Origin of the sequence: Luteimonas terrae, from assembly GCF_031457535.1 — a bacterium.
GTDB classification, from domain to species: Bacteria; Pseudomonadota; Gammaproteobacteria; order Xanthomonadales; family Xanthomonadaceae; genus Luteimonas; species Luteimonas terrae_A.
Genome location: NZ_JAVDWO010000003.1, coordinates 283,710 through 336,531 on the forward strand (window position 1 = coordinate 283,710; position 52,822 = coordinate 336,531).

Here is a 52,822-nt window from a genome sequence, read left to right on the forward strand (position 1 = left end):
GGGCGCAGGGCATCGGCTTCGACGATGTGCTGCCGGTCGATGACGCACTGAAGGTGTCCGCCGAAGCGGTGGCGCCGGACCGGATCGAGATCCGCTGGGCGATTGCCGACGGCTACTACCTGTATCGCCATCGCATGGGCGCGCGGGTCGAGAGCGGCTTCAAGACAAACCCGCTACAGCTGCCGGCGGGCCGCAAGCACACCGACGAGTTCTTCGGCGAAGTCGAGACCTATCGCCGGCAGGTCACCGGCGTGCTGACCGGCGCCCCGGCCGACGGCGTCGACACGCTGCAGGTCGAAGTGAAGTACCAGGGCTGCGCGGACGCGGGCATCTGCTATCCGCCGCAGACGCGCATGCTGCAGGTCGCGCTGCCGCGGGATACCGGCAGCATGTCGCGTACGCCGGCCGCGAGCGATTCGAACTTCGCCGCGTTCGGCCAGTCGCTCGGCGGCAACAGCGCCGGCCGCACGCCGACGCTCACCGGCGCCAACGATGCGCTGCCACCGGAACGCGCGTTCGCGTTCGAAGCCATCGCGGGCGACGGAGACACGATCCTGCTGCGCTTCACGCCGGCCAAGGGCTATTACCTCTATCGCGACCGCAACCGCTTCGAAATCCGCGGCGCCGACGGCATTCGCGCCGGCGCGCCGCGCTGGCCGGCGGGGCAGTCGCATCACGACGCGCATTTCGGCGACGTCACCGTGTACTTCGACCAGGTCGACGTGCCGCTGCCGCTGGTGCGCACAATCGCCGACGCTGCGGAGGTCGATGTCGTCGCCACGTTCCAGGGCTGCCAGGACGAGGGCATCTGCTATCCGCCGATGACCCGCACGGTGCGCGTCGCCTTGCCGGCGGCTCGGGTGCAGACCGTGGCCGAGGCTGCGGTTGCAATGGCCGGCGCCGCATCGTCCGGCGAGCCTGCGGCGGCGCCGGCCCCGGTCGATGTGGACGACGCCGCAGCGCCTGCGAATCCGGCGCCGGTTGCGACCGGAGACATCGACGCACCCGCAGCGGGCACCGCTGTCGACGCGCCTGATGCCAGCGCCGACAACGCCGCACGCACCCGCCCGCCCGCCGCCGCGTCGATCGGCCTGTTCGCAGCCCTCGGCCTGGCCCTGCTCGGCGGCCTGCTGTTGAACCTGATGCCCTGCGTACTTCCGATCCTGTCGCTGAAAGTGCTGGGTATCGCCAGGAGCGGTGGCAGTCGCGCGGCCGCGCGTTCGCATGCGCTCTGGTACACGGCCGGCGTGCTGGTCGCGTTCGCGCTGGTAGGCCTGCTCGTGATCGGGCTGCGTGCCGCCGGCCAGGCCATGGGTTGGGGCTTCCAGTTGCAGCAGCCGTGGTTCGTCGCGGCGCTCGCCTATCTGATGTTCGCGGTCGGTCTGAGCCTGTCGGGCGTGTTCAACCTCGGCGGGCGCATCGGCAATGTCGGCCAGGCGCTCGCGGGGCGCAGCGGTCCGGTCGGCGATTTCTTTACGGGTGTGCTGGCTTGCGTGGTCGCCAGTCCGTGCATCGCGCCGTTCATGGGCGGCGCGCTCGCGTACGCCTTCACCGCGTCGACGCCGATGGCGCTGGCGGTGTTCCTGATGCTGGGGCTGGGACTGGCGCTGCCGTTCCTGTTGATCGGTCTGGTGCCCGCCCTCGCCGACCGCCTGCCGAAACCCGGCGCCTGGATGGAAACGCTGAAGCAGGTGCTCGCGTTCCCGATGTATCTGACCGCGCTGTGGCTGGCCTGGGTGCTCGGCAAGCAGCGCGGCGTCGATGCGATGGCGCTGCTGGTCGCGGGCATGACCGTGCTCGCGCTGGCGCTGTGGTGGTTCGAGCGTCGCCGCTGGACCGGTCACCCGTTGCATCGCGGACTCGCGCTGGCGCTCGCACTGGTGGCATTGCTGCCGGTGGTCGCGGTCGACCGGCTGACGGCGCCAGAGACTGCGAACACCGCGGCCAGCGAAAACGGCGCGCACGTTGCCTATTCCGCCGAGCGCCTGGCCGCATTGCGCGCCGCCGGCACGCCGGTGTTCGTCAACATGACCGCCGACTGGTGCGTGACCTGCAAGGCCAACGAGCGCCGGGTGCTGTCGGGCGCCACGTTCAAGACGGCGCTGGCCGAGGCCGGGGCCACATACATGGTCGGCGACTGGACCAATGTGGATCCGGAGATCGGCGCGTTCCTCGAAACCCACGGCGCGGTCGGCGTGCCGCTTTACGTGGTGTATCCGGCCGGGGGCGGTGAAGGCGTGGTGCTGCCGGCCCTGCTCAGTGATGCGATCGTCGTCGAGGCATTGCCGCGCGCCGGGGCGGCCGAATGAAGGTCGGTCCACTGACCGTCGTTGCCATCGCGGTCGTCGCCGGCGGCCTGGGCGTGCTCGCCAGCCTGTTCGTCGGCGGTCCCGGCCCGCTGCTCGGGACCGAGGCCGGGCAACGCCTCTACGCCGACACCTTGAGTGCCACTGCACCCGCGCCGCCCGAAGGCGTGGCCGTTGCACGCCGCGGTGATGCCATTGCACCGTTCGAAGTCGCCGGGCTCGACGGCGCGGCCCTGCAGTTGCCAGCCGCCTACAACGACCGCCCGGTACTGGTGAACCTGTGGGCCAGCTGGTGCGGGCCCTGCATCGAGGAAATGCCCGAGCTCGACCGCTTCGCCCGCGAACAGGGCGCCGACGGCGTGCAGGTCCTCGGGATCGCGCTCGACGATGCCGATGCGGTGCGCGTATTTCTCGAGCGGATTCCGGTGACCTACACCATCGCCCTCGACACGCCCGGCCCGGCCGATGCCGGCGTACGCCTGGGCAATCCGCGTGGCGTGCTGCCTTACACCGTGCTGCTGTCGGCCGATGGTCGGTTGCTCAAGCAACGGATCGGTCCGTTCGCCCATGGCGAGATCGACGGCTGGGTCGCGCCCTGATCGAGGAAATTCAAACGGACGTTTAAAATCGTCAAACGTCTGCGAACTGGACACGATCGGGGACATCCCGCAGACTTCGCGCACCTGCCGCACTGCGTCCCCGATGGCCTCGATCCTCGTTCTCCACGGCCCCAACCTCAACCTGCTCGGCACCCGCGAGCCAGAGGTCTATGGGCATGCGACGCTGGCCGACATCGATACGTCGCTGCAGGCGACCGCGGAGGCCGCCGGTCATGCGCTCGAGACATTGCAGTCGAACGCCGAACACGTGCTGGTCGACCGGGTGCAGGCCGCACGCAGTGACGGCACCGCGCTGATCCTGCTCAACCCGGCTGCGTTCACCCACACCTCGGTGGCCTTGCGCGACGCGCTGGCCGCGGTAGCCCTGCCGTTCTACGAGATCCATCTGTCGAACCCGCACCGCCGCGAGCCGTTCCGCCACACCAGTTACTTCAGCGACCTCGCCCTTGGCGTGGTCTGCGGCTTCGGCGCCGACAGTTACCGCTACGCGCTCGACGCCGCGCTGCGGCGGATCGGTCAGGCCGAGGCATGACACTGCGCTCGCTCACCCTGCTGGTGCTGGCACTTTCCGCACCGGCGCAGGCCGCCGATCCGGTTGTCGAGAGCGACCACGGCATCGACTGCACCCACCCGATCGGCACGATGGACACCGACCTGTGCCTGAGCGATGCCTTCTCACGGGCCGACCAACTGCTCAATGACGCCTATCGGCAACTGCTGCCGAGACTCGACGCCCAGCGCCGCGATGGCGCCTGCAGCCAATGCACGTCGGCGCAACTGGTGGATGCGCAGCGCCGCTGGATCGCATTCCGCGATGCCGATTGCGGCTTGGCCTACGCCATTGCCGCCGACGGCAGCGGCCGCAACCAGGCGCGGCTCGATTGCATGATCGACCACACCGACTCACGTACCCGCCGGTTACGCGCACTCGATTCCGAGCTGTGACGCGCGCAACCCGCTACTTCCACGCATAAACGACGCAAGAGGCCATCATGGACCTGAGAAAGATCAAGAAGCTCATCGACCTGCTCGAAGAGTCCAACCTGACCGAGATCGAGATCAAGGAAGGCGAGGAATCGGTGCGCCTGTCGCGCAACGCGGCCACCGCGCCGATGATGTACGCCCCGGCGCCAGCCGCTGCCGCGCCACGCGCCGCCGAGCCGGTGATGCCGATGAGCTCGCCGGTCGACGCCGCCACCGGCGGCACGCCGAAGGCCGCAGGCGACGATCTGCCGCCCGGCCAGATGATCAAGTCGCCGATGGTCGGCACCTATTACGCCTCGCCCGCGCCGGACAAGCCGGCCTTCGTTTCGGTCGGCCAGCAGGTCAAGACCGGCGACACGCTGGGCATCATCGAAGCGATGAAGATGTTCAACCCGATCGAGGCCGAGACCTCGGGCACGGTCGTCGCGATCCTGGCCGAAAGCGGCCAGCCGGTCGAGTTCGACCAGCCGCTGTTCGTGATCGGCTGAAGGCCGATCACGACGGGATTCGGGACGGGGGATTCGGGATTTGGTGGACACCATCGCGACACCGAGGCCGCATGAGCGACTGGATGTATGGCAGGACGCCATGCAGCTGGTCGAAGTGGTGTATCGCGCCACCTCGTCCTTCCCTGCCGATGAACGTTTCGGCCTAGTCGCTCAGATGCGCCGTGCCGCGATCAGCGTGCCGTCGAACATCGCAGAAGGCGCTGCCCGCCGTTCGACATCCGAGTACCTTCGTCATCTCTCGTTTGCCCGCGGCTCGCTTGCCGAACTCTCCACCCAGTCGGAGATCGCGCGCCGCCTCGGATTCTGCGAGGGCACCGTGGCCGATAGCGCGCTGCTCGACCGCACTTACGCACGTCTCAATGCTCTGATCCGCTCCCACGAGCGCCGCGTCCGCGAGCCGGATGCGTTTTCCGAATCCCCAATCCCGGATCCCCAATCCCATGCTTGAAAAAGTCGTCATCGCCAACCGCGGCGAGATCGCGCTGCGCATCCTGCGCGCGTGTCACACCCTCGGCATCCGTACGGTCGCGGTGCATTCCACCGTCGACCGCAACCTCAAGCACGTGGCGATGGCCGACGAGTCGGTCTGCATCGGCCCGCCGCCTTCGGCGCAGAGCTACCTCGACATGCCGGCGATCATCGCCGCGGCCGAGGTCACTGACGCCCAGGCGATCCATCCGGGCTATGGCTTTCTCAGCGAGAACGCCGACTTCGCCGAACGCGTCGAGCAGTCGGGCTTCATCTTCATCGGGCCGAAGGCCGAGACCATCCGCCTGATGGGCGACAAGGTCGAGGCGATCCGCGCGATGAAGGAGGCCGGCGTGCCCTGCGTGCCCGGGTCCGGCGGCCCGCTCGGCGACGACGCGGCGACCAACGTCAAGATCGCCCGCGAGATCGGCTACCCGGTCATCGTCAAGGCGGCCGGCGGCGGCGGCGGACGCGGCATGCGCGTGGTCCATACCGAAGCCGCGCTGGTCAACGCGATCGCGACGACCAAGCAGGAAGCCAAGGCCGCGTTCTCGAACGACATGGTCTACATGGAGAAGTTCCTCGAGAACCCGCGCCATGTGGAGATCCAGGTGCTGGCCGACGGCCAAGGCAATGCGATCCACCTCGGCGAGCGCGACTGTTCGATGCAGCGTCGCCACCAGAAGGTCGTCGAAGAAGCGCCGGCGCCGGGCATCTCGCCCGAGGCGCGCGCGGCAATCGGCAAGGTCTGCGTGGATGCCTGCATCCGCATCGGCTACCGCGGCGCGGGCACGTTCGAGTTCCTCTACGAGGACGGTCGCTTCTACTTCATCGAAATGAACACCCGCATCCAGGTCGAGCACCCGGTGACCGAAATGGTGACGGGCATCGATCTGGTCCGCGAGCAGTTGATGATCGCCTCGGGCCACAAGCTGTCGATCCGGCAGGAAGACGTGGTGCTGACCGGCCACGCGATCGAGTGCCGCATCAACGCCGAGGACCCCGACACCTTCATGCCCTCGCCCGGCACCATCCGCCACTTCCACGCACCGGGCGGCCCGGGCGTGCGCGTCGACACGCACGTCTACGAAGGCTACGCGGTGCCGCCGAACTACGACTCGATGATCGGCAAGCTGATCGTGCATGGCGCCGATCGCGAACAGGCGATCTGCCGCATGCGCGTGGCGCTGTCGGAGATGGTGGTCGACGGCATCAAGACCAACATCCCGCTGCAGCAGCGGATCATGCGCGACCAGGGCTTCCATGCCGGTGGACAGAACATCCACTACCTGGAGAAGCGCCTCGCCGAACGCAAGAACAAGACGCTGGCGATCGGCTGATTCCGGGTCCGGGTGTCGCATTCGCGACGCCCGGGCCACTCAGCCTTCGCGGTCCGGAAACGCGCGGCGCAAGGCCGCGTCCAGACGGATCGGCCGCGCCCAGCGGTCAAAGCTCGACACCAGGCCTTGCCGCACGCGCGAGAACGTTTCCGTGCCACGACCTGCATCCAGCCGCTCGAGCACGTCGCTCCATCCGCCGGCGGGATCGCGCCGCCATTCGCCGACAACCTCGCGACAGGTCCGTCCCAGCGCGCGCGCCGTTGCACAGGCCAGATAGACATCCGACGGCCGCGCACCGGCATCCAGCAGCTCGATGACGAATGCGCGCGGGGCACCCTGGTAGCGCACCAGCTCATCGACGAATGCGCCGCGATAACGGCCGGCATACGTATTGACGTCCGTCAGCCACGTATCGAGCCATGCATCACCGGTCGCCGGTGACCAGACCGCGACCGCCGACGGCGCAGGTGCAGGGGCATCGGCTGCGTCCTGCGCCACTGCCGACGTGCCAAGACCGGCCAGCAGCAGTGCGGTCAGGACGGAACGGACTGGCATGGCAATGACTCCTCGAGTGGCCGGGCGGCCGCAATCGGCGCGTTGGCGGGGTTGTAGTGCCGGCAGGCCGTGCCGACCGCGACGTGTCCGCGACACGTGACGACCGACCATACTCCACGCTCGTAATCCAAGGACAGCTGCCACATGACCACTCTCCACCCGCAAAACCGCTCCGCACGTATCTGGCGCTGGAGCGTCGGCCTTGGCGTGGTCGTCGTGCTGCTGGGCGCCTGGTGGCTTGCGCTGGACCGCTTCGCCGCCCGGATCGGGCTCGATGCCGAGAACACGATGCGCGAGGTGCCGCGTCACGAAGACAATCGCGTGCCGGCGAACTGACCGCGCGCCCTAAGGGCCTGCTGATCCGGTTCGCGCCTCAGCGCGCGGCAATGACCAGCGAGTCCGGACGTCCGCCCTGCTGCCACCAGTCACCCGACCCGGTGATGCGCAGCGCGATGGCGCCCTTGCGCATCGCCAGGTCGCTGCCGACCTGCCCGTTGGCGACGTACGCGCCGATCACGTCACGCGGATCCTCGACGCCGCTGAAGCTGGCCGCGCCGGCATCGATGCGCAAGGTGTCACCGCCGTTGGCCTTGACGCTGACCCGGACCGGTAGCGTGCGCCCGTCAGCGCACCGCAACTCACCGGCGCCGCGCGCCGTGCGGTGGTGCATCGACCAGTTGCCGGCGGTGAACACCAGTTCGCAGGTCATCGGCCCGGCGGCAAAGCCACTCATGGGCAGGCCTGCGCAGAACGCGAGCACGGAGAGAATCGCGACGAGCGGGCGACGGGTTCGGCGGGGACGGAATGGGCTGCGCATGCGCCCAACGCTAGCAGAAGGTCCGGACAGACACACGCCGCAGTGGATGACTGCGGCGTGGCAAATCGATGAATACGAAGGCCGGCGACGGCGCCGGACTCAGCGCCAGCGGCGGTCGCGCGTACGGTCCTGGCGCGGGTCGTAGTACTGCACCGTGCAACGGCCGCGGCGATCGCAGCTTTCGCGACGCACCAGCTGCTGCTGATGACGGCGACCGTGCGCGGGTGCATGACGCGGCGGCGCTCTATGGCGCGTGGTGTAGCGCGTGTCGTAATGACGCGGCGCCATCCTGTAATACACCGGACGACCGCGCTGGTCGTACGACACACGCAGCCGATCGTTGTAGTTTCCGCGGTAGTAGGGCTGATTGCCGCGTAGCACCACATCGGCGACATCGACGATGACCTGCACCAGGTCGTCGCTGGACTGGGCATGCGCCGGAGCTGGCGCGATGGCGGCGGCCGACAGGCCGATTGCGAGCAGGCCGGGCGCAAGCCAACGGGTCATGGGATTGGTGATCATGGCGTCTCTCCGGTGGGCCGCCACCGCAGCGGCCATGGAGCCAACATGGCGCTCCGGGAATGAACAGCCGTGCAATTTCGCGGGTAACGCGCCGGGGGACCGGGCTGCGTAAAGAGACGGTTCAAACTGTAAACGTTTACCGACGATGGAAGCGTTTACCGCGTGATTGCGCGAGCTTCCGGATCAATCAACGCAAGCGTCGTCTGCTCGCGCCGCCAGCAACGCGACCGCGTCGGGCAGCGCGTCCGGCTCCGTGACGACACACATCCGCGCATCGTGCCCGGCGTTGATCTCCGCCTCGGTCTCATGCGCCCATGTGGTGCGATAGGGCATGTGCACGCCCCAGCCGCCGAGCGCGAGTACCGGCGCGATATCCGAACGCAGCGAGTTGCCGATCATCAGGAACTGGCCTGCATCGATGTCGAATTCGCTCAGCAGCCGGGCGTAGGTCGGCGGATCCTTCTCACTGACGATCTCGATCCGCCGGAACAGATCGGAGAGCCCCGAATCACGCACCTTGGCCTCCTGATGGAACAGGTCGCCCTTGGTGATCAGCACCACCTCGAAATCGGTAGCGATCGCTTCGACCGCCGTGCGGATGCCGGGCAGCAATTCCACCGGATGTCGCAACAATCCCTTGGCCATCTCGACGATGCGGTGCAGATCGAGCGCGGCGATGCGACCGCCGGTGATCTGCGTCGCCGATTCGATCATCGACAACGTCATGCCTTTGACGCCGTATCCGAACACCGCGATGTTGGCGGTCTCGACCGCGTACAGGGCATCGAGCACACGCACGTCGGCCAGGTCGACATAGCGGCCGACGATGCGTTCGAACTCGGCCTGCGCGTCGTCGAAATAATCTTGGCTGCGCCAGAGGGTGTCATCGGCATCGAAGCCGATCATGCGGATCGCGGTCATGCGCGCATTATGCGCGGCAGACGTGATGCGTATCGAATACGCGGGGCACAAAAAAGGGCGGCCCGAAGGCCGCCCCATCACGCGTGATCTCGTATCAACCGATCACGTCATGTGCGTTGCGGAATCACTCCTCGGCAGCGCCCGCACCTGCGGCCTGACGGTTCACGAAGTCGCGATACTCCTCGGGCGTGATGAAGCCGTCGCCGTCGGCATCGACTTCACTGAACACCTGCGCGAGGCCTTCAAGGCCCGCGGCCTCGGCCTGGCTCAACTTGCCATCACCGTCAGCATCAAGATCCGCCCAGGTCACCTGACCCTGCTGGGCCTGCGGCGCATCAGCCGTGGCGTCCTGTGCATAGTCCTGGGTGGTGGTCGTCGCATCGGTAGTCGGCGGCGCCTGCGTGGTGGAAGAGGTCGGATCCTGCGCGAACGCCATCGGCATGGCCATGGCAACACCCAGGGCGATCATCGCGGTCAGCGGCTTGCGTGCATTCTTCATGAGCATCTCTCCGTATTTCAAAACTTGGGTTTGTTGCGCGGGGTGGTGATTCGTCCTCGTCGTGGATACCGCACGGGGCCCACCTTGCAGGCGCAGGAATGAACGGATCGGGCACCGCGATCGCCGGCGCTTACGAACGCTTAACCACAGAGGTGGCCGCCCGGTTTACGCGTTTCGTTCATGACACGTGAGCGCTGCCAGTCGAAGCGCGCCACGCTGGCGTTGCCGTCGCCCGCACGTACGCATCCCGGAGGCAGCGTCGTGCACGGGTTTTGCTGAATCGAACACAACGTTTACGAACCCGCGTCCGACCACGCGTTCCGACGGCGCGCACGGATCGGTATGCGACACTCGGGTTTACCCCGATTGCGCCCTGGAGATAGGCATGACACGCACGCGACCCCTCGTTCTGACCACCCTCGCCGCTTCGCTGTTGTGGCTGTCGGGCTGCGACGGCAATGCCGCGAACGGCACCGCGACGCAGGACACTGCAGCGCCGCCGGCGGACAGCGCCGATGCAACCACAGCGCCCGCAGCCGATGCGATCGAAGGCCTGCCGTTCGCGAGCACCGCGGTCGCGAGCTTCAACGAGCCGTGGGCGATCGGTTTTCTGCCCGACGGCAGCGTGCTGATCACCGAGAAGAGTGGCGTGCTCAAGCATGTGACGCTGCCCGGCGGCGAAGCGCGTGAGATCTCCGGCGTGCCGGCTGTCGCCAACGCGGGCCAGGGCGGCCTGGGCGACATCAAGCCGCATCCGCAGTTCGCGCAGAACGGCATTGTCTATCTGAGCTACGCGGAAGACGGCGAAGGCGGTCGTGGCGCAGCGGTCGCACGTGCGCGACTCGATCTCGATGCCGGTGCGCTGCAGGATGTCGCGGTGATCTGGCGCCAGGTGCCCAAGGTCGACGGCAACGGCCATTACGGCCATCGCATCGCATTCGACGGCGACGGCAAGCTGTGGATCTCCTCGGGCGAGCGGCAGAAGTTCGATCCCTCGCAGAGCATGCAGTCCAACCTCGGCAAGATCGTGCGTCTCAACGACGACGGCAGCGTGCCGGACGATAACCCGTTTGCGGGCAAGGGTGAGGTCGCGTCGCAGGTCTGGTCGCTCGGCCACCGCAATCCGCTCGGCATCGCGTTCGACGCGCAGGGCCGTCTGTGGAACAGCGAGATGGGGCCGGCCGGTGGCGACGAGCTCAACCTCGTCAAGCGTGGCGCGAACTACGGGTATCCGACCGTCTCCAATGGCGACCACTACGACGGTCGTGAGATTCCCGACCACGACACGCGTCCGGAATTCGAGAAGCCGGCGATCACCTGGACGCCGGTAATTTCGCCGTCGAGCCTCGAGTTCTACAGCGGCACGCTGTTCCCGGAATGGACCGGCAACGCCTTCATCGGTGGCCTGTCGGGCCAGACGCTGGTGCGCGTGGAGATCGACGGCGACAGCGCGCGCGAGGCCGAGCGTTTCGCGATGGGCGGCCGTATCCGAGACGTCGCGCAAGGCCCGGACGGCGCGCTGTACGTGATCGAAGACGGCAAGAATGGCCGCCTGATCCGGCTGGCGCCGCGCGAGGGCTGATCACCCACGCGTCGCATCGAAGGCCGCGGGACACCGCGGCCTTCTTCATTTTGGGGCCTTCAGATTTCCGGACGTTCGATCGGATTGCCCAGCGCCGCGCGATAGCGCACGTACAGCGCCTGCACCTTGTCGATGTAGGCACGCGTCTCCGCATACGGCGGCACACCGTCGAACCGCGTGACCGTACCGATGCCGGCGTTGTAGGCCGCGAGCGCAAGCGTGCGATCGCCGTCGTAACGCCGCAGCAGACCCCGCAGATGGCGCGCGCCGGCGCGGATCGATTCGGCCGGTGCATCCGGATCCACCACACCGTAATCGGCGATCACGTCGGGCATCAGCTGCATCACTCCGCGCGCGCCTTTCGGCGAAACCGCCGTGGCGTCGAAACCGCTTTCCGCATGGGCGATCGCGCGCAACCACGCCTCGTCGAGGCCGTAGGTCTTCGCGTTCGCCGCGAACAGCGCCGAGTGCGGCTTAAGCTGCGGCGCGCCGACCTTGCCCAGCCCTTCGTGTGCGGGTTCGCCGGGCGGGGTCTGCGCGGTGAAGCGCAAATACTCGCGCGCGCCCGGCAGCCGGCGCGTGCCATAGACCAGCACGCCGTCCTGTTCGCGCTCGTAGAGCACGCCACTGAAGACGCCCATCGAACCCCACAGGTTCGGCGTCTGCACCGCCCCGTCGGCGATCTCGCGCGCCTCGCATGTCGAACCTGGCTCGGGCGCGGTCGACAGGCTCACGGTCCCGCCCTTGACGCAACGCCACACGGTGCGCGCCTCGACCGGCGCAGCCGCCATGAGCGCAGCCACGACCAGTACGGCCGTCCATCGGTGCGACATGGGCTGGAGCTGGGACATGGCGGCACCGGAGACGGGTCGCGGCTGTATACGCCGCGTGGCGTGCACATTGTGTCGGAACGCATGTGCGGCCATGATCGTCGCCCGCCGAACGAGCCCTCCCCCGATGCCGCACTGGTCGTCGCTGATCCGGGACATCCCGGACTTTCCCAAACCCGGCATCGTGTTCAAGGACATCACGCCGGTCCTCGCCGATGCACGCGGGTTCGCCGATGCGATCGATGCGATGGCCGCGCCCTGGCGCGATGCGGTGCCAGATGCCTTCATCGGCATCGAATCGCGCGGCTTCATTTTCGCGGCCGCGCTCGCGCATGCGCTGGGCACGGGCTTCGTGCCGGTGCGCAAGCCGGGCAAGCTGCCGGCGCGCACGCTGGCCCACGATTACGCGCTCGAATACGGCAGCGACCGGCTGGAGATGCATGCCGATGCATTGCCGCCCGGGGCCCGCGTGGTGCTGGTCGACGACGTACTCGCCACCGGCGGCACGCTGCGCGCGGCGCTGTCGCTGGCACGCCAGCAAGGCGCGACCGTGGTCGGCGCCGCGGTCCTGGTCGAATTGCCCGAACTCGATGGCCGCGCACGCTGGGATGTCGACGCGCCACTGCACGTCGCCCTGCAGGGCTGATTTCAAGGCGCGGCGACACGTGCGCATGCACGCTGCCGGTGAATCGTGCCGGAGCCTGTGATGCGCATCGAACGTCTGGTCCTCGGCCCCAACGACTGGGTGCCGAACAATCCGTCAATCGCGGTACGCGTCTATCGCGGCCTGCATACTGCTGACGGCCATGTGCCGGATGCGCCGGCGTTCGAGCACATGTTCGGAGCGCATGGCTGGCCGCCGGACTGGCGCGGCGGCGTCTACGACGATCACCACTACCACTCGACCGCGCACGAGGTGCTCGGCGTGTACGCGGGGCGCGCACGGCTCGAGATCGGCGGCCCTGGTGGCAAGGCGATCACGCTCGAAGCAGGCGATGCGCTGCTGCTACCGGCCGGCACCGGCCATCGCTGTATCGATGCAGACGACGCGTTCCGCGTGATCGGCGCCTATCCCGACGGACAGGACTGGGACCTCCAGCGCGCCGCGCCGGATGCGGCGACACGCGCGCGCATCCATGCCCTGCCCGCGCCACCGCGCGATCCTGTCGACGGCGCGCCGTTCTAGCGCGTGGCGTCAGGGCGTTGCAGGCGCAGGCGGCGCACCGCGCTTGGCCTGCTCCAGCAGCGCCGCGAAACGCGCCTGCCGCAGCTGGTCGCCGAGCGTGGTGCACTGCGGACCGACGGGTTGTGATGCGAGCTGCGTGCGCATGGTGCCGGCCACCTGGTCGAACTGGGCATCGACGGCCTGCACAGTCGCGGCGAACTCGGGGGAGTCGGGCTTGCTGCCCTTCGCAGCCACATAGTCCGGATTGTTGATGCGGAACTGGGTCACGCCGGTGTCGAGCGCCTGCGCGCCGGCTGGATCCGTGGCGCAGAACTCGCGGAACACCTCGATCTGGCGATCGAAGACGTGCGCGCCCATATAGGCGGCCTGCCCATCGTCGAGAGGAGCCTGTGCAAACGCAGGGGCGCCGACGGCGGCAAGGGACATCGCGAGGCACGCGGTACGCAGGATGGGCATGACGGACTCCGGAACGGATCGGGGGAAGCGCGGACAATAACGCTGCGATGTGAGATTTCCGTCAGTCGTCGTCGAGGTCGTCGTCGTCCGGGTCACGTGTCTCGTCCGCGTCTTCGGGCGCTTCGGGCATGGCCGGCTCGAGCAGCGTGTAATCGTCGACATCGCGACTGCGGATCCGCCGCGAGACCGGATAGGCCTCCAGCGCCGGCTGCGGCGTGCCTGCGATCCGCGCAGGGTCGGGCGCCGGATCGGAGAGCCATGTACGAAGTGCCTTCGATGGCAGGAACAGCGGGCCGTCGGGGGACAGTGGCGCAGGAATCGCGGCGTTGGCCATCGTCAGCAGGGCGAACGATGCGAGGGGTGGCAGCTCGCGCTCCCACAGATCCCACACACCTGCCGCGAACAGCAGGTCGCCGGCGCGTGACTGGATGAAATGGGGAACCGGGCGCGCGCCACTGCGGTCCCATTTGTAATAGCCATTCATCGGAATGACGCATCGTCGGGACGCCAGGGTCTTGCAAAGATGCGGCTCTTCGGTGCGCGATTCAGGCGCGCGGTAATCGTGCTGTACGCCGTTTCCGGCAGCTTCGACCAGCGCGGCACCAGCCCCCAGCGCAGGGTGTCCACGGCCATCTCGTCGTCATGCATCACCAGCACAAGCGCGTCGCCGTTTGATGCGATGTTGTAGCGCGGCGGCGCATCCGACAGCGCACTTGCGATATCCGCCGACAACGCCGCAGGGACAGCATCGGGCGCGATGGCCTGCACGAACCTACGCATCGGCACGCGCCGGGGGATCGATTGGACGTGCGCGATGCGACATGCGGCCAGCCTGCGACGCGATGCGTGAAGCAGACGCGGATTTCACGCCTGCATGTCGCCGTCGCGGCCACGGTGGTTGCACCACCCGCCACGAGACGATGCCATGCAGATGCCGAATCCCTCGCAACCGCCGACGCCACCGAATGACGTACCCGGCAGCATCCCGCACCCGATGCACGACCCCATGCCGGACCAGCCTGTCGATCCACCGCTGCCGACGCCCGGCGATCCGGAGCGCGATCCGCAGCCAGTACAGGATCCGCCCGCACCGGGCCAACCACAGGATCCCCCGCAGCAGTATTGACGCAGCAGTACCGATCAAGCGCGGAGGGTCAATGCATCGCGGGAAGGCGATACGTTGACCCGGATGCGTCGAATGCGAAATCGCCGCGCCTGTGATTCTGCATCCGCCAGGCACGCCATATGTCGATCGTATGCCTGCTTCCTGCGCGCCTGGCGCTGAAAGCGGCTACCCTACAGTGCGAAGGTCGAGACTGCCGTAGCGTCGGCGTCGGATTCAGACCCTGCAGCCGCGTACGTGCGCTCGCACTCGTAGCCGCCGTCTGCGCCGAAGACACGGACAGTCGCCCCGCGCGCGAAGAGCTGCGGATGGGTCGCGAGCATGTCGAATGCCGACGAGTGAGTGGCATGGTGCGAGGCCGCGGAATCGCCGGCAATGGCGAGTTCCCAGTCGAATGTCGCTGCGTTGTGGCGCAGCGTAAAGCTCAGGGGAGGCATGCAGGGTGTCCATCGGCTTGAAGGGGCAGCCGGGCACCACGACACCCTCTCACATCGGGCATGACGGCATCGTGGTTTCCGACGGCTTGAGCCCATTGCAGGCAGACGCACTGCCCGTCACAGCCTCGAATGGCTGTTCGATGGGAAGCCGATGATGCCGGCGCATCGCCGCGAAGTGTCCCGCCAACAGTGCACGCGTCGGCCTTCGACCGGCCCGTTGTGATCGCCGCGCTGCCGGTCAGCGGTGCTGGGCGAGATCAAGCCGGGTCAAACCCTCGGCCGGGATCACGTGCATCCCGCCAGTGCGGCCGCGTCCGCGATCAAGCAAGCGGAAGACGTGAGGTGTTCGCGCGTGGGCGACACCGGCGCATGCACGCTGCGCGCATGCGTCCCCTGCCCCGCCGTTTCTATGCCCGCGATGCGCATATCGTCGCGCCCGAACTGCTCAACAAGGTACTGGTCACCACAGACGGACGCCGCGCACGGATTGTCGAAGTCGAAGCCTATTGCGGGGGCGACGACCCGGCGGCGCATTCGTTCCGCGGCCCGACGCCGCGCAATGCGGTGATGTTCGGCGCGCCGGGGCATCTGTATGTCTATTTCATCTACGGCATGCACTGGGCGATCAACGCGGTCTGTGGACAGCGTTCCGGGCATGGCGTGCTGATCCGCGCGGCCGAGCCCTTGGCCGGCCTGGACACGATGTCCGACGCGCGCCACACGACGACACCCACCCTGCTGGCATCGGGGCCGGGGCGTCTGGCGCAAGCGCTGGGCGTGACGCGCGAGGATGGTGGGCTCGACATCACGAAACGCACGTCGCGCATCTGGATCGGCGATGACGGCGTGCCGCCGCCCGAGACACCCACGGTCACGACCCGCATCGGCATCCGCCGCGCAGTCCATGCGCCGTGGCGCTTCTGTGTTCCAAGCAATTTGCACGTGTCACGCCATCGCGGACCGCCAAAAGTCCGACGCAAAATCTTGCGCTAGTCGAGCGCGCGCAAGGCCTCGGTCACGGTGGCCGCATCCGTCGGACGCACCACGCGCGCGAGTTCCACGCCGTCGCGCATTACGATCAGCGTGGGCCAGAGCTTGACCGCGAAGCTGCGTCCCAGGAGACGGCCCTTGCCGTCTTCGATCTTCAGGTGTTCGACACTGTCACGACCGGCGAGCGCGGATGCGATCGCCGGTTGCGCGGCTTGGCAATGGCCGCACCAGTCGGTGCCGAATTCGATCACCAACGGGCCGCGCATTGCGTCGACCACGTCACGTGACGGCGCCTCCGCGCGGTAGCCGCTGGCGGTCGCCATCAGGACAACGAGCGTTGGATGGTGTCGAGCGGCGCGTTGGTCAGATCCTTGGCGAGATCGCCGATCAGGCGCTGCTGCGTTTCCTTGTGCAGCAGCGGACGCACGCGGCCCAGCGTCTTGGCATCGGCGATCAACACCAGATGCGCGTACTTGTTCTTCAGCGCGCCGTCGTTGAGGCCTTGGGCCAGCTGCTTGGCGAACGTCGCCTCATCGAGCTGCGAGGCACTGGATTCCGATGGCATCGAGCCCGACGGGCCTTCGTCGTCGAGGTTCATGCCTTCCAGCAGCGCTTCCTGCTTCAGGGCGAGGTTGCGCTCGTCACCGGTGTTGCTGAACACGCGGGCCGAGCCGCCATCCGCCACTACGATCAGGGCACCCTGCGGAATCTTCATCGTCATCATCGCCTCCACTTCTGTTGGTCTGCGCCGCAATACGGCTGCAATCAGCGTAGGCAGGCAAATGTGAGCGGCGTGGCACGGGGACGTTCGCAACGCGGCGTTGCGTTCAGGACGGCCGGTCCAGCCAGACCATCATGTAATAATCTAACGATTCATTTGTCCGGTTGCACCGTGTCCCCAGACGCCTTCTCTGCAGCGCCGAAAGCGCGCCTGTCCTCGATCGACCTGCTCCGCGGCACCGTAATGGTGCTCATGCTGCTCGACCACGTTCGCGAGACGTTTTTTCTGCACCTGCAGATGGGCGATCCGGTCGACGTGGCGACCGCCTCTCCTGCCTTGTTCGCCTGCCGCCTGCTCGCGCATCTGTGCGCGCCGGTGTTCGTATTCCTGACCGGCCTGTCCGCCTGGCTCTATGCGAGCCGTCAGCCAAATGGACGCCGCGCGGCGTCGGCCTTTCTGTTCAAGCGCGGCCTGTTCCTGGTCGTGCTCGAGCTGACCCTGGTCAACTTCGCGTGGACGCTGGAGTTGCCGCCGCAGACGCTGTACCTGCAGGTGATCTGGGCGATCGGGCTGAGCATGCTGGCGCTGTCGGCGCTGCTGTGGCTGCCGCGTGCGGCGCTGATCGCGCTGGCCGTGGCGATCATCGCCGGTCACAACCTGCTCGACGGCGTGCGCCTGGACGCCGGGCATCCGCTGCACGCGGTGTGGGCGGTGCTGCACCAGCGCGACTGGCTGCAGTTCGGCGATGCGATGCGTGCGCGCACGTCGTACCCGCTGCTCCCGTGGATCGGGGTCATTGCGCTAGGCTGGGCGGCCGGCCCCTGGTTCGCGCCTGAGGCTTCGGCAGCCCGGCGGCACGCCCTGCTGCTCGGGAGCGGGCTCGGCGCGCTCGGCGGCTTCCTGCTGCTGCGCATGGCGAACGTCTATGGCGATGCGGCCTGGACACTGCAGGCCGATACGACGCGCACGCTGATGGCGTTCTTCAACGTGACCAAGTACCCGCCGTCGTTGCAATTCGTGCTGCTGACGCTGGGCGTCGGCCTGTTGCTGCTGCGGCTCTATGAATCACCCGCACTGGCGCGCCACCTGCAGCCACTGTCCGCATTGGGCGCCGCACCGATGTTCTTCTATCTGCTGCACATCTACGTGCTGCGGCTGCTGTACCTGGGCGCGGTCGCGCTATGGGGCACCAATCACGGGGCGCTCTTCGGCTTCGACAGCGTCGCCACGCTGGTGGCGATCACGGTGGCGCTGACCCTGGCGCTGCAACCGCCGACTGCGGCGTTCGCCAGACTCAAGGCACGCCGCCGCGATATCGCATGGTTGCGCTACCTGTAAGTCCGGTGCACAGCGCCCGTCAGCGCCAGGGCTGACGGCCTTCGGTCCACGATTCGCCGCGCATACGGCCTGCCGGATACGGGCCGTGCAGCTCACCGTAGCCAGGGCCGAAGCCGTCGAAGTAACCGCCGGCGCCATACCCGCCGTACCCGCCATAGCCCCCATACGGGCCGAAGCCGCGACCGTAGTAGCCGGGGCCGTCTGACTGGGCGATGCGCAGGTTGAGCTGCATGGTGTTGAGGTTGCCGGCTTCGCTGACCGTTTCCTTGCACAGACTGATGTCGGCGGCGTTGAAGTTGCTGGTGCCGCCACGCGAGGAATAGCCGATGCCGGTCGTAACACTGCCTGTCACGGTGCGCTCGCTGCCGTCGGGCGCGGTCGGACAGCCGCCGCGGCGCACCAGATCGTCGCCGTAGCGCGCGCGATACTCGGGCGTCTCGGTCCGCGGACCGGTGTACTCGCCGCCGCCGAACGCCGCGTCACCGGTGAACATCGGCTGCGACGGCAGGCTCAGGTCGACGCGGTCGTCCTCCGCCGCGTGCGCCATGACCGGCGTGACGAGCAGGGAAATCCACAACACTGAGGTGATCCGCATGGCGAGTCCTGTTCCGGTTTCGTGGGCGGACGCGTCGGCCCGGAGTTCGACGCTAGCACTGTGGGCTTGAATCGGTGCTGGCTGCGGTCAGGCCAGTGCGGCAGCATCGACGATGCGGCAACCGGGCGCGGCAGCCAGCGCGCGGTCGACGAGGGCGTCGGCGATGCGCGATGCGGGACTGATGCGCCAGCGCCTGGGCAGCATCGGCCCGAGCGCGCCGAGCGCCACCGCAGCGGCGCGCTCGGCCGGGCGTGCCTGCACACGATCGCCACCGATCAGGCCCGGGCGCACCAGAGTCAGCGACGGCCAGCCCTGCGCCTGCAGCGCGTCTTCCAGCTCGCCCTTGACCCGGTTGTAGAAGAAGCGCGACGCCGCATCGGCGCCCATTGCCGAGGTCAGCGCGAATGCACGGGCACCGTGACGACGCGCGAGCGCGGCAATGGTCAACGGATAGTCGTGGTCGACGCGGCGGAACGCGTCGCGCGAGCCGGCCACGCGCAGCGTCGTGCCCAGCGTGCAGATCACCGCATCGACGCCCCACAGCGCAGCGTCATCGGGCAAGGCATCAAAATCGACGACGGGCGCATGCAGGCGCGTATCGCGATGCGGCAGCGGTCGCCGCACGGGGGCCACCACCCGCGCCACGCACGGACTCCCCAGCAGTCTGTCCAGCACGTGGCCACCGACGAGGCCCGTCGCACCAACCAGCAGGACCGTCGCGTCGTCAGCCGACATAACGCATCCACACGCAATCGATCGCATCGAGCGCGATGTGCACCAGCAGGCCGATCCCGAACAGCCGCGTGCGCCTGGGCACGGTGAGACCCGCATACAGCGCGATGGCCGGCGCGGTATGCAGCGGGTGGAAACCGATGCTGCAACGCCCGGGCGCGTAGATCGGATCGGCCAACAGGTGATCGATATCGATGATCCAGCCGAGCATCAGCAGCGCCCAGGCCCGGCCGAATCGCTCGCGCCAGAACAGCCAGGCCAGCAGCGCCGGCACGGCCGCATGCAGCAATAGATGGAGGATGGGGCGGACACCCATGCGCGACGGTCCGTTCGACGAAGACAGACAGCTTAGACGCGGATGCATCGCAGATCTCTGCATGCACGTCACGACCCGCGGAGCACGCGCGCCGCGGCCGCTACACTGTCTCAAGCTCCTACTCCGGGGAGACAGGGTGTCTTCGGCGCAAACGATGAAGCGTAGGCGGGGCTGGCGGGCAATGGCGATGGCCGTCGCGATGGGGGCGCTCATGTGCATGCTCGCGGCCTGCGGGCAGCCCGGCACGCCGGCGCCCGTCGTGACCGGGGCGCCAGCGCTCGTCTCCAACGATCCACACGAATGTGTCCATGCGCACGGCCCCGGCCGTGAGGTTCTGCAGTTGCCGGCGCCCGAGGGCGGCTGGTCCGGGCATCCACAGGCGGTCGTGGTGCTCAACGCCCTGTCGGGCGAAGTGGACATCCGTCACGGCCAGCGCGACCGCTGCGGCACGCTGGCCGATGCCCGCACACTCGATTCGCGCTTCCGCGCCGGCGTGGGCACGGTGCTGGTACCCCGACAGGGCGACACCGCACCGATCGAGATCGAATACGACGCCAATCCGCTGCCGTTGTGGCGGCCGATCGTCCAGCTCGGCGAACCCACGCCGGTGCAACGCGCCGATATCGTCCGGTTCGCAATCCGTGTCGCGTCGCTGGCCGTCGTGCTGACGCTGGTGATGTCGGCCCTGCTGAGCTTCATCGCCACCCGCGAACGCGCGTTCCTGACCTACGCCGCCACCGTGAGCGTGTTCGCGGCCTGGCTGGCGCTGCTGTCGGGGATGTGGGCCTGGCCGCGACCGTGGCTGCCGATCGCGGGCTTCGCGGTCGAAGCGATGGTCGGCCTGGCGGTCGCGCTGGTCGGCATGACCACGCTGGCGCTGGTAAGGCAGTCCTGGCTGCGGCGTCGGCTGCCACAGGTCGAGCGCGGGGTGCGCTGGGCGGCGCGCGCGTTGGTCGTCGCCGGCCTCAGTACGCCGCTGTTGCCGCCCGGCGTGCTGGCCGCGATGTCGGTGGCGACCGAGCTCGGGTTCTATCTGCTGGCGCTGCTCTTCACCGGCGTCGCGGCGACGGCGATGATCCAGCGACACGGCGGCGGCGCGTCGCTGCTGGCAGGCGTGCTGCCGTTTCTGGCGGTCGCTGCATTGGAGACGTTCGCGCCGGCAACGCTCGCGTTGTGGAAGGTCGAGGCCTTCATGCTGTCGGGCGGCTGGCTCGCCCTGACCTGCAGCATGGTCCTGACGCTGCGCCTGGGTGTGCTGCGCCGGCAGCGCGACGAGATGACGCGACTGGCCCAGACCGATCCGCTGACCGGGCTGCCGAACCGTCGCGCGGCGCTGACGCGGCTCGAGCACAGCATCGCCGCTGCACGTGCGGACGGCGCACCGTTGACGGTCGCTTTTCTCGATCTCGACCACTTCAAGCGCATCAACGATCTCTACGGCCACGAGTGCGGTGACCGAGTGCTGCAGCATGTCGCCAACGCTTTGCGCGGTGCCTTCCGCAGCGCCGACCATGTCGCGCGCATGGGCGGCGAGGAGTTCCTGGTGATTTTGCCGGGCGCCGACGTCGAGCACGCCCGCCTGCGCGTCGACACCCTGCGCGCCATGCTGTTGAACACCGCCGTGGCGCTGGACCAACCCGGCATGCAGGTCACCCTGAGCGCAGGTGTCAGTGCGCTACGCGACGACGACGCCGGTGTCGATGCCTTGCTGCGGCGCGCCGATGCGGCGATGTACGCAGCCAAGCATGCGGGCCGCGACCGGACGGCGCTCGATGACGAGCTGCCCGCGCTGGCCCAGTGACCGGCCCGGTGCCGGTCAATCCTCACAGTGATCTCCACCGACGCCGCGCTGTTGTACACCTCGCCGTGGAACACCACCTTGAACAGTGCATCGGCCGGAAGACGCCGGGACCCTCGCCGCCGACCGGCACCTCCAGCACGTCGAGGCTCACCTGATGGAACCGTCGGCGTCGAGGTCGGCAACCATGAGGTGGAGGCAATCAATCAGACAGCCGCGGCGCAACTGAGGGGGTGTCCATACGAAAAGGCATAAGTGGAGCAACGGACGCCGACGTTGCCTTCTCCGCGCAGCACGGCCGAACCATCGCCCAACGTCCCCGAACACGCCGCCATATGTTCGGAAACGCACACGGGCTTTCACCGGATTTCCACTGCCTTGATGCGAACTTCGCGAACCTTAATCCTGATGAGCGGAGTCGTTCCATGGCGCACCACAGTCCCGGCGGTCTCATCCTGCTCGTCGAGGACAACCGCAACATTTCCGAACCTGTAGGCGAGTTTCTCGAAAGCCGTGGCTTCGAGGTCGACTATGCGGCTGACGGACTCGATGCGGTGAACCTCGCAACCGAGATCGCATTCGACGTCATCGTGCTGGACCTGATGCTGCCGCGGCTGGGTGGACTGGAAGTCTGCCGCCGCCTGCGCACCGAGCATCGCAGTACCACACCGATTCTGATGCTGACCGCGCGCGATTCGCTTGAAGAAAAGATCGAAGGCCTCGAAGCCGGCGCCGACGACTATCTGACCAAGCCGTTCGACATCAAGGAACTCGAGGCGCGCGTGCGTGCGTTGATCCGCCGCGACCGTCGCGAGATCGGCGCCAGCGTGCTGCAGATCTCCGATCTGGTGTTGGACCCTGCGTCACTGCGCGTGCAGCGCGGCGGTCGCGAGCTCAACCTCGCGCCGATCGCATTGAAGATTCTGACGATATTGATGCGCGAAGCACCGCGCGTGGTCAGCCGTCGCGAGATCGAACAGGAGATCTGGGGCCTGACCCTGCCCGACTCCGACACGCTGCGCAGCCATCTCTACAACCTGCGCAAGGCGGTTGATCGCGACCAGGATGTGCAGTTGCTGCACACCATCACCGGCGCGGGCTATCGCGTCGCCGATCTGCACCAGGCAGTCGCCTGATGCGATCTGCGTGACGCTCCGGACACGGAGCGTCACGCGGTCACGCTCCGCCGAGAAGGCGCGGCTTACTCCTCTTCTTCACTGCCACCGGGCGTCTGACGCTGGGGCGGCTGACGCGTCGCGTCGTCCTGACGATCGTTGCCCTGCTGACCGGGCGACTGCGCGCCCTGCTGGCCGGGCGCGTTCTGCGATTGCGCGGATTGCTGCGGGTTCTGGGTCTGGTTGCGCATGGGAGGCTCCAACGGCGGGAATCGCCGTACGCGCACCGTCCGCCCCGGATCGTGAGTCATCCGCGATGTCCGGGCATTCAGTGCACGCCCCCCCAGCCGCCGTTGCCGACGATACAGAGAGCTGTCTGCGCATTGCCCCCGATTGCGACGTCCGTTTCACGACGCGGCGCACGGATGCCGGCGATTCAACAGCACAGTGCACTCCCGGTCTGCGCTCATCTGTCCACACGTGATGTCAGCCGCGCACGCCGGCTCTCTTGGCGAACAACGCGCCGGCGGTGCAAGCGATGGATTCGCATAGCGCTTCGCCTGCGCCCTGCGTCTCCGGTCGCGCGGCGGCGTTCCGCAGCTAGGGGGAAAGGCAAGACCCAATACCGCGGATGCGCGTCCTCGCGCTGCACGAAGCCGCCCGGCCCTCATCCCAGCGATCAGTACCGGCTGCGCCGGGTACGCGTCCACCACGTGAACGCCGCGCCGGCGAGCAGACTCCCCGTCGCCATTGCCAGCAAGCCACCGATGCCGCGCGTCGCGTCGATCAGCACCGGCATCGGCGCGACCGCGTCGACCGCGCGCACCGCCGCAATCAGACCCACGCCTGCAGCGAGCGCATACAGCGGCACGCGCGCCTTCGGCCAAACGCGTACCAGCAGCGCTGCGACGAGAAACGCCGGCAGCCACGCCGCCAGCACGATGCCGGCATAGGCCGGGCCGAACCCCGCCAGATCCTGCAACGTGGTCAACGCGCGCACGCGCAGCGGAATGTCGACACCCAGCGCCGCCAGCGCCTGCAGATTGAATTGCGTCTGCACCACGCTGCCCCAGACGGTGGCGAGCAACAGCGCGGCAACGAACGCGGCAATGCGCCGGCCCCATCCGAGGGTGCGGGTCGTGCGGGAGATCGTCATCGGCAAGTGGCATGCAGCATCATGTCCGTCGATGATGCCGCAGTCGCGGCGCCGAATGTGGAGTGTGCATGTCGATCGCGAGCCCCCGCCTGCCGGTTCCCCGCGTGACGCGCAGACCGATCCCGCGCATCGGCATGGCGTGTGTCGCCCTGCTGTCGCTGCTGCTGGCCGGCATAGCGGCGGCCGACACCCGCGCCTATCGCGTGGAAACCGTCGCCGGGGGGCTGGATCATCCGTGGTCGCTCGCCTTCCTGCCCGACGGCCGGATGCTGGTGACCGAACGCGCGGGACGCCTGCGCGTCATCGAACGTGGCGCCGATGGCGCATTCGCGCTGCGCGACGCACCGGTCGACGGCGTGCCGCAGGTCTTGGCGATGGGGCAGGCCGGCCTGTTCGATGTGATGGTCGATCCCGGCTTCGCGCAGACCGGACTCATCTATCTGTCGTTCGCACACGGCACCGCGGAGGCGAACCACCTGCGCATCGTGCGTGCGCGCTTCGACGGCACGCGCCTGCACGACGTCGCGCCGGTGTTCACCTCGCAACCGGCCAAGCGCGCCGGCCAGCATTTCGGCGGCCGCATGGCGCTGCTCGCCGACGGCACGCTGGTGACCGCAGTCGGCGACGGCAACCTCGAACGCACCGATGCCCAGCGTCTGCATACGCATCTGGGCAAGACGATCCGCGTGCACACCGACGGCCGCGTGCCGCGCAACAACCCCTTCGTCGGCCGCGCCGGTGCCCTGCCCGAGATCTACACGACCGGCCACCGCAATCCGCAGGCGATCGTACGCGTCGGCGATGCGCTGTATTCCAACGAGCACGGCGCCAAGGGCGGCGACGAACTCAATGCGATCGCCGCCGGCGCGAACTATGGCTGGCCGATCACGACCGACGGCGTGGACTACACCGGTGCGCGCGTGACGCCCTATCGCACCTGGCCCGGCATCACCGCGCCACTGACGCACTGGACACCGTCGATCGCGCCCTCGGGCATGGCTTGGTACGACGGCACCCTGTTCCCCGCCTGGCGCGGCAGCCTGTTCGTCTCGGCGTTGGTGGAGCGCAGCGTGCGCCGCGTGCCGATGGCCGGCGGCGTGCCCGGCGTGCAGGACATTCTGTTCGCCGAACTCGGCGAGCGCATCCGCGATGTGCGCAGCGGACCTGACGGCGCGCTGTATCTGCTGACCGACAGCGCGAGCGGGCGCGTGCTGCGCGTCGTGCCTGCGGACTGACCGGTCCCGCAGGCGCGCGCCTACAGCGCCTCGATCATTGACGCGCCGGCGGTGGGCCGACATGGAACGGGAAGTTCGCGTACGCCGCATGCCCCTGCCCGTCGCGCACCTCGACGAACAGCCGGTAGGCGCCGGGCCGGGTCGGCGCCGAGAACCGCAGCTCGCCACCCGCAACTTCGGACAACCGCAACGGCACCTCCGGCGGCAGGGTTTCCGGATCGCCACCGATCGATATCGCCCGGCTTTCTTCGCGCACGATCCAGCGATAGGTCAGCGGATCACCGTCGGGATCGCGCGCGACCACTTGCGCGCGATGTTCGGCATCGGGTGCCAGCACCACGCTGTCGATGGCGAGCCGGCCGTCGATGCGCAGCGGCGCGATCTCCGGCGCGCGGTTCTGCGGCCAACGCCCGGTCCACAGCTGCTGCATCGCATCGACGCCCGGCGTTGATTCGCCGCTGGACAAGAACAGGCCATACCAGGTCGGCGTGCGCTCCTGCTTCTGGCCCCACAGGAACACATAGGACCCGAGCCCCTGCGCGGCGTCCGCTTCGATGATGCGCGTGTAGCGATCGACCAGCAGCGCCGCCTTGCGTGATGCGTCGTCCTCGATCGGTGCGGCCCAGGACGTCAACGGACTCTCCCAGTGACCTGTCGGCCCCCATTCGGTGACGACGTAGGGGCCATTCCAGCGCGCGGCTTCGAGTTTGGCCGGCAGCTCGACGATGTCGCCGTAGAGCTGCACGCCGATCAGATCGAGTGACGGCGCGCGTGTCCGCAGCAGATCCGCAAGCGCGGGATCGAACCCGGCCAGCGGCGTCATCACCGGATGGTGCGGATCTTCGGCATGAATCGCCCGCGTGATCGACTCGACCACATCCCACACTCGTGGATCGCGGGCTTCGAGATTCAGTTCGTTGCCGACCACCCACATCAGGACCGCGGGGTGTGCCTTGTGGGCACGTACCTGTTCGAGGATGCGCGCCTGCTGCGCCGCGATCGCGGCCACGTCGCCGTAGTCAAACCCATGCCGCTCCTTGCCGACATGCAGCCCCATCGCGACCATCAACCCACTTGTGCTGCGCGCGATCGAGCATCGCGCGCACGTGTGCCGGATCGTCGGCGGTGTGCCAGGTGCGGAACGAATTCGCGCCCCGCGCAGCCAAGGCTTCCTGGTCGCCATCCTGCAGACCGGCGCCGCGGATCCGGAACGGCTGGCCGTCGATCTGCAACTGGTGGCCAGCCGGTGTCGAAACGACGCGAACCTGCGAAGGGCGATCGGCGGCGTTCGCCGACATGCACGCCATGCAGACCGCCAGCACCATGATCACGCGCCATGCTGGGTGGAAGAGCGTTCGTGTCATCGAGGACTCCTGTGCGCGGGCCGGCCGCGTCGATTCAGTCGGCAAGACCAAGCAACATGCGTGCGTTGCCTTCGCGGCTCTTCGCTTTCGCGTCGCCGGTCAGCGGCGGTCCGTTCAACGCATCGAGGTTCTGTTCGAGGATGAACCGGGGAACATCGGAGCCGAGCAGCAGGCGAGGCCAGCAGGCACGTGGCAATCGGCAGACACTGCATCCGCAAGCTCCTTCCGCAAGTCGCGCCACTCTACCGGCGCAATCGCGCATGCCCCAGACGCAGCGCAGCATTGGACATCGTCGGGATTCGAATGCCGATTGAAAAGCGCGCAGGCGCAACGCGGTGTATGTCGTGACGATCCGCCCTGCTGCAGGCGCGTCCTGCGGCTGCAGCAGGGCGGCAAACGGCGACCGCATCCGCGCCGCGCGTGAGGAGGCCGTGCACCGGCCAACTGCTAGGGTCCCGCATTGACCGGGAGAACATCTTGACCACTCGCGACACCGCGACCGCGGTGCTGGAAGACCTGGACGGCGAGCTCATCCGCATGTCCGACACCGGCGCCCCCCAACTGTCCCGCCTGGCGGCGTTCGCGAACGTGGCCGACGCGCTGCAGTTCATCATCGTGCCGCCGGACCGTCACTGGTTCTTCGTCGAGCTGCACGCGCTCGTCGAACGCCATCATCTGCCGGTGAACACACTGGACGAGGCGCTGGCCACACATTGAAGCAACGGGTGGTCAAGGGGATGCGTCATCACATAGAGTTCACGCCTGAGCAGGACTCGTCCAGGGAGGACGCGGTGACCACGGGCGATCGTTTCTTCAGCGAGTCGGGCAATCTCGCCGACCTTGCAGTCGCTTCGGTGACCCGCACCTCGCTCAGCCATGCCTTTGACGAGCTGCTGCAGGGCCTCAGGCGCAGCATCGGCATCGCCCATGCGCAGCTCACGTTCGACCCCAAGGTCTCGGCCTGGTTCGCGCTCGAGCGCGCGCCCGAGACGATACCGGCCAACCCCGACGGACCCGACCTCACCGTGGTCTGCCGCCAGGTCATCGAGCACAGCACGCCGATCGAGGTCGCGGATCTCGCGGCGCATCCGGTTTTCTCCAACGAACCGATCGTCACCGAAGCGGGCTATCGCTTCTACAGCGGCCTGCCGCTGCTGTCGGATTCAGGCCGCGCCCTCGGTGCGCTGTGCGTGATGGATACCCGCCCCCGCACGCTCGACGCCATGGAGCGTGCGTTGCTGCAGGGCGCCGTCCGCCAGGCCAGCATCCAGCTCGAACTGCGTCGTGCGCTCGAGAGTGCGCGCCGTGCGAATCGCTATCGCACGCGCCTCAATGTCCTCGCCACACGCGGGTTCCGCGGGCCGCTGACCACGATCACCACCGTGCTTGGCGAACTGGCCGGTTTTTCCCATTCCGCCGAGGAAAAGGAACTCCTGGCGCTCGCGCTCGAGGCCGCGCGCACGCTGGAAACGGATTTCCGCCAGGTCGCCGAGGCCACCGCAGAGGAAGCCGACCAGGACCTGCAGACCAGTACGCGTGTCGCGCTGTCGCAGGTTTTCGCCGACCTCGCGCACACCATGGCGCTGCCGATGCGCGTGCACGGCACGCGACTGGAAGTCGAATCGACCGACATCGTGCTGTGCACCAATGCGCCGCTGCTGCTCCGCGCCCTGTGCAGTCTCGTGCGCGTGGCACTGGAACGGCGCGCGACCCTGGTCTGCGTGCAGTGCGTGCACGACGCCGACGACCTGGTGCTGTCGGTCCGCGCGCGCGGCGGCGGCGACCGCAGCGGCATGAGTGATCGCGATGCGCGCGGCGTGGCCGAGGATCTCGCCGGCCTCAACCCCAATGGCTCGCTGGGCCTGGGCACCAGCATCGCCAAGCGCAGCTGCGACGTGCTGGGCTACCAGCTGTCGGTGGAAACCGCGCTCGACGTCGGCAGCGACTACATCATCCGCATTCCGGCCACGCAGATCATCGACTGAAGCGTGGTCGCGCGCGGCCGCCTGCCGGGCCGGTTTCGTGCCAGCGACGCCGCGATACTCCCTTCTTCGCGCCACGGATCACGCCGTCCGCGGCAGATGCGCCGGCACCTTCGCTTCGAGCAGACGTACGAGCGCAGGCGCCATGAACCCGAAGTCGTCGGGAATCTCCAGACAGATCACCCGCGCATGCCGCAGCTGCGGCCCGAACCGCTCGCTCAGACGCGCGCGGTGCACGCGTTCCATGACGAAGATCGTGTCGGCCCACGCCAGCAGTTCCGGCGTCACCGGCACGTCGGCGTCCGGGCTCAGACCCGCCGAAGCGGTCTCCACGCAGGGCCAGTCCGCGAACACCTGCTCGGCGGTCGGGCTGCGCAGCCGGTTGCGACTGCAGACGAACAGGACGTGCCGGGTCACGGAGAGACGGCTGCAGGCCGTGGCGCAGGTGGCGCCGCACGTGCGCGCACCCACGTCATGATGTCGCGGAACGTCGCGGTCCAGTAGATCTCCGGGGACGCGGCCAGGTGTTCGAGCAGCTGCGCATGCGCCTCGCGCGACACCGCGAGATGCTCGGCACCGATGCCGTGGAACGTGAGGTTCACCATCGTGCCGCGCCGTGCAGCGTCTTCGACCAGTGCGATCAGGGCATCGCCATCAACGCCGACCGGCGCTTCCACCGGCACAGCGTGCACGTCGAGGGTCTGCATGTCGGGCACCACGGCGCCGCCCATGACCTTGATCGCAACGAAGTCGTCCGCGAGCGCCACCACGTAATCACCATCGCCGGCCGCGGTGTCGCCACACGGCACGGTGAAGGTCCGCGTGGTGGCGCCGTCGATGGCCTGCAGCATCGTCGAGGCCAGACGCACCTGATCCTGCATCTGCGGCGCGGTCATTGCGTCGAGATCACGCTGCGGCGTCACCCACTCGCGCCCGGGCTTCGAGGCTGCGCACTGGTGGAACAGGCTATGGTTGCCGAGCTCGTGTCCATTGCGCGCCGCCGCGCGCCAGTCCGACATGCGCGTGCGCACCGTGTCGGCCGACAACGTGAGATAGAAGCTGCCTTTGAAGCCGTGCCGGTCGAGCGCCGGTATCGCGATGTCGAGCTGCGAGTCCAGCGCGTCGTCGTAGGCGAGACTCACTGCCGCCTTCCGGCCATCGGGCCATGCGAATGCAGCCGGCTGCGCGGAGATCGCCGGGCACGACCATGCCGCCAACATCAGCACGGCTGCCGCGACACGTGTCACGGGCCCGGGTCCGCGCGCATGAAATTCGTCACGTAGATGGCCGAGCCGTCCTTGCGCATCATGCCCATACGCTGGTCGGCAAACGTATTGCGAAACCAGTCCTGCGCGTACATCACACCGAGCAGGCGCTGCCAGTTCGCGTGGGCGGCCTCGGTGCCCAGCCCCGGCTGCGCGACGGCGATCATTTCGCAGGCGCTCGCACTGCAGCGTGGCGGTTTCACCTCGAGGCCGTCGTAGCCGGCGCCATGCATGCGCAGGAAGGCCATCAGCTGGGCCTCTGCAGCATCGGACCAGGCCGCATCGCGGCCTTCGTGGTCGAGCAGCGTGTACAGATCATCCATATCGCTGTCGCGCAGACGCATGTCGGTGATGACGTCCTGGACGCGGCGGAGATTGTCGTCCGACATCGGCATCGGGCCGGCGCGCGACGACCCCGTCGCAGCCCCTGTGCGCGTGTCCGGGGCCGAGAAGACGACACTGGGATTTGCCGAAGGATTCGAGCGTGACACCGCATTCGCCACACTGGATGCAGGAGGCGGAGCATCGAGGCGGCTGGCAGGCGCAGCGGCCTCCTGCCGCGCAACTTCGCTGACGGAGGGCGCGCCGGCTGCCCCCGTACGCCCATCATCGGTATGCGAGGGGCGCAGCACGGCGTAACAGAGCAGCGCACCCGCCATCGCAGACAGCGCGCAGCACAGCACAACGTTGAGCGGCTTCATCCGGAGCTTCCTGCAGGACGTATCCGTGCAGCCTAGTCCTGTCGTGGCTGCGATGCATGCTGCGCGGCACCGCCCGCCGTCCAGCCGTAAGCGTCTGTGGCGCGCGCGGCGGGCGACCCACTGCGTGATCCGAATGCGGGATACGAAAAGCGCGCCTTGAGGTAGCCCCCCATCGTCGACAGCGCCCGACGCGTCGTGCCGCCAGCGCCGTGACGCACCGTGCACGCATGCGTTTTAAAGTGCGCGCTCCTCCGGACGCCAACCATATGACCATCAACGACGCGACGACCGCAGCACTGCACGACCTCGATGTGAGCCTGTGCAATTACGGTGATTCGGAGGGCGACCGGCTGAAGAAGATCGCCGCGCTGGCGAACATGGCGGTGCGTCTGCGCGACAGCGCACCTGCCGACGAGCGCGACTGGATCAATCAACAGCTCCACGCACTCGCCACCAAGCATCACGTTCCCGACGAATGCGTCCTGCCCCAACCGGGCTGATTGTCCAGACCCGGGATCCTCCGACCGCACGCCCGGCAATCGACAGGTGCGGGCCGCGGACTGGCGCAACCTGACGGATCTTTGCGCCGCTGAATGACCCACATCAGCAGTCTGATCGCCGCGTCACACCTCAGCTGCGGACGGGAAGCGGCATCAATGTGCGGCAGCGCGCACATGCACGCGCATGCGGAACGTAGGATGGTCGTTACGCTGCGGCCACCCGCCGCCCGGCCGATCTCCACATTGCGGAATCCGGTATGTATCTGGAAAAATTCTTCGGCGCGACACCTTCGCCGCATCCATGCAAGGACTGCGGCAGCGACGACAGGCTCGATTTTGAAGTCCGCATGGCGTTCCAGCCGATCGTCGATGCGCGTGACCGCTCGATCTTCGGATACGAAGCGCTGGTGCGCACCGAAGACGGTGGCAGCGCGGCCGAGGTCATCGCCCGGGTCACGCCGGCGCAGCTCTACCGCTTCGACCAGACCTGCCGGGTCAAGGCCATCGAGACCGCCGCCCGCCTCGGCTTGCAGCAGCGGCTGTCGATCAATTTCTTTCCCAATGCGGTCTATGAACCGGCGACCTGCATCCGTCTGACACTGACCGCGGCGCAGATGTTCGGCTTCCCGACCGACAAGCTGATCTTCGAGACCGCGGAATCGGAGCAAATCCGCGACCACGCGCATCTCACCCGCATCTTTCGCGACTACCGCAGCCGTGGTTTCCTGACCGCCATCGATGATTTCGGCGCCGGCTATGCGGGGCTCAACCTGCTGGCGGATTTCCAGCCCGATGTGCTCAAGCTCGACATCGCCCTGATCCGCGGCATCGACAGTGATCCGGTCCGCACCGCGATCGCCCGCGGGATCGTGCAGATCGCCCGGGACATCGGCTGCACGGTGCTCGCCGAGGGCGTGGAGACCGCGGACGAATACCGATGCCTGCGCGAGCTGGGCGTGCCCTTGTTCCAGGGCTATCTGTTCGGCCGGCCCCATCTCGAAGCACTTGCCACTGTGCCCGACGCACTCTGGCAACAGCTTGAAGGCCCACCCGGCGCCTGAGCGTGCAGACTGCCGGCGCGCACGCGCCGGCCCAACTCAGCCTGGGTTGATGCCAGCCAGACCGTCCGGATCCGCATCGCGCGTCGAGGCAACCTGCCGGGCCGCCTCGATCGCCGCCACTTCGGCCACCTGAGGCGTTTCGAAGTTGTCGCCTGCCAGCACGGTCTCGACTGGCTCGCGCATACCGGCGAGATACAGCGCCCCTTGCCCAGTCCATCGGCCGGCCTTGTGCGCCGTGGGGCTGACCAGCGCGGCAAGCGAATAACGACCTTCGGTGTCCATGCGCGGGGGCTCGGTGGGGTGCGGGGCCAGCAGCCTACGCGGGCACCCGCCACGACAGCCTTCACGATCCCGCGCGCCGTGGTCCCGGCATCGGCACTGTGCCGCCGGTCGTCGCCTGCCATCGTGACAGGATGCCCACAAACCCCGGTGCTAGAGTCGGCCACCGCCTCGCGAGCCAGCTCCGTGCAACTTGCCCAACCGCGTGACCCCGCCACCTTGCGCGCCTATGAAGCGCTGCTGCAGGCCACGCCCGATCTGCTCTACGTGTTCGATCTGCAACATCGTTTCGTGTATGCGAACGATGCACTGCTGGCGATGTGGGGCATGACCTGGGAAGAAGCCGCCGGCAAGACCTGCCTGGAAGTCGGGTATGAGCCCTGGCACGCCGCCATGCACGACGAGGAAATCGAACGTGTGATCGCCACGCGCGCGCCGGTACGTGGCGACGTGCCGTTTCCGCATCGCGTCAAGGGCGTACGCATCTACGACTACATCTTCACGCCGGTGATCGGCGCCGACGGCGAAGTCGAAGCCATTGCCGGCAGTACCCGCGACGTGACCGACCGGCGGATGCACGAGGAGCATCTCGAACTGCTGGTCAACGAGCTGAACCACCGGGTCAAGAACACCCTGTCCACGGTGCAGTCGCTGGTCCGGCAGACGCTGGGCACCGCCGACGATCTGGAAGACGGCGGGTCACGCATCGAATCGCGGCTGCTGGCACTGTCGCGGGCGCACGACGTGCTCACACGCGAGAACTGGCACAGCGCCGACATGCAGGACATCGTGGCCGGCGTCATCGCACCCTACGAATCCGCGCCCGGTACGCGCTTCAAGATTTCCGGCCCGGCCTGCCGGCTCACCCCGCAGCGCGCGCTTGCGCTGGCGATGGCGCTGCACGAGCTTGCAAGCAACGCGGTGCAGTACGGCGCGCTGTCGCGCGACAGCGGCGAAGTGCACATCAGCTGGGACTGCACGCATGCTGGTGAAGGCGCCGCCATGGCGTTCACCTGGCGCGAAAGCGGCGGGCCGCAGGTCCAGGCGCCCACGCGCCGCGGCTTCGGTTCGCGGCTGCTCGAACGCGGCCTGCGCAACGACCTGGGCGGCGAGGTCGAACTGGCCTGGGCGCCGGACGGCGTCGTCTTCCGCGCCACCGCGCCGCTGGAAACCGCACCTACCGACGGCGCCACGCCGCAACTGGAACGCCGATGATCGACACCGATGCCGCCATCCTCATCGTCGAGGACGAATCCATCCTTGCGATGCTGCTCGAGGATTTCCTCGACGATCTGGGCTACACCCCGCCGGCCGTGGCCTCCAACGTATCCCAGGCGCTGCGGATCATCGACACGCGGGCCATCGACTTCGCGATCCTCGACATCAATCTCGGTGGCGAACAGAGCTTTCCGATTGCCGACGCGCTCGATACGCGGGGCATTCCCTATATTTTCATGACCGGCTATGGCGCGGCCGGCGTGCCCGAGCGCCTGCGCGACCACTACATCCTGCAGAAGCCCTACGGCGCAGACGCGCTCAAGAAGGCCTTGGCCAGCGGCGGGCAGATGGTGCAGGCGGCATCGGACCGGAAATCGATCGCGGATCTTTAAACCGGTTCGGCGGTCCGTCCGGGCGGCTCGACGGAACACGCATCCTCACACACAGGCTCGAATGCGTTCGAGCAATCCCGGCAGGATATCGGCCAGCCTTTGCACCGGATTGTTGTGTCACCCGGTACGCGCGCGCGCCGGCCTTCAATGGCGATTTGAGCGACATTCGACGGGAAGACGGCCGAGCGAACCCCGGCCGTCGAGTGGGATCAATACCCGCCCTGCCGCTCCTCGGCGCGGTCACCCACGTCGTCATTGGACAGCTTCGACGGCTTCTCGCCCTCGGGCTTCTGCGGCGGGGCCTTGTCCTGCTGCGACTTCTTCATGCTGTCGGGTGTCTGCGGAACGCTCATGGCCGATCTCCGTGCGATGCAATGGACGAGCGGGTCACCCTGCGCCCGGCCGTATCAACCGCCCGTGATGCGCACCGCCCGCACCGTCAAGGAATCAACCGCTGCGCGCGCAGACCCGCGAACAGGTCGAAGAACGCATCGTCGCTGGGCTGGTAGTCCAGAAACCCCAGGCGCCGGCTCTTGGACATGTCGGTCACCACTTCCAGTGGCCGGCCCAGATCCGCATCGGTGTGCCAGGGCGAAATCAGGCGATGGATATCGGATTCAGCCAGACCGTGAGCGGCCGCCAGCTGCGTCCACGCCTCGGCGTCGTGCGCCATCTGCTGCTCGAGCGGTTGCAGCGTGCCGTCGAACGGTGCCGGTTCCAGTTCGAACCACTCGGCGATGCGGCCCCACATCCAGCGCCAGCGGAACACGTCGCCGTTGACGACGTTGAACGCCTCGTCGGCGGCGGCCGGTGTGGTCGCGGCCCACAGCAGATGCTTCGCGAGCTGGCGTGCATCGGTCATGTCGGTCAGGCCTTCCCACTGCGCCGTCGAACCCGGGAACCTGAACGGCCGGCCGGTCGCCTTGCACAGCGAGGCGTACACGGCGAGCGTCGTGCCCATGTTCATCGCATTGCCGACCGCCGCGCCGATCACCGTGTGCGGGCGATGCACGCTCCAATGGAAGCCGTCGCGCGCGGCGGCGGCGAACACCTCGTCTTCCTGCGCGTAATAGAAGTTCTCGACGTCGAGCCGGGGCTGCGTTTCGCGGAACGGCGTCTGCGGCAGCGCGCCCTTTGCATAGGCCTCGAACGGACCGAGGTAGTGCTTCAGGCCGGTCACCAGCCCCACATGCCGCACCGAGCCCGCCGGCTGCAGACCATCGAGCAGGTTGCGCACCATCGCCGCATTGACGCGGATGTTCTCCGCCTCGTTGGCCTGCCGCGACCAGGTGGTGATGAACACATGGCTGGGGGCCAGGCCTGCCAGCGCCGCGCGCGTCGCCTGGGCATCCGACAGATCCGCCGCAACGCCCTGCACGCCGGGCGGCAATGCGTCTGGACGCCTGGCCAGCCCCTTCACCGCCCATCCCGCCTCCAGCAAGTGCGCTACCAGCGCGCTGCCCACGATGCCGGTCGCGCCGACCACCAGTGCCTGTTGGGTCACAATCCATCTCCTGCTCAAGTCCGGCGTCCACCATAGGAACGCGGGACGCCAGCCGAAAGAAGGCACCAAATGGTTTCCACCCCATGAATTCAGCCAGCGCGGATGACGACTGGCGCGAAGACTGCGCGCCGCGGCGGGTGCTGGAACTCTTCGGCACCAAGTGGACCTCGATGGTCCTGCACACACTGTGGGCACGCCACGCCGGCAGCGCGCGCAGCGGCGCCCTGCATCGCAGCCTGCCCGGCCTGTCGCGCAAGATGCTCACCCAGACGCTGCGCGGCCTGGAGGAGGCCGGCGCCGTCGCGCGCATCGTGCATCCCACAGTGCCGCCGGCGGTCGAATACGCGCTGACGCCGCTCGGCGCGCGACTGGTCGAACCGATCGAGCTGATCTACGACTGGGCGCGTCGGAATGCCGGCGTGCTGGACGGCCTGCAGCCCCGTCCCACCTCACGCCGACGCGGTTGATCGACGGGCCGCTGGCCCGCGTTTCGGCGCACGGGCGCGGCAATCCGTGCAAAAACGGACATTTCCAGACGCAGGCAGAACACGGGTTTACCGCGTCAGACCGGCTTTCGCGCGGCCTCCTCCACTCCTCGCCTGCAATCGGGTGCACACAGTTCACAGACAAATCTGAAAAGTGATGTAAGGTGGCCCCACTGTTCAAAGCGGGATCACGGTACATCGTGGCTCCGATGCGGTTGATCACAGGTTCCAGGGCCGGCAACGGCCTCTCCAGACGATCCGCTCCATCGCTTCGCGTTACCCCTTGCTCGATACAGTCCCGGCACCGCACTTGCGGGTCGTGCTTCCAATAAACTGATCCAAGGAGTAACACCATGAGTGATCGTCAGACCGGTACCGTCAAGTGGTTCAACGACGCCAAGGGCTTCGGCTTCATCACCCCGCAGAGCGGCGACGACCTGTTCGTCCACTTCCGTTCGATCCAGGGCAGCGGCTTCAAGTCGCTCCAGGAAGGCCAGAAGGTCTCGTTCAAGGTCGCGCAGGGCCAGAAGGGCCTGCAGGCTGAAGAAGTCCAGGCCGAGTAAGTTCTACTCGACCTGTGCCGCGTAAGCGGCGCCAAAGAACCCGGGCGGCAACGTCCGGGTTTTTTTGTGCCCGCCATTCGTGGCCACTCCCCGTCGAACCGTCGCCTGGCGACGTCGACACTCATTCCGCGCGACTCGCGCACCCGGCGTCCGCGTACCGCCCTGCAATGACCGCGCGCACGCGATCTGCCAGACTGCGTGCCCTTCGCGATCACCGACACCGCACGCGGCCATGCGCCTCAACAAGCACATCAGCGATACCGGCTTCTGCTCGCGGCGCGAAGCCGACCGCCTCATCGGCGAAGGCCGGGTCACGGTCAACGGCATCCGCGGGCGCGTGGGTTCCGAAGTCGGCGACGGCGACATCGTCATGGTCGATGGCCAGGCGCTGCAGACGCGCAGCGCAGCGCCCGGCAAGCGTCGCCACGTCTATATCGCGCTGCACAAGCCGGTGGGCATCACCTGCACCACCGAAGCGTCGGTCAAGGGCAACATCGTCGACTTCGTCGATCATCGCGAGCGGATCTTTCCGATCGGGCGCCTCGACAAGGATTCCGAAGGCCTGATCCTGCTGACCAGCAACGGCGACATCGTCAACGCGATCCTGCGCGCCGAGAACAAGCTGGAGAAGGAATACCTGGTCACCGTGAACCATGCGGTCAGCCAGGACATCCTGCGCGGCATGTCGCGCGGCGTGCCGATCCACGGCCAGACCACCCTGCCCTGCCGCACCAGCCCGCTGGGCAAGTTCGGCTTCCGCATCATCCTGGTCCAGGGCCTCAACCGGCAGATCCGCCTGATGGCCGCGCACTTCAAGCTGCGCGTGAAGCAGCTGATCCGCGTGCGCATCGGCCCGGTCAAGCTGGCGCATCTCAAGCCCGGCCAGTGGCGCAACCTCACCGATGCCGAACTGCGCGGACTGCTGCCCGGCCAGGCGGAATTCTGATGCGCGACGATCTGACCATCGCCGTCGGCGAGCTCTATCAGGCCATTCGCCACGAACACTGGCAGGGCAAGACCTATCGGCAGTTCTGGACGTGGTTCAACGACCGCTGCATCCAGATCGTCGGCATGGCGGACGCGGCCGATCTCGACGCCCTGGGCGTCGCCCTGTTCGAAGTGCGCGACGCGATCGAAGCCAGTGGCTACATGGTGGCGTCGGACCGGTTGGACGAGACGATCGACGCGGAGATGTGACGCATCACAGCGTGCTGCCTGCAGGCCCTTCGGTATGCTTCTGGGCCGAATGGAGTCAGGAGTCCGCAATGCGCAAACACTGGACAGCGGCAGGCGTGATCGCAATGGCGCTGGTTGCCGGCAGTTTCCTTCCGCTGAGCGCAAATGATGCGATCCGGCTGGACGCGACATCCGAAGCCACTGCGCACGCCAGCTTCCAAAAGATGATGGATCACGCCGATGATCGCAGTAAGCGCGACCTCGCGATGGCGATGGCCAAAATCAATTTGGAAGGCGTGCAAAGCGCCTATGAAATCGTGCAGCGCCCCGAACTGCAGACGATGTCGATTGGGCGGATCAAAGATCGGGTGGCTGGCATGACCGCAGACGAAATCGTGGCCCTCGCCGACAGCATCGACGGCATCGAAATGCGGGACATCCCGACGCCCTGATCGCAACGTCTTGTTGAACAGTCGGGTTCAGCGCGCTGGCGGTTTCGCCGGCCGGGGCATGTGGATCACGTGCCGACGGAAATTGAGCACCGTGCCGGGCATCGCATCGGTCAGCACGAACACCACCGGCATACCCGGCTCCACGTCCTGCACCACGTCGGCGCTGAAGCCATGCGATCGCAAGATGGCGGCCGCATCTTCGGCCTGCGCCAAGGGGTCGTCGGCGACAAGACCAATCGCCGATGTCGCGCCCCGCAGCCTGCGCGTAACACCGGGCGCGGACCAGTTGATGATCGTGCCGTCGAACAGGATCGATCGCAGCACGCCGCCGGTATCGACGCGAAAACGCGCCTGCAGCCCGTTGCGGGCCAGCACTTCGACGATCGCCGCCTTGGCTTCCGGAGAGGCGGCCGCGAAGATCCGCGAGCCGCCGTCAGGAAACGGCAATGGATTGCGACCGCTCGCCAGCAGCCACGTCCACGTCGCGAGTGCGACGAATGCAACGAAGCCGATCGCCAACAACCATTTCGGAATGAACATCGGTGTGGTCCCGCGCGCTGGATCATGAGCGCGTCTGCTGGATAACGGCATTCCCACGTCGCAGCGGACAGACAGCCATGCGTTCCGCAATCCGCGAGCGCGCACCAGGCGCACGCACGTCCGTCACGCCATCCGGCAGGGTGTCTTCCGGCTGACGCGCCGCGCGCCCGGCGCCGCTACGTTGGGTGCCACTTCGCAAGCAGGTCCATTCGATGGCCGTCGCCCGCTACGCCGCGACATGTGTCTTGCTGATTGCGAACACGGTGGCAACCGCACAGACGCCGGATGCCGAACGCGAGGTACGCGCCGCCGATGCCGCGTTCTGGCGGGCGTACAACGCCTGCGACATGACTGCCATCGGTGCACTGCTCACCGAAGACGTGGAGTTCTATCACGACAGAACGGGACGCACGACCACGCGCGAAGGTGTCGTCGACTCATTGCGCAATGGCCCCTGCGCAACGTCCGACATGCGGCTGCGGCGCGAAATCATCGACGGGAGCCTGGCGTTTCATCCGCTGGCGGACGGCTACGCGATCCTGTCCGGGCGCCATCGCTTCCACATGCGCAGGGGCGATGCGCCGGAGCGCCTGGACGGTCAAGCGGAATTCACCAACCTCTGGCACTTCCAGGACGGTCGCTGGCGAATGCATCGCGTGTTGAGTTACGCGCACGGGCCGGCGCCCTACACGCCGCCGGCTGCGATCGAGTTGCCAGCATCGACGCTCGCCGCATACGTCGGGCGTTATCGCTCGGCGCGCATCGGCGAGATGTCGGTGGTCGCCGAAGGTGCGCACCTCAAGCTGACCGCCGGCGACTTCTTCGTAGTGCTGTATCCGGAATCGGCGACCCGCTTCTTCGCGAAGGAACGGGATCTGCGCTTCGAATTCGAACCCGCTGCGGCGTCAGCGCCCGCTGCGCTTGTGGTTTACGAGAACGGTACGCAGACCGAGCGCGCCAGCCGGGACCGATAGCCCCGGCGGAAGTACGTCAGAGCGCCGTGCGTGAACCCTCGACGCCGAAGCGCCCGACTCACCGCGCGCAACGCCTCACGGGATCGTCGGCGGCTCGACCGGCGCACGCTCGCCCGGCAGGGGGCGGGTGCTGTCGTCAGTGTTCTCGCGCTTGTCGATGATCTCGTTGGCCAGCTTGTCGGCCGCAACCCGGTGCTGCAGCGACTTGCACATTGCGACGCCCGCGTGGGTCAGGCGAACACCATCTTCGTGATCCTCGATCAGCGCGCTCTCCTCGAGCCGACGCATCATTTCGGTTTCCACCTGCATCGCCTCGCTCGCCTGGCTGATCTGCTGCAGCACGTCGAGAAGCGCCAGGTCTTCCAGTGGAATCGGGTCAATCATGCGCGTGGCCGGCGGGAGGTGGAGCGCGATTATGCGCCCGTCTGCGACGCGAGCGACGCCTCGCAGGGTCGCCACAGGCCCGGCGATCGGAGACGCGCAGCAGCGGTTCAGCGCGAAACGCGGCGCGCGCGGCCCGGGCAACCACACCGCAATGCACCCGGTCGCGTTCCCGCACGGCGTGTCCGGGCCGGCGCTCTTTGTCCGTCAATTAGGCAACAGTCCCGGATGGATATCGCGATGGATCGGCCTCTTTCCCTGTGCATTGCCGTGAGCGCGGCGCTGTTCCTGGGCGCCTGCTCGCCCCCGACGGCGCCCGCAACCGCCGCGTCGGCCGCGCTGCCGGCCGCCCCCGTCGCAGCACCCTCGGGCGAGCGCATGACCTATGTCGTGGGCTGCGTGCACTGCCACCACCAGTTGCCGAAGCAGATCATGAACGCGCCGAGCCTGGCGATCGCGCAGACCTACTCGCTGCCGGAGTTCAGAACGCTGCTGCGAACCGGCGTCACCCGCGACGGGCGTGATCTGTATGCCACCGAGAGCGCCATGGGTTTCACCGCGCGCGAGCAGCTGTCCTATCTGAAGGAAGAGGAAGTCGCCGCGATCCATCGCTTCCTGCGCGAGTCGTGGACCGCCGAACGCGTGGCGGCCGAAGAGGCCAAGATTCCGCAGATGCCGGGGCTGCCTCCGGCCGCCGGTGGCTGAGCCGGACGCCGCCTGTCGCCACGCGTCCACTGCCGTCTGCGATGCGCAACAGCGCCGCGGACATTCGATGCAGCCCACGAAGCATCCACGCCGGGTGCCTTCTGATCGCGCAAACGCGTCGTATCCGCTTCCATGGCCTGCGCGGACAGGTCACGTCGGGCGGGTAGTCGTCCACAGCTCGGGCTTCGGCGCCCAGTCGCCCGCGCCCAGCACGGCTTGAACCAGATGTTCCAGCGGATATCCCAGCGTCCCGATCGCCGCAGCACTGCCAGCGTCCTCCCTGTCGGCGGCCGCCGCGAAAGCGCGGAACGCGGGTTCGTCCTGGCGTGCGGCGAGCACCGTGATCTCGCGCGCAAGTTCGTAGGCCAGTTCGACGCCTTCGCCCGCACAGTGGAACGCGGCGCCCGACCAGAACGCCTGGATCGTCGCCTCAGTCCACCAGTCCGCGTGGCGTGCGGCCATTTCGTCAGGCCGGTACAGCGCCAGCCGCGGATCGGCGAGCCTCGGGAGCAAGGTGCGCTCCACGTTCACCGCAAAGCCCTCGTGCAGCCAGTCCGGCATCGGCAGGTGCGACAGCAGCGCATGGGTCAGCTCGTGGACGACGACGGCTTCCAGTGCATCCAGCCCGTCGTGCCAGCTTGCGAAGTGTCCATAGCCGGCGTTGATGAAGACGCCGCTGGACATGGGCGCATCCTCGCCGGCGGCCTGGTATTGCGAGAGATAGGCCTCGTAGTCATCCCGGCTGGCGAACACCAGCACGATGTGGCGGCCGAACCCGCTGTCGCAGGCGAGCGGCCCCAGGCTTTCCTTGATCGCCCGCAGTGCCTGCGCGCAACTGCGCAGCACGAGCGCGGCCTGACGCGCAGATTGCGCCGACAGCAACAGGAAATCCGTCGTCCCCGTCTGCCGGTAGTCGGCCGGCAATGCATCAGCCAGTACGTCCAGCCAATGCGCGGCCGCCGTATCGTAATAGCTGTGCAGCTGCGCGTCGTCGGCATCCGCGGGCAGTCCGGCGCCCATCGCATGCCAGTCCGGCACAGGCAAAGGCATGTCCGCGCGCCAATGCATCTGCACGGGCAGACACAGGGCCGAGTCGCGCGTTTCGGGCGGCGCTTGCGTCGTCTCCGCTTTTTTGCCGAACAGCCAGCCGAGCATCCTGCTCCCCCGATTCCGTTGCGCATGCTCGCACGCCGGGCAGCGCGTGAGCAGCACTCGATCGCCTTCTATCGACTCAGAAAAACCTGCGGGAGCGTTCGCCTTGGACGGTCGATATCGCGAGAAAAGAATCCGCCCCCTTGGCGGCGATCACACGTGCGACATCGCCTCGACATGCGACGGGCGCGGCTTCGCGACTTCGACCGAGATCGGATAGACCTGCTGGGAGATCGTCGTGAGCAGCGCCTGGGTGGTTTTCTGCTCGCGGATCAGGTCACGCAACAGGGGCTTGATGCCGAAGATTGCGAATGGCACCAGGATCCACAGGATGCCGAGCACCAACACGAACAGCATCCACACCACACCAAGCGCGGCCAGCCCTTCACCCATTCCACTGGACATCCCTTTCTCCCGTCAGCGCCGATGTGGCGCCATCGACCCGGAGTGTACGGCTGCGCGCTCGATCACCACCGCTACCCCGGCACGTGCAATCCGGAACGACGTGCCTGCAGCCGCCACCTTGGCAAGCGCCGTGCACCAGTCCGTTCGCGCAATGTCCCGACCCGCAGCCCGCGCTCAGCCAAGCACCACGAAATGCCGCAGGGTGAAGACCACCAGCACCAGCAATGCGGCGAGTGCGATGACCCATTGCTGGCGGTCGCGTCGCGCGACCATGCCGGCGACCGACAACGCCAGGATTGCGAAGCAATGCGCGAAGTACTCCACGCCGAGGCTCGCCAGATAGTCGACGCCCTTGAGCCAGGTATCGAGAATGTCGACCGAGAACAGCAGCATCAGGATGCCGAAGAACCACACACGCCTCGACCGGAAGTAATCCCCGTAACCGGCGTACTCCTCCATCGAATCGGGGAACAGCAGCGCGCTCAGCAGGAAATACAGGCTGGCGTAGAACACCACGAACAGATACGTGACGAATGTCCAGTAAGGCAGGTTCCGCAGATGGAACTCGAACCACCAGAACCGCACGATCGCCGCCAGCAAAAAAGCCACCCAGATCAGATGCGCGGGATAGATGCGGAACTTGTCCGGATGCTGGATGAAACGCGATACGCCCACCAGCAAACGCGAGACCGCGAGGCCCAGCACCATGCCCAGGATGATGCGCACATGGGTGAATGCCGCCATGGCGTCGCGCTGGTGCACCTGCAAAACGGCGTCGTCCAAGATCCGGTCCTCCATTTCCGACGCCGTGCGGACGCCGTGCCCCAATGTAAGCGGGGCCGACCGAACCGGAAAGTGGTCTGACCGCTGCATTCGATGCAGTCATTGCCTGGCGCGACCGGATTGTCTGCGCCGACACAATCGGCGTGAAGCGTATTGGAACTATGGGCCGCCCTGTCCAGCGCGTGCCTCGTCGCGCATACGCGCGGGTTTGGGCATGAACCCGATACCTTGCGTCGGCACGCTTCTACCGACATGCGACGCCTGGATCGACGGCCGCAACCGGCACCGATTCGACCACCCGCTCCCGTTCAACAAAATGCCGCACACCCGAGGGTGCGCGGCATCTGTCTGGAAGAACTTAAACGCGTTCTGCGCTACGGACCGGGCGAATGGCCCGATCCGGAGCAACCGGACTCAGTTGGCGGCCGCGGTGGTCAGACCGGTGGTCACGACATTGGTCACGCCTTCGATCTCGCGCGCAATGCGGGTGGCTTCGGCGATCTGGGTCTGCTGCTCCACCTGGCCCGTCAGCGTCACGACGCCATTGACGGTTTCGACGTTGATATCGAGACCGGCCACATCGGAGTCGGCCAGCAGCGAGGACTTCACCTTGGTGGTGATCCAGGTATCGGTGCCCGGCTGCTCGGAGTCCGGACCATCGTTCATGCCGTCATTCATGCCGGTCGCGGGCGTCGCGGGCGTGGTGTCGGCCGGAGTGGCGGCCGGCGGCGGCGTCTGCATGGCCGGATCACTCGCCGGTGCCATGGCGGCATCGTCTGCGGCGCGGTCGTTCGAACAACCGACGGCGAACGCCAACACGGAAGACATCGCAATGGCGAGCGGAATACGGGTGATATTGGAAGTCATCTTGAAGCTCCAGCGTCTGGGGTGTGGCGCAGAGTGTCGAGGGTGCAGTGCGTGGTCGGCGTGACGGAACGTCCTGAATCTCGAAGGCAACGTTTACCTTCGTGACACGCATGCGAAGGCAAGCACACATAGCGCCACAAGCGCAGCGGAATTTCCTTTCATCAGGCCGGCATTCCCTACGTTGACGCGCGGGCGGCGCAGACCGTCGCGTCAGGTCTGTAACCGGCCCGGCCGCTTGCGCGCTCCGCCGCATGCGGTGACCGCCCAGAAAGAAACACGGGAACCCTCACCCGGAGCCGGGAGTCCAGAGACTGCGCTCTGATCCCGTCCTCGCGCAGACACGCGTCAGCGCGCGGGAACAAACGCTGGAAAAGTGAGCGGGCTTCGTTCTCCGCCCAGCGCATTGCCCGCCAAGGTCAACGCGCGCCAGCCTCGCGGTCTTCGACGTGCGCGCCTTCGGCCAGATGTCGCGCTCCCCGCCGCCGCAGCGCACACAAGATTGTTCTCAAGAATCGCGCGCTCCAGCCGCTATCGCCACAAGGCCCGCGGCCCACCACACCTCAACCAGGAGACCCTGATGACCGCACGACCCACCGTATTGTTGTGCGACGACTCGCGCGCCTTGCGCATGCTGGCGGCCGGGCAACTGGACGCCGCCGGGTTCGACGTGGTCGGCGAGGCCGGAAACGGCCTGGAGGCGGTCAGCCAGTACCAGGCGCTGCGCCCGGACCTGGTGCTGCTGGACCTGGTGATGCCGCAAAGCGACGGACGCGAAGCACTGGCCCGCATCCTCGAAGTGGATCCGCAGGCCCGCGTGGTCATCCTCAGTTCGCTCGGCGCACAGAGCGACATCGAGCAGTGTCTGCGCCTGGGCGCGCGTTCCTACCTGCAGAAGCCCATCGACCCCGAGGCGATGGAGCGCGTGCTCCACCAGGTGCTCGCCTGAGCGGCGACCCGTCCCAATTCTTTGCATAAAGGGCACACGATGGCAGCGAAATTCCTTGGCCAGTTCCTGCTGGAACGTGGCGTCATCACCGCGCCGCAGCTGTTGGCGGCGATCGAAGCGCAGCGCGCGTCCAACCCGCTCCTGGGCGAACTGGCCGTGCGCAAAGGCTGGCTCGACGAAGCACAGGCGCGACGCATCCAGCAGCGCCAGCGCGTGGAAGACCGCCGCTTCGGCGATATCGCGCTGGAAATGGGCGCACTGGATCAGGACCGCCTCGATGCACTGCTCGAAGCGCAGAAGACCGGGCGCCGGATGCTCGGTCAGGTGCTGCTGGAACAGGGCGCCATCGATGCCGCGCGCCTGCAGTCGGAGATCGCCCTGCATCGCGCCGACCAGGAAAAGGCAAAGCACGCACTCGAGAGCGTGATCGAAAGCCATCCGCTGGGTGGGCTCGCCAACAGCGCGATCGACCTGTGTGCACGGCTGTTCCCGCGCATGCTCGCCAGCCAGTGTCTGCCCGCCGAAGTACTGACGCCGGACGACCTCGACGCCTGGCCACACGTCGCCCACGTGCAGGTGCAGGGCGATCATCCCTTCGGCATCGCCCTCGCCGCCGACATGGCCGCCGCCCGCGCGCTGGCCTGCGCCCTGCTCGGCATCACGCCGGAGGAATGCGACGACGCCCTGGCGCTCGACGCCCTGGGCGAGATGGTCAACGTGCTGATGGGCTATCTCGTCCGCGACGTGATGACGGATGACGACGCCGTCTACCGCGCACTGCCGCCCGACGCGACGGTGCCGGCTGCCACACTCGCCGCCGATCCCACACGCAGCCTGGCGATCGGCATGGGCACGCAGCTGGGCGCTTTCGTGCTGCTGGTGGATCGCCCGGCCTGATCCTCGCGTCCGGATGCCTCGCGCATCCGGACGACGAAGGCATGTGCACCGTGCGCCGATGCGCGCACAGGCCGAACGCGCGCCACGGCAGGCCCCCATCCGTGACGCATGCGCACCGCGTCAGCCGCGCGATGCGATCACTGTGGCGCCCGCGGCGTCGAGGTCGTCACCGCCGAACATCGCACGCGTCGATCGCAACGCTCTACCGGCAAATCCCTCGCGCTGCGATTGGCATGGTTTTCACGATTCCGTCTGCTTTACTGGCTGCGCGTCGAATCCGCATCCCGCACTCGACGACACCTCCCACCAGGAGATGGACCTCGTGAACGTCTTGAACTCGATCGATCCGGCATGGGCCATCATCGCGGTCGTCCCGCTGATGGCGCTGGTCTTCGGACTGGTCTACCAGCACAGAAAACCCCGCGCGAAGAAGCTGCGCTTCTGGGTGGTACTGGGCATCCTCACGCTCGTGGTGACGCAACTCGTCGCCTCGGCGTTGCTCGGCGCGTAGACCGTGATTGCGACGCCGCGTGCACCCGGCACCTTTAGGGAAGGTCTGAATAGCTGCAGTCATCCCGGCGGCTTTCAACGGACGCATGTCCGGTCAGGCGGGGCCTTCAACCGCCGTACGGCGGGTCATCCAGTGACTTCAAGCATTTGAAAGCCAACGACGCGGGATTCCCGCTTGACCAGCCGTTCGGCTGCTGAGAGCCGCGGGAATGACGAACTTTTTCAAAGGGTCCTTAGCGCTCCATGGCGCTCTGCGCGCCGGGAGCCCCCTCCCCACCCGGTGAAACTGGCGCGACCACGTCTCCCGATTCCACCCGGTTGCGCCCTGCGTTCTTGCCGCGATAGAGCGCCGCGTCGGCATCCTGCATCGCCCTGACCAGCGACGCATCGTCATCGAAGGTCCCCGAGACGCCCACGGTGACGGTGCAGCGCACCGCCTCGCCCGCCACCTGCAGCATCACCGTCGACGCCACTGCGATGCGGATGCGCTCGGCCACGCGCAATGCGGTGCCTGCGTCGGCGCCCGGGCAGACAACAGCGAATTCCTCACCGCCCATCCGGCACAGCAGATCGTCCGTGCCCACGGCCCCGCGCAGCACATCGACAATGGCGCACAGCACGGCATCCCCGGCGTGGTGACCGTACCTGTCATTGACGCGCTTGAAGTGGTCGACGTCGATCAGCAACAAGCGCGCGCCGGCATTCGGACGCCGCAGGCGCGCGGCCAGCGCCTCGGTCAGCCCGCGGCGGTTGAGCAACTGCGTCAACGGATCACGTGCGGCCATGTCGCGGAGCTTGTCGGTCAGGCGACGCAGCACCAGCCAGACGATGAACGGCGGAATGATCGTCGCCAGCGAGCACATGTAGACATAGAAGACCACCTGGAACTGGTCATCCATCGCCAGCGCCAGAAGACCACCGGCCAGCAACTTGGTCAGCTTGAGCACATTCAACACACAGATGCCGCTGATCAGCGCGGCAAACAGCAGCACCTCGCCACGGAGATCACGGGCGAACGTGCGCAGCCCCGCCAGCAGCACGACGACCATGCCGGCGAAACACAGCGCGCATATCGCCGCGAGCAACACGTAGCGCGCCACCGGGCCCCAGGCCCACTCCACGATGATCTGCACGACCGCGTAGCCCAGCGCGAGCGCGGCCAGCGGCCACAGCAGCGGCGTCGGCCGCCCGAAAAAGCGCAAGCCGCCAACGCTGTAGGCCAGCAACGCACTGAGCGTGAGCGAATGATTGACCACGCCCATCCAGCTCCACCCCGCCGGCCCTTCCAGCAGCTGCAGCACGTACGCGCTACCGAGGGTGAGGTTGCCCACGGCGAATGCATCCATCCCCATCTTCCCGGCATCCAGGCGCCTGCCGATGAGCAGGAACATCACCGCGAAGCTCAGCAGGTAGACACACAGCATGCCGACGAGAAGGGTCGCGATCATCAGGCGTTTGCAGTCGGAACGAGGATCAAGACGGACCGCCGGGTCGCGCGCAGCCGCCGCTGGAGACACGGGCGAAGTGCCTCGCGACGCGCGCGTTTGGATTGCAGGACTGGCATCGTAGCAACCGCCCGATCCGACGGTGACAGTCTGATAGCAGCGGCTGCGCGGCCGGAAACTTGAGTCCGCCTCCGCGTCCCGGCCGCGACGCGCGAAGGAATCGAGCCCCTTTCCACGGGTCGACCACGCCGGACGCGGCTTCACCAGCCGCGATGACGCCCGAAGTGATCCTGGCACCGCCAGCTTCCGGACTCGCGTCCGCATTCCGCACGCGATGACAGGTGCCTGCTGGCACACAGGCAGTTGATGGCGCATCGGCGCACAGGGCAGCGCGGCCTGCACCGCGCTGCCCCGCTCAGGTCAATGCACGCGCGACCTGCCGCCTTCGGGGACGCAGGCATGACGGGCCGCAAGGTCGGCCGACACGCCGTCAACGGCAGTGCCATACGTCGCCGGCATCTCCCGCACGCGCGCGCCCGCATCGGGCTCGGCTTCGAGCACCTGATCCTCGATCTGACGGATCAAGTCCTTCATCGCTTCCGCACCATCGAAGATCGCCGCGCCCATCACGGTGATGGTGCCGTCCGCGACGTCATTGCCGCCGCTGGCCATCAGCAGATCGCCCTGGGCACGCAGCAGATCAAGCAACCGGTCGGCCTCGTCCACCTGATCCAGCGTCATGCCGAAGTCGTAGTCCTGATCGACCGCCGCCGCACCGGTCACGGCCGCATCGTCGATCTCCTCTGCCTCTTCGTCTTCATCGTCTGCCGCGTCGACTTCCGCAGCCACGTCTGCAGCAGCCGGCTTGCCCTTGGCTTCCAGCCGCGCCGGCCAGGTCACCGTATCGAGCACCTGCTGCACCTGTTCGGCCAGCAGTTCCAGACACCCGGCCAAGGCGGGGTGGTCGATCTCCGGACCGTCTTCTTCCTCGTCCACGCGTGGCTCCGCCAGGCGCGACAGGAACTCGATGTGCTGGTGCAGTTTGCGCAACCGGAACTCGCCGTCTTCGGGCAGGAAGTAACCCAGCGCGCCACGCGTTTTCGTATCGGACTTCGACATCGTCGTCTCCTCATTCCCTGAAGTGCCCGTCCACGGACGTGGACGGGAAGTCGGGAGGTTAGAAACCGCACACAGTCGGCGGGCGTATTTCCCCGAGGGGTGTTGTATTAGCCGCCCTCCCGACGCAGGCATCGCGTCGGTCCATGCCCGCAAGTGCACGGGCACAAAAACCCACCAGATTGACGGAGGTGGGGACCGCTGTGTGAGGAGTTTCTACGCTCCTTGGAAACGAGTCTGCAACGTGGCGAACAGGGGCGTCAAGGTCAACGGCGTCGCGACCCGGACGCCTGGCCGTAGGACTTGTCCGCGAGGACGCGATCAGAAAGAACTGAAGCTGACACGGCGCGCAATGACCGCCACTCAGAAAGTGGCATGCGCCGCTGCCCGTGCCGACGACGGTGTCATGTGCTGCAGGCCGGACGGGTGGTGGTGGCGGACAAAGGTGAGACGGTTGTCGAATGGGAAGCGGGGCGCGCAGTCTCGCGGCCGGGTCGGGGTACGGCATTCCGGGATGGATTCCGACTCGCACTCCGACAAGCAAACCTGACGCCGTGAGGTGCCACGGCGAGCTGCATCGATGCACTGATCAGGCATCCGGATCCGGAATTGCGGAGCCGCGGTACATGCGCCATGCACACAGCCGAGACGCGGCGCCACCGCGACATGGAGCGGACGCGACCGCCCATGTCGCGGCGAGGCGATCATTCGCCCTGACGTACGCCCTGCGCGGCGCGCTCAATCACCTCGGCGACCACACCCGGCTGTGTGTAGAACAGCGCGTGGCTGGCCGACACGCGGGTGATGTCGGCGCCGATGCGTTCGGCCATGTGGACGAGCATGGCCTGGTCGAACGCCTTGTCCTCGGTCGCGATCACCGCCCAGCTGGGCTTGCTGCGCCACGCGGCCTGCGTCAGCGGCGTGGCGAATGCGGCCATGTGGATCGGCACCTGCGAATCGCGCAGGAACGCGGCGTCGGCGTCGGTCGTGTCGTGCGCGAAGCCGGCCTTGAACTGTGCGGGTCTCACGATGCCGAAGCCGTCGGCCGCGGTATCGATGACGAATTCCGGCGTCGGCGCGAAACCGGCGTACTGCTGCGCGGTCGTCTCGCCGGCGTCGGGCGCCAGCGCGGACACGTAGACCAGCGCGGTCACCGTGTCGTGCATGCCGGCCTCGGTGATCACCGTGCCACCCCAGGAGTGGCCGACGAGCACGGTCGGCCCGTCCTGGCGATCGAGGACGCGGCGCGTGGCCGCGACGTCGTCCTCCAGCGAGGTCAGCGGGTTCTGCACGATCGACACGCGATAGCCGCGTGCGGTGAGCAACTCGTACACCGGGCGCCAGCCGGAACCGTCGGCGAACGCGCCGTGCACCAGCACGACATTCTTCGCAGGGGTCGGGGTGGTCGGCGTCGCTGCATCGCTTGCGTACGCGCCGGACACGGCGCTGGCGGTCAGGGCGGCGGCGAGGACGGCGGTCTTGAGCATGGACATGGCAGGTCTCCGGTCGGGATTGGATGGCGGTCTGGGTGCGGCGGGATGTGTCGTTCGGCAGCGCTACTTTTCCACAGCGTCCGGACCCTGAGGAATTCAAAGTCCGAATAATTTGATAATCCGTCCGGATCTGCGGACGCGACCGCCGGCTGCCGCGGGGCACGTCCGCGGCAGCCGGTCCTGCGTCAGGCGGTGGGGACCGTGCCGCCGTCGATCGTGACCTCACTGCCCGACATCGCCGCCGCGCGCGGCGAGATCAGGAACGCGATCAGATCGGCCACCTCCGCGGGCATCGCAGGCCGTCCCAGCGGAATGCCGCCCAGCGCATCCATCACCTGCTGCCGTGCGCCGGCGAGGTCGGTGTGCGCGCTGGCGGCGATGGTGCCGAGGAAGTCGGTCGCGGCTTCGGTCTCCACCCAGCCCGGCGAGACGCGCAGCGCGCGCACGCCCTGCGGCGTCACCTCTTTCGACAGCGCCTTGCTGTAGGTCGACAGCGCGGCCTTCGCCGCGGCGTAGGCGATGGTCGAGTCGTGCAGCGGCAAGCGGTGCTGGATCGAGGTCACATGCACGATCACGCCCGCGCCGCGCTCGAGCATCTCCGGCAGCACCGCGCGATCGGTGCGCACGGCCGCCATGAGATTGAGGTCCAGCGCCCTGGCCCATTCCGCGTCGTCGAGTTTCGCGAAGCCGCCCGCGGGCGCCGACGAACCGCCGACCACGTTGACCAGTGCATCCACACCGCCGAGGTGGGCGCGTGCCTCGGCCACTGCGCGCGCGGCGCCGTCGGGCGTGGCGAGATCGACCGCGAGGTAATGAACGCCGTCCACGGCCGTGTCGGGAATGGACCGCGCCGTCGCCACGACGCGGGCGCCCAGACTGGCCAGCAATGCGGAGACCGCGGCGCCCACGCCCCGCGTGCCGCCCGTGACCAGCACCCGTGTGCCGGCGAGTTGGAGATCGAAGCTCATGGCGCGATCTCCAGCGAGGCGATCCGGCCGCGGGCCAGGGTGAAGGTGTAGCGCAGGTCGACCGGGCTGCCGGGAAACGCGCCGGACACATTGCAGGTCACGACGTGCGCGCGACCGTCTTGCGCCACGGTGTGCGGCCGGGCGGTGGCGGCGTACTTCGCATCCATCGCCGTCTTCCAGTCCGCGATCTGCGCGGGGCCGCGCTGCGTGTGGCCCTCGTCCAGCACCACGCCATCGTCGTTGAAGCAGCGGGCCAACGCCTGGCCGTCCAGACGGTCGGCTTCGAAATAGGCGGCAATCGGTTCGGGTAGATCGAGTGTGTGCATGACGCGCTCCTGTTGGTTGGAGGAGTCATGCTGCGCCGCGTGAACCATACTGTGAATCGTCTATTATCGAATCAGGCCATGTCGGAAACGGTACACAATGCGCGGATCCGAATTCGCTGAACTCCGGGCCTTCGCGGCCGTCGTCGACCGGTCCAGCTTTGCCCGGGCCGCCGATCATCTGGGGCTGTCCCGCTCGGCCCTGAGCCAGATCATCCGGCAGCTCGAAGAGCGCCTGGGCGTGCGCCTGCTCAACCGCACCACGCGCAGCGTGTCGCCGACCGAAGCCGGCAGGCGCCTGCACACGCGCATCGCCCCGATGCTGCGCGACATGGACGAAGCCGTGGCCGAGGCCATGGGATCGAACGCACGCGCCGCCGGCACTTTGCGCATCAACACCTTCAGCAAGGCGGCTGAGACGCTTATCGCGCCGCGCCTCGGGCGTTTCGGCCGGGCGCATCCGCATGTCGTGCTCGACATCGTCATCAGCGATGAACTCAGCGACATCGCGGCCGAAGGTTTCGATGCCGGCATCCGCGTGGGCCGGCGACTGGAGAAGGATGTCGTCGCCGTGCGGCTGACGCCCGACGTGGAACTGATGGCGGTCGCGACACCCGACTACTTCGCCCGGTGCGGCGAGCCCGCCACGCCCGCGGATCTTGCGCGCCACGCCTGCCTCAACTTCCGCTTCCCCGGCAGCGACCGGATCGCCGGCTGGGAATTCACGAAGGACGGCAGGCAGGTCGATGTCTACGGCGAGGGCCCGGTGATCGCCAACCGCCAGAACCTGCTCTCCGCCGCGGCGCTCTCGGGGCTGGGCATTCTCTATGCCTACGACGACGACGCCGTTGTCGCGGCCTTGCAGGACGGCCGCCTCAAGCGCGTGCTCGCCGACTGGTCACCGACGGTGCCGGGCCTGTACCTCTATTACGCCAGCCGCCGCCACATGCGCCCCGCCCTGCGCGCCTTCATCGACTGCCTGCTGGATCGGGATCTGGAGGCCGATCAGGCGGGCGCGGTGGATGTTTTGGCGACCTGACGGAGATCACCCGGCAACCGCCGTTCGCGGCGACGATGCGCCGCGCTGCAAGCGGCGCGTCAATTTCGACGCGGAGCGTCATCCAGCCGCGGATACCAGTCCGTGCCGCGGCCTTCCGGCGTGGTGTCGAGCAGGATCCAGAGCGGATTCATGTCAGGCGCGTTGTGCGGATCCTGGCCCGGGTC

General features: G+C 67.5%; 67 protein-coding genes and 2 pseudogenes (2 of these 69 only partly in view). 33 read left to right on the plus strand and 36 right to left on the minus strand.

Annotation, left to right across the window (positions count from 1 at the left end; all coding sequences use genetic code 11):
- From J2W68_RS05245 to accC, 7 genes are all read left to right on the plus strand, one after another.
- Positions 1–2,309: the 3' portion of a protein-disulfide reductase DsbD family protein gene (locus tag J2W68_RS05245; protein ID WP_310233342.1), read on the plus strand. 127 nt of this gene lie to the left of the window's left edge; only the last 2,309 of its 2,436 coding nucleotides appear in the window; the start codon falls outside the window, past its left edge; its stop codon occupies positions 2,307–2,309.
- Positions 2,306–2,905: a TlpA family protein disulfide reductase gene (locus tag J2W68_RS05250; protein WP_310233343.1), complete on the plus strand. Its 600-nt coding sequence runs from the start codon at positions 2,306–2,308 to the stop codon at positions 2,903–2,905. The genes J2W68_RS05245 and J2W68_RS05250 overlap by 4 nt, the downstream gene beginning before the upstream one ends.
- Positions 2,906–3,008: 103 nt before the next feature.
- Complete coding sequence (gene aroQ / locus J2W68_RS05255) at positions 3,009–3,458, plus strand: type II 3-dehydroquinate dehydratase (RefSeq protein WP_310233345.1); 450 nt, start codon at positions 3,009–3,011, stop codon at positions 3,456–3,458.
- Positions 3,455–3,871 (plus strand): lysozyme inhibitor LprI family protein, encoded by a 417-nt coding sequence (locus J2W68_RS05260; protein ID WP_310233346.1) that lies wholly within the window; start codon positions 3,455–3,457, stop codon positions 3,869–3,871. Before aroQ ends, J2W68_RS05260 begins: the two co-directional genes overlap by 4 nt.
- A gap of 47 nt (positions 3,872–3,918) precedes the next feature.
- The gene (gene accB, locus J2W68_RS05265) at positions 3,919–4,398 is read left to right on the plus strand and encodes an acetyl-CoA carboxylase biotin carboxyl carrier protein (RefSeq protein WP_310233349.1); all 480 of its coding nucleotides are present in this window, start codon (positions 3,919–3,921) and stop codon (positions 4,396–4,398) included.
- Between the two features lie 100 nt (positions 4,399–4,498).
- Complete coding sequence (locus J2W68_RS05270; protein ID WP_430539672.1) at positions 4,499–4,867, plus strand: four helix bundle protein; 369 nt, start codon at positions 4,499–4,501, stop codon at positions 4,865–4,867.
- Complete coding sequence (gene accC, locus J2W68_RS05275) at positions 4,860–6,227, plus strand: acetyl-CoA carboxylase biotin carboxylase subunit (RefSeq protein WP_310233352.1); 1,368 nt, start codon at positions 4,860–4,862, stop codon at positions 6,225–6,227. The genes J2W68_RS05270 and accC overlap by 8 nt, the downstream gene beginning before the upstream one ends.
- Before the next feature lie 39 nt (positions 6,228–6,266).
- On the opposite strand, the gene J2W68_RS05280 is transcribed toward accC, so the two are convergent.
- A complete protein-coding gene (locus tag J2W68_RS05280; RefSeq protein ID WP_310233354.1) occupies positions 6,267–6,782 on the minus strand; it encodes a hypothetical protein in 516 nt (171 codons plus the stop codon).
- A 144-nt stretch (positions 6,783–6,926) separates the two neighbouring features.
- On the opposite strand from J2W68_RS05280, the gene J2W68_RS05285 reads away from it, so the two are divergent.
- Positions 6,927–7,118 (plus strand): hypothetical protein, encoded by a 192-nt coding sequence (locus tag J2W68_RS05285; RefSeq protein WP_310233356.1) that lies wholly within the window; start codon positions 6,927–6,929, stop codon positions 7,116–7,118.
- A gap of 37 nt (positions 7,119–7,155) precedes the next feature.
- On the opposite strand, the gene J2W68_RS05290 is transcribed toward J2W68_RS05285, so the two are convergent.
- From J2W68_RS05290 to J2W68_RS05305, 4 genes are all read right to left on the minus strand, one after another.
- Positions 7,156–7,515 (minus strand): hypothetical protein, encoded by a 360-nt coding sequence (locus tag J2W68_RS05290; RefSeq protein WP_310233358.1) that lies wholly within the window; start codon positions 7,513–7,515, stop codon positions 7,156–7,158.
- Between the two features lie 183 nt (positions 7,516–7,698).
- Positions 7,699–8,121: a hypothetical protein gene (locus tag J2W68_RS05295; protein ID WP_310233360.1), complete on the minus strand. Its 423-nt coding sequence runs from the start codon at positions 8,119–8,121 to the stop codon at positions 7,699–7,701.
- 183 nt (positions 8,122–8,304) lie between these two features.
- Positions 8,305–9,042: an HAD family hydrolase gene (locus J2W68_RS05300; protein WP_310233361.1), complete on the minus strand. Its 738-nt coding sequence runs from the start codon at positions 9,040–9,042 to the stop codon at positions 8,305–8,307.
- Positions 9,043–9,166: 124 nt separating this feature from the next.
- Positions 9,167–9,541 (minus strand): EF-hand domain-containing protein, encoded by a 375-nt coding sequence (locus J2W68_RS05305; protein ID WP_310233362.1) that lies wholly within the window; start codon positions 9,539–9,541, stop codon positions 9,167–9,169.
- A gap of 385 nt (positions 9,542–9,926) precedes the next feature.
- On the opposite strand from J2W68_RS05305, the gene J2W68_RS05310 reads away from it, so the two are divergent.
- Entirely contained in the window at positions 9,927–11,123 is a 1,197-nt protein-coding gene (locus J2W68_RS05310) for a PQQ-dependent sugar dehydrogenase (RefSeq protein ID WP_310233364.1), read from the plus strand.
- A gap of 59 nt (positions 11,124–11,182) precedes the next feature.
- On the opposite strand, the gene J2W68_RS05315 is transcribed toward J2W68_RS05310, so the two are convergent.
- Positions 11,183–11,914 (minus strand): lytic transglycosylase domain-containing protein, encoded by a 732-nt coding sequence (locus tag J2W68_RS05315; RefSeq protein WP_310233494.1) that lies wholly within the window; start codon positions 11,912–11,914, stop codon positions 11,183–11,185.
- Positions 11,915–12,047: 133 nt separating this feature from the next.
- Between J2W68_RS05315 and J2W68_RS05320 the strand changes: the two genes are divergently transcribed.
- Positions 12,048–12,599 (plus strand): adenine phosphoribosyltransferase, encoded by a 552-nt coding sequence (locus J2W68_RS05320; RefSeq protein WP_430539673.1) that lies wholly within the window; start codon positions 12,048–12,050, stop codon positions 12,597–12,599.
- A gap of 60 nt (positions 12,600–12,659) precedes the next feature.
- Positions 12,660–13,139 carry a cupin domain-containing protein gene (locus J2W68_RS05325; RefSeq protein WP_310233366.1) on the plus strand — a complete coding sequence of 160 codons (480 nt, stop codon included), beginning with the start codon at positions 12,660–12,662 and terminating at the stop codon, positions 13,137–13,139.
- Between the two features lie 9 nt (positions 13,140–13,148).
- On the opposite strand, the gene J2W68_RS05330 is transcribed toward J2W68_RS05325, so the two are convergent.
- The 3 genes and pseudogenes from J2W68_RS05330 to J2W68_RS05345 all read right to left on the minus strand — a co-directional run bounded on the left by J2W68_RS05330 (position 13,149) and on the right by J2W68_RS05345 (position 15,155).
- The gene (locus J2W68_RS05330) at positions 13,149–13,595 is read right to left on the minus strand and encodes a hypothetical protein (protein WP_310233368.1); all 447 of its coding nucleotides are present in this window, start codon (positions 13,593–13,595) and stop codon (positions 13,149–13,151) included.
- Positions 13,596–13,656: 61 nt separating this feature from the next.
- A pseudogene (locus tag J2W68_RS17985) lies at positions 13,657–14,375 on the minus strand (SOS response-associated peptidase).
- A gap of 516 nt (positions 14,376–14,891) precedes the next feature.
- Positions 14,892–15,155, minus strand: coding sequence for a hypothetical protein (locus tag J2W68_RS05345; protein WP_310233375.1), 264 nt, complete (start codon positions 15,153–15,155; stop codon positions 14,892–14,894).
- Between the two features lie 393 nt (positions 15,156–15,548).
- Between J2W68_RS05345 and J2W68_RS05350 the strand changes: the two genes are divergently transcribed.
- Positions 15,549–16,148 carry a DNA-3-methyladenine glycosylase gene (locus J2W68_RS05350; RefSeq protein ID WP_310233495.1) on the plus strand — a complete coding sequence of 200 codons (600 nt, stop codon included), beginning with the start codon at positions 15,549–15,551 and terminating at the stop codon, positions 16,146–16,148.
- On the opposite strand, the gene J2W68_RS05355 is transcribed toward J2W68_RS05350, so the two are convergent.
- On the minus strand, positions 16,145–16,468 hold the full coding sequence (locus tag J2W68_RS05355; protein ID WP_310233377.1) for a thioredoxin family protein: 324 nt from the start codon (positions 16,466–16,468) through the stop codon (positions 16,145–16,147). The two genes, J2W68_RS05350 and J2W68_RS05355, sit on opposite strands and share 4 nt — an antisense overlap.
- Entirely contained in the window at positions 16,468–16,866 is a 399-nt protein-coding gene (locus J2W68_RS05360; protein ID WP_310233378.1) for a host attachment family protein, read from the minus strand. The genes J2W68_RS05355 and J2W68_RS05360 overlap by 1 nt, the downstream gene beginning before the upstream one ends.
- 171 nt (positions 16,867–17,037) lie before the next feature.
- On the opposite strand from J2W68_RS05360, the gene J2W68_RS05365 reads away from it, so the two are divergent.
- Complete coding sequence (locus J2W68_RS05365; protein WP_310233380.1) at positions 17,038–18,204, plus strand: DUF1624 domain-containing protein; 1,167 nt, start codon at positions 17,038–17,040, stop codon at positions 18,202–18,204.
- A gap of 19 nt (positions 18,205–18,223) precedes the next feature.
- On the opposite strand, the gene J2W68_RS05370 is transcribed toward J2W68_RS05365, so the two are convergent.
- From J2W68_RS05370 to J2W68_RS05380, 3 genes are all read right to left on the minus strand, one after another.
- Positions 18,224–18,799 (minus strand): hypothetical protein, encoded by a 576-nt coding sequence (locus J2W68_RS05370; RefSeq protein WP_310233382.1) that lies wholly within the window; start codon positions 18,797–18,799, stop codon positions 18,224–18,226.
- A gap of 87 nt (positions 18,800–18,886) precedes the next feature.
- Positions 18,887–19,534 (minus strand): NAD(P)H-binding protein, encoded by a 648-nt coding sequence (locus J2W68_RS05375; protein WP_310233383.1) that lies wholly within the window; start codon positions 19,532–19,534, stop codon positions 18,887–18,889.
- Positions 19,524–19,847 (minus strand): DUF6122 family protein, encoded by a 324-nt coding sequence (locus J2W68_RS05380; RefSeq protein WP_310233384.1) that lies wholly within the window; start codon positions 19,845–19,847, stop codon positions 19,524–19,526. The genes J2W68_RS05375 and J2W68_RS05380 overlap by 11 nt, the downstream gene beginning before the upstream one ends.
- A 154-nt stretch (positions 19,848–20,001) precedes the next feature.
- On the opposite strand from J2W68_RS05380, the gene J2W68_RS05385 reads away from it, so the two are divergent.
- Both J2W68_RS05385 and J2W68_RS05390 read left to right on the plus strand, forming a co-directional pair.
- The gene (locus J2W68_RS05385; protein ID WP_310233386.1) at positions 20,002–21,648 is read left to right on the plus strand and encodes a GGDEF domain-containing protein; all 1,647 of its coding nucleotides are present in this window, start codon (positions 20,002–20,004) and stop codon (positions 21,646–21,648) included.
- A 422-nt stretch (positions 21,649–22,070) separates the two neighbouring features.
- On the plus strand, positions 22,071–22,781 hold the full coding sequence (locus tag J2W68_RS05390) for a response regulator transcription factor (RefSeq protein ID WP_310233387.1): 711 nt from the start codon (positions 22,071–22,073) through the stop codon (positions 22,779–22,781).
- Positions 22,782–22,846: 65 nt separating this feature from the next.
- On the opposite strand, the gene J2W68_RS05395 is transcribed toward J2W68_RS05390, so the two are convergent.
- Both J2W68_RS05395 and J2W68_RS05400 read right to left on the minus strand, forming a co-directional pair.
- Complete coding sequence (locus J2W68_RS05395) at positions 22,847–23,011, minus strand: hypothetical protein (RefSeq protein WP_310233389.1); 165 nt, start codon at positions 23,009–23,011, stop codon at positions 22,847–22,849.
- A gap of 428 nt (positions 23,012–23,439) precedes the next feature.
- Positions 23,440–23,916 carry a hypothetical protein gene (locus J2W68_RS05400; protein ID WP_310233391.1) on the minus strand — a complete coding sequence of 159 codons (477 nt, stop codon included), beginning with the start codon at positions 23,914–23,916 and terminating at the stop codon, positions 23,440–23,442.
- 104 nt (positions 23,917–24,020) lie between these two features.
- On the opposite strand from J2W68_RS05400, the gene J2W68_RS05405 reads away from it, so the two are divergent.
- Positions 24,021–25,151 (plus strand): PQQ-dependent sugar dehydrogenase, encoded by a 1,131-nt coding sequence (locus tag J2W68_RS05405; RefSeq protein ID WP_310233393.1) that lies wholly within the window; start codon positions 24,021–24,023, stop codon positions 25,149–25,151.
- Between the two features lie 34 nt (positions 25,152–25,185).
- On the opposite strand, the pseudogene J2W68_RS05410 reads toward J2W68_RS05405, so the two are convergent.
- Together J2W68_RS05410 and J2W68_RS05415 are read right to left on the minus strand one after the other, a co-directional pair.
- A pseudogene (locus J2W68_RS05410) lies at positions 25,186–26,476 on the minus strand (glycoside hydrolase family 2 TIM barrel-domain containing protein).
- A 73-nt stretch (positions 26,477–26,549) separates the two neighbouring features.
- Entirely contained in the window at positions 26,550–26,924 is a 375-nt protein-coding gene (locus tag J2W68_RS05415) for a hypothetical protein (protein ID WP_310233395.1), read from the minus strand.
- A 68-nt stretch (positions 26,925–26,992) separates the two neighbouring features.
- On the opposite strand from J2W68_RS05415, the gene J2W68_RS05420 reads away from it, so the two are divergent.
- Positions 26,993–27,232 carry a hypothetical protein gene (locus J2W68_RS05420; protein WP_310233397.1) on the plus strand — a complete coding sequence of 80 codons (240 nt, stop codon included), beginning with the start codon at positions 26,993–26,995 and terminating at the stop codon, positions 27,230–27,232.
- 74 nt (positions 27,233–27,306) lie between these two features.
- Positions 27,307–28,500 carry a GAF domain-containing protein gene (locus J2W68_RS05425; RefSeq protein WP_310233401.1) on the plus strand — a complete coding sequence of 398 codons (1,194 nt, stop codon included), beginning with the start codon at positions 27,307–27,309 and terminating at the stop codon, positions 28,498–28,500.
- Positions 28,501–28,578: 78 nt separating this feature from the next.
- On the opposite strand, the gene J2W68_RS05430 is transcribed toward J2W68_RS05425, so the two are convergent.
- The 3 genes from J2W68_RS05430 to J2W68_RS05440 are packed head-to-tail and all read right to left on the minus strand — an operon-like array spanning position 28,579 to position 30,151.
- Positions 28,579–28,914, minus strand: a complete 336-nt coding sequence (locus J2W68_RS05430) for a low molecular weight protein tyrosine phosphatase family protein (RefSeq protein ID WP_310233403.1) — start codon at positions 28,912–28,914, stop codon at positions 28,579–28,581.
- Entirely contained in the window at positions 28,911–29,744 is an 834-nt protein-coding gene (locus J2W68_RS05435) for a polysaccharide deacetylase family protein (RefSeq protein ID WP_310233404.1), read from the minus strand. Before J2W68_RS05435 ends, J2W68_RS05430 begins: the two co-directional genes overlap by 4 nt.
- Positions 29,741–30,151, minus strand: coding sequence for a hypothetical protein (locus tag J2W68_RS05440; protein WP_310233405.1), 411 nt, complete (start codon positions 30,149–30,151; stop codon positions 29,741–29,743). Before J2W68_RS05440 ends, J2W68_RS05435 begins: the two co-directional genes overlap by 4 nt.
- Before the next feature lie 578 nt (positions 30,152–30,729).
- Here J2W68_RS05440 and J2W68_RS05445 point away from each other — a divergent pair.
- Together J2W68_RS05445 and J2W68_RS05450 are read left to right on the plus strand one after the other, a co-directional pair.
- Entirely contained in the window at positions 30,730–30,963 is a 234-nt protein-coding gene (locus tag J2W68_RS05445) for a hypothetical protein (RefSeq protein WP_310233408.1), read from the plus strand.
- Positions 30,964–31,220: 257 nt separating this feature from the next.
- Entirely contained in the window at positions 31,221–32,024 is an 804-nt protein-coding gene (locus tag J2W68_RS05450) for an EAL domain-containing protein (RefSeq protein WP_310233409.1), read from the plus strand.
- A 36-nt stretch (positions 32,025–32,060) separates the two neighbouring features.
- Here J2W68_RS05450 and J2W68_RS05455 read toward each other — a convergent pair whose 3' ends face one another.
- Positions 32,061–32,306: a hypothetical protein gene (locus J2W68_RS05455; RefSeq protein ID WP_310233411.1), complete on the minus strand. Its 246-nt coding sequence runs from the start codon at positions 32,304–32,306 to the stop codon at positions 32,061–32,063.
- Positions 32,307–32,489: 183 nt separating this feature from the next.
- Here J2W68_RS05455 and J2W68_RS05460 point away from each other — a divergent pair, with 183 nt between their 5' ends.
- Together J2W68_RS05460 and J2W68_RS05465 are read left to right on the plus strand one after the other, a co-directional pair.
- Positions 32,490–33,518: a sensor histidine kinase gene (locus tag J2W68_RS05460; RefSeq protein WP_310233413.1), complete on the plus strand. Its 1,029-nt coding sequence runs from the start codon at positions 32,490–32,492 to the stop codon at positions 33,516–33,518.
- Positions 33,515–33,913 carry a response regulator gene (locus tag J2W68_RS05465; protein ID WP_310233415.1) on the plus strand — a complete coding sequence of 133 codons (399 nt, stop codon included), beginning with the start codon at positions 33,515–33,517 and terminating at the stop codon, positions 33,911–33,913. The genes J2W68_RS05460 and J2W68_RS05465 overlap by 4 nt, the downstream gene beginning before the upstream one ends.
- A 209-nt stretch (positions 33,914–34,122) precedes the next feature.
- Here J2W68_RS05465 and J2W68_RS05470 read toward each other — a convergent pair whose 3' ends face one another.
- On the minus strand, positions 34,123–34,266 hold the full coding sequence (locus J2W68_RS05470) for a hypothetical protein (RefSeq protein ID WP_310233416.1): 144 nt from the start codon (positions 34,264–34,266) through the stop codon (positions 34,123–34,125).
- An 86-nt stretch (positions 34,267–34,352) separates the two neighbouring features.
- Positions 34,353–35,417 carry an SDR family oxidoreductase gene (locus J2W68_RS05475; protein WP_310233418.1) on the minus strand — a complete coding sequence of 355 codons (1,065 nt, stop codon included), beginning with the start codon at positions 35,415–35,417 and terminating at the stop codon, positions 34,353–34,355.
- Positions 35,418–35,500: 83 nt separating this feature from the next.
- Here J2W68_RS05475 and J2W68_RS05480 point away from each other — a divergent pair, with 83 nt between their 5' ends.
- The 5 genes from J2W68_RS05480 to J2W68_RS05500 all read left to right on the plus strand — a co-directional run bounded on the left by J2W68_RS05480 (position 35,501) and on the right by J2W68_RS05500 (position 38,093).
- Positions 35,501–35,884: a winged helix-turn-helix transcriptional regulator gene (locus J2W68_RS05480; protein WP_310233419.1), complete on the plus strand. Its 384-nt coding sequence runs from the start codon at positions 35,501–35,503 to the stop codon at positions 35,882–35,884.
- Between the two features lie 371 nt (positions 35,885–36,255).
- Positions 36,256–36,465 (plus strand): cold-shock protein, encoded by a 210-nt coding sequence (locus J2W68_RS05485; RefSeq protein ID WP_100321765.1) that lies wholly within the window; start codon positions 36,256–36,258, stop codon positions 36,463–36,465.
- A 232-nt stretch (positions 36,466–36,697) separates the two neighbouring features.
- A complete protein-coding gene (locus J2W68_RS05490) occupies positions 36,698–37,411 on the plus strand; it encodes a pseudouridine synthase (RefSeq protein ID WP_310155121.1) in 714 nt (237 codons plus the stop codon).
- Positions 37,411–37,662: a hypothetical protein gene (locus J2W68_RS05495; RefSeq protein WP_310233420.1), complete on the plus strand. Its 252-nt coding sequence runs from the start codon at positions 37,411–37,413 to the stop codon at positions 37,660–37,662. The genes J2W68_RS05490 and J2W68_RS05495 overlap by 1 nt, the downstream gene beginning before the upstream one ends.
- A gap of 68 nt (positions 37,663–37,730) precedes the next feature.
- Positions 37,731–38,093, plus strand: coding sequence for a hypothetical protein (locus J2W68_RS05500; protein WP_310233421.1), 363 nt, complete (start codon positions 37,731–37,733; stop codon positions 38,091–38,093).
- A 27-nt stretch (positions 38,094–38,120) separates the two neighbouring features.
- Here the strand turns inward: J2W68_RS05500 and J2W68_RS05505 are convergent, their stop codons facing one another.
- Positions 38,121–38,747 (minus strand): hypothetical protein, encoded by a 627-nt coding sequence (locus tag J2W68_RS05505; protein WP_310233422.1) that lies wholly within the window; start codon positions 38,745–38,747, stop codon positions 38,121–38,123.
- Positions 38,748–38,845: 98 nt separating this feature from the next.
- Between J2W68_RS05505 and J2W68_RS05510 the strand changes: the two genes are divergently transcribed.
- Positions 38,846–39,607 carry a DUF4440 domain-containing protein gene (locus J2W68_RS05510; protein ID WP_310233423.1) on the plus strand — a complete coding sequence of 254 codons (762 nt, stop codon included), beginning with the start codon at positions 38,846–38,848 and terminating at the stop codon, positions 39,605–39,607.
- A gap of 75 nt (positions 39,608–39,682) precedes the next feature.
- Here J2W68_RS05510 and J2W68_RS05515 read toward each other — a convergent pair whose 3' ends face one another.
- Complete coding sequence (locus tag J2W68_RS05515) at positions 39,683–39,991, minus strand: hypothetical protein (protein ID WP_310233424.1); 309 nt, start codon at positions 39,989–39,991, stop codon at positions 39,683–39,685.
- A 237-nt stretch (positions 39,992–40,228) separates the two neighbouring features.
- Here J2W68_RS05515 and J2W68_RS05520 point away from each other — a divergent pair, with 237 nt between their 5' ends.
- Positions 40,229–40,693: a hypothetical protein gene (locus J2W68_RS05520; RefSeq protein WP_310233425.1), complete on the plus strand. Its 465-nt coding sequence runs from the start codon at positions 40,229–40,231 to the stop codon at positions 40,691–40,693.
- Between the two features lie 150 nt (positions 40,694–40,843).
- On the opposite strand, the gene J2W68_RS05525 is transcribed toward J2W68_RS05520, so the two are convergent.
- The 4 genes from J2W68_RS05525 to J2W68_RS05540 all read right to left on the minus strand — a co-directional run bounded on the left by J2W68_RS05525 (position 40,844) and on the right by J2W68_RS05540 (position 43,900).
- Positions 40,844–41,743: a hypothetical protein gene (locus J2W68_RS05525; protein ID WP_310233427.1), complete on the minus strand. Its 900-nt coding sequence runs from the start codon at positions 41,741–41,743 to the stop codon at positions 40,844–40,846.
- Positions 41,744–41,998: 255 nt separating this feature from the next.
- The gene (locus tag J2W68_RS05530; protein ID WP_310233428.1) at positions 41,999–42,250 is read right to left on the minus strand and encodes a hypothetical protein; all 252 of its coding nucleotides are present in this window, start codon (positions 42,248–42,250) and stop codon (positions 41,999–42,001) included.
- A 174-nt stretch (positions 42,251–42,424) separates the two neighbouring features.
- Positions 42,425–43,033, minus strand: a complete 609-nt coding sequence (locus J2W68_RS05535) for a hypothetical protein (protein ID WP_310233430.1) — start codon at positions 43,031–43,033, stop codon at positions 42,425–42,427.
- A gap of 414 nt (positions 43,034–43,447) precedes the next feature.
- A complete protein-coding gene (locus J2W68_RS05540) occupies positions 43,448–43,900 on the minus strand; it encodes a BON domain-containing protein (RefSeq protein WP_310233432.1) in 453 nt (150 codons plus the stop codon).
- 577 nt (positions 43,901–44,477) lie between these two features.
- Here J2W68_RS05540 and J2W68_RS05545 point away from each other — a divergent pair.
- From J2W68_RS05545 to J2W68_RS05555, 3 genes are read left to right on the plus strand one after another with little or no spacing between them, the layout of a single operon-like run.
- Positions 44,478–44,846, plus strand: a complete 369-nt coding sequence (locus J2W68_RS05545; RefSeq protein ID WP_310233435.1) for a response regulator — start codon at positions 44,478–44,480, stop codon at positions 44,844–44,846.
- 39 nt (positions 44,847–44,885) lie between these two features.
- Positions 44,886–45,743: a chemotaxis protein CheX gene (locus J2W68_RS05550; protein WP_310233437.1), complete on the plus strand. Its 858-nt coding sequence runs from the start codon at positions 44,886–44,888 to the stop codon at positions 45,741–45,743.
- A 58-nt stretch (positions 45,744–45,801) separates the two neighbouring features.
- A complete protein-coding gene (locus tag J2W68_RS05555; RefSeq protein WP_310233438.1) occupies positions 45,802–46,254 on the plus strand; it encodes a hypothetical protein in 453 nt (150 codons plus the stop codon).
- A 232-nt stretch (positions 46,255–46,486) separates the two neighbouring features.
- Here J2W68_RS05555 and J2W68_RS05560 read toward each other — a convergent pair whose 3' ends face one another.
- The 5 genes from J2W68_RS05560 to J2W68_RS05580 form a co-directional block, all read right to left on the minus strand.
- Positions 46,487–48,100 (minus strand): GGDEF domain-containing protein, encoded by a 1,614-nt coding sequence (locus J2W68_RS05560; RefSeq protein WP_310233440.1) that lies wholly within the window; start codon positions 48,098–48,100, stop codon positions 46,487–46,489.
- Between the two features lie 18 nt (positions 48,101–48,118).
- On the minus strand, positions 48,119–48,817 hold the full coding sequence (locus J2W68_RS05565) for an XAC0095 family protein (RefSeq protein ID WP_310233442.1): 699 nt from the start codon (positions 48,815–48,817) through the stop codon (positions 48,119–48,121).
- Between the two features lie 701 nt (positions 48,818–49,518).
- Positions 49,519–50,307 carry an alpha/beta fold hydrolase gene (locus J2W68_RS05570; protein ID WP_310233443.1) on the minus strand — a complete coding sequence of 263 codons (789 nt, stop codon included), beginning with the start codon at positions 50,305–50,307 and terminating at the stop codon, positions 49,519–49,521.
- Positions 50,308–50,492: 185 nt separating this feature from the next.
- Positions 50,493–51,275, minus strand: a complete 783-nt coding sequence (locus tag J2W68_RS05575; protein ID WP_310233445.1) for an SDR family oxidoreductase — start codon at positions 51,273–51,275, stop codon at positions 50,493–50,495.
- A complete protein-coding gene (locus J2W68_RS05580; protein ID WP_310233446.1) occupies positions 51,272–51,601 on the minus strand; it encodes a nuclear transport factor 2 family protein in 330 nt (109 codons plus the stop codon). The genes J2W68_RS05575 and J2W68_RS05580 overlap by 4 nt, the downstream gene beginning before the upstream one ends.
- Positions 51,602–51,698: 97 nt before the next feature.
- Between J2W68_RS05580 and J2W68_RS05585 the strand changes: the two genes are divergently transcribed.
- On the plus strand, positions 51,699–52,637 hold the full coding sequence (locus J2W68_RS05585) for a LysR family transcriptional regulator (protein WP_310233447.1): 939 nt from the start codon (positions 51,699–51,701) through the stop codon (positions 52,635–52,637).
- Positions 52,638–52,696: 59 nt separating this feature from the next.
- On the opposite strand, the gene J2W68_RS05590 is transcribed toward J2W68_RS05585, so the two are convergent.
- Positions 52,697–52,822, minus strand: the 3' portion of a protein-coding gene (locus tag J2W68_RS05590) for a DUF899 family protein (RefSeq protein ID WP_310233449.1). 588 nt of this gene lie beyond the right edge of the window; only the last 126 of its 714 coding nucleotides appear in the window; the start codon falls outside the window, past its right edge; the stop codon is at positions 52,697–52,699.

Excerpts from the sequence above, each read along its gene's own strand:
- J2W68_RS05250 (WP_310233343.1), top strand. The coding sequence starts at position 2,306 with ATGAAGGTCGGTCCACTGACCGTCGTTGCCATCGCGGTCGTCGCCGGC.
- aroQ (WP_310233345.1), top strand. The coding sequence starts at position 3,009 with ATGGCCTCGATCCTCGTTCTCCACGGCCCCAACCTCAACCTGCTCGGC.
- J2W68_RS05260 (WP_310233346.1), top strand. The coding sequence starts at position 3,455 with ATGACACTGCGCTCGCTCACCCTGCTGGTGCTGGCACTTTCCGCACCG.
- accB (WP_310233349.1), top strand. The coding sequence starts at position 3,919 with ATGGACCTGAGAAAGATCAAGAAGCTCATCGACCTGCTCGAAGAGTCC.
- J2W68_RS05270 (WP_430539672.1), top strand. The coding sequence starts at position 4,499 with ATGCAGCTGGTCGAAGTGGTGTATCGCGCCACCTCGTCCTTCCCTGCC.
- accC (WP_310233352.1), top strand. The coding sequence starts at position 4,860 with ATGCTTGAAAAAGTCGTCATCGCCAACCGCGGCGAGATCGCGCTGCGC.
- J2W68_RS05280 (WP_310233354.1), bottom strand. The coding sequence starts at position 6,782 with ATGCCAGTCCGTTCCGTCCTGACCGCACTGCTGCTGGCCGGTCTTGGC.
- J2W68_RS05285 (WP_310233356.1), top strand. The coding sequence starts at position 6,927 with ATGACCACTCTCCACCCGCAAAACCGCTCCGCACGTATCTGGCGCTGG.
- J2W68_RS05290 (WP_310233358.1), bottom strand. The coding sequence starts at position 7,515 with ATGAGTGGCTTTGCCGCCGGGCCGATGACCTGCGAACTGGTGTTCACC.
- J2W68_RS05295 (WP_310233360.1), bottom strand. The coding sequence starts at position 8,121 with ATGATCACCAATCCCATGACCCGTTGGCTTGCGCCCGGCCTGCTCGCA.
- J2W68_RS05300 (WP_310233361.1), bottom strand. The coding sequence starts at position 9,042 with ATGACCGCGATCCGCATGATCGGCTTCGATGCCGATGACACCCTCTGG.
- J2W68_RS05305 (WP_310233362.1), bottom strand. The coding sequence starts at position 9,541 with ATGAAGAATGCACGCAAGCCGCTGACCGCGATGATCGCCCTGGGTGTT.
- J2W68_RS05310 (WP_310233364.1), top strand. The coding sequence starts at position 9,927 with ATGACACGCACGCGACCCCTCGTTCTGACCACCCTCGCCGCTTCGCTG.
- J2W68_RS05315 (WP_310233494.1), bottom strand. The coding sequence starts at position 11,914 with ATGGCGGCTGCGCCGGTCGAGGCGCGCACCGTGTGGCGTTGCGTCAAG.
- J2W68_RS05320 (WP_430539673.1), top strand. The coding sequence starts at position 12,048 with ATGATCGTCGCCCGCCGAACGAGCCCTCCCCCGATGCCGCACTGGTCG.
- J2W68_RS05325 (WP_310233366.1), top strand. The coding sequence starts at position 12,660 with ATGCGCATCGAACGTCTGGTCCTCGGCCCCAACGACTGGGTGCCGAAC.
- J2W68_RS05330 (WP_310233368.1), bottom strand. The coding sequence starts at position 13,595 with ATGCCCATCCTGCGTACCGCGTGCCTCGCGATGTCCCTTGCCGCCGTC.
- J2W68_RS05345 (WP_310233375.1), bottom strand. The coding sequence starts at position 15,155 with ATGCCTCCCCTGAGCTTTACGCTGCGCCACAACGCAGCGACATTCGAC.
- J2W68_RS05355 (WP_310233377.1), bottom strand. The coding sequence starts at position 16,468 with ATGGCGACCGCCAGCGGCTACCGCGCGGAGGCGCCGTCACGTGACGTG.
- J2W68_RS05360 (WP_310233378.1), bottom strand. The coding sequence starts at position 16,866 with ATGACGATGAAGATTCCGCAGGGTGCCCTGATCGTAGTGGCGGATGGC.
- J2W68_RS05370 (WP_310233382.1), bottom strand. The coding sequence starts at position 18,799 with ATGCGGATCACCTCAGTGTTGTGGATTTCCCTGCTCGTCACGCCGGTC.
- J2W68_RS05375 (WP_310233383.1), bottom strand. The coding sequence starts at position 19,534 with ATGTCGGCTGACGACGCGACGGTCCTGCTGGTTGGTGCGACGGGCCTC.
- J2W68_RS05380 (WP_310233384.1), bottom strand. The coding sequence starts at position 19,847 with ATGGGTGTCCGCCCCATCCTCCATCTATTGCTGCATGCGGCCGTGCCG.
- J2W68_RS05385 (WP_310233386.1), top strand. The coding sequence starts at position 20,002 with ATGAAGCGTAGGCGGGGCTGGCGGGCAATGGCGATGGCCGTCGCGATG.
- J2W68_RS05390 (WP_310233387.1), top strand. The coding sequence starts at position 22,071 with ATGGCGCACCACAGTCCCGGCGGTCTCATCCTGCTCGTCGAGGACAAC.
- J2W68_RS05395 (WP_310233389.1), bottom strand. The coding sequence starts at position 23,011 with ATGCGCAACCAGACCCAGAACCCGCAGCAATCCGCGCAATCGCAGAAC.
- J2W68_RS05400 (WP_310233391.1), bottom strand. The coding sequence starts at position 23,916 with ATGACGATCTCCCGCACGACCCGCACCCTCGGATGGGGCCGGCGCATT.
- J2W68_RS05415 (WP_310233395.1), bottom strand. The coding sequence starts at position 26,924 with ATGCGGTCGCCGTTTGCCGCCCTGCTGCAGCCGCAGGACGCGCCTGCA.
- J2W68_RS05440 (WP_310233405.1), bottom strand. The coding sequence starts at position 30,151 with ATGTCGGACGACAATCTCCGCCGCGTCCAGGACGTCATCACCGACATG.
- J2W68_RS05445 (WP_310233408.1), top strand. The coding sequence starts at position 30,730 with ATGACCATCAACGACGCGACGACCGCAGCACTGCACGACCTCGATGTG.
- J2W68_RS05450 (WP_310233409.1), top strand. The coding sequence starts at position 31,221 with ATGTATCTGGAAAAATTCTTCGGCGCGACACCTTCGCCGCATCCATGC.
- J2W68_RS05455 (WP_310233411.1), bottom strand. The coding sequence starts at position 32,306 with ATGGACACCGAAGGTCGTTATTCGCTTGCCGCGCTGGTCAGCCCCACG.
- J2W68_RS05465 (WP_310233415.1), top strand. The coding sequence starts at position 33,515 with ATGATCGACACCGATGCCGCCATCCTCATCGTCGAGGACGAATCCATC.
- J2W68_RS05470 (WP_310233416.1), bottom strand. The coding sequence starts at position 34,266 with ATGAGCGTTCCGCAGACACCCGACAGCATGAAGAAGTCGCAGCAGGAC.
- J2W68_RS05480 (WP_310233419.1), top strand. The coding sequence starts at position 35,501 with ATGAATTCAGCCAGCGCGGATGACGACTGGCGCGAAGACTGCGCGCCG.
- J2W68_RS05485 (WP_100321765.1), top strand. The coding sequence starts at position 36,256 with ATGAGTGATCGTCAGACCGGTACCGTCAAGTGGTTCAACGACGCCAAG.
- J2W68_RS05490 (WP_310155121.1), top strand. The coding sequence starts at position 36,698 with ATGCGCCTCAACAAGCACATCAGCGATACCGGCTTCTGCTCGCGGCGC.
- J2W68_RS05495 (WP_310233420.1), top strand. The coding sequence starts at position 37,411 with ATGCGCGACGATCTGACCATCGCCGTCGGCGAGCTCTATCAGGCCATT.
- J2W68_RS05500 (WP_310233421.1), top strand. The coding sequence starts at position 37,731 with ATGCGCAAACACTGGACAGCGGCAGGCGTGATCGCAATGGCGCTGGTT.
- J2W68_RS05510 (WP_310233423.1), top strand. The coding sequence starts at position 38,846 with ATGGCCGTCGCCCGCTACGCCGCGACATGTGTCTTGCTGATTGCGAAC.
- J2W68_RS05515 (WP_310233424.1), bottom strand. The coding sequence starts at position 39,991 with ATGATTGACCCGATTCCACTGGAAGACCTGGCGCTTCTCGACGTGCTG.
- J2W68_RS05520 (WP_310233425.1), top strand. The coding sequence starts at position 40,229 with ATGGATCGGCCTCTTTCCCTGTGCATTGCCGTGAGCGCGGCGCTGTTC.
- J2W68_RS05525 (WP_310233427.1), bottom strand. The coding sequence starts at position 41,743 with ATGCCTTTGCCTGTGCCGGACTGGCATGCGATGGGCGCCGGACTGCCC.
- J2W68_RS05530 (WP_310233428.1), bottom strand. The coding sequence starts at position 42,250 with ATGTCCAGTGGAATGGGTGAAGGGCTGGCCGCGCTTGGTGTGGTGTGG.
- J2W68_RS05540 (WP_310233432.1), bottom strand. The coding sequence starts at position 43,900 with ATGACTTCCAATATCACCCGTATTCCGCTCGCCATTGCGATGTCTTCC.
- J2W68_RS05545 (WP_310233435.1), top strand. The coding sequence starts at position 44,478 with ATGACCGCACGACCCACCGTATTGTTGTGCGACGACTCGCGCGCCTTG.
- J2W68_RS05550 (WP_310233437.1), top strand. The coding sequence starts at position 44,886 with ATGGCAGCGAAATTCCTTGGCCAGTTCCTGCTGGAACGTGGCGTCATC.
- J2W68_RS05555 (WP_310233438.1), top strand. The coding sequence starts at position 45,802 with ATGCGCGCACAGGCCGAACGCGCGCCACGGCAGGCCCCCATCCGTGAC.
- J2W68_RS05565 (WP_310233442.1), bottom strand. The coding sequence starts at position 48,817 with ATGTCGAAGTCCGATACGAAAACGCGTGGCGCGCTGGGTTACTTCCTG.
- J2W68_RS05570 (WP_310233443.1), bottom strand. The coding sequence starts at position 50,307 with ATGTCCATGCTCAAGACCGCCGTCCTCGCCGCCGCCCTGACCGCCAGC.
- J2W68_RS05575 (WP_310233445.1), bottom strand. The coding sequence starts at position 51,275 with ATGAGCTTCGATCTCCAACTCGCCGGCACACGGGTGCTGGTCACGGGC.
- J2W68_RS05580 (WP_310233446.1), bottom strand. The coding sequence starts at position 51,601 with ATGCACACACTCGATCTACCCGAACCGATTGCCGCCTATTTCGAAGCC.
- J2W68_RS05585 (WP_310233447.1), top strand. The coding sequence starts at position 51,699 with ATGCGCGGATCCGAATTCGCTGAACTCCGGGCCTTCGCGGCCGTCGTC.